Origin of the sequence: Mucilaginibacter rubeus (genome assembly GCF_003286415.2) — a bacterium.
Classification (GTDB): domain Bacteria; phylum Bacteroidota; class Bacteroidia; order Sphingobacteriales; family Sphingobacteriaceae; genus Mucilaginibacter; species Mucilaginibacter rubeus_A.
In genome coordinates this window covers 57672-115342 of the sequence record NZ_CP043450.1, presented here as the reverse complement: position 1 = coordinate 115342, position 57671 = coordinate 57672, and the positions used below count along the sequence as shown (strand labels likewise).

48 protein-coding genes and 1 tRNA gene (2 of these 49 cut by a window edge) are annotated in these 57671 nt (G+C 42.9%); 21 read left to right on the top strand and 28 right to left on the bottom strand.

The window, feature by feature from the left end:
• Positions 1 to 451 carry the 5' portion of a discoidin domain-containing protein gene (locus DEO27_RS00485; RefSeq protein ID WP_112573454.1) on the bottom strand. Its footprint begins 101 nt before the window's first position, so 451 of the gene's 552 nt are visible here — the first part of the coding sequence; its start codon is at positions 449 to 451; its stop codon lies beyond the left edge, outside the window.
• 687 nt (positions 452 to 1138) lie between these two features.
• Between DEO27_RS00485 and DEO27_RS00480 the strand changes: the two genes are divergently transcribed.
• Positions 1139 to 2026: a dienelactone hydrolase family protein gene (locus tag DEO27_RS00480; protein WP_112573452.1), complete on the top strand. Its 888-nt coding sequence runs from the start codon at positions 1139 to 1141 to the stop codon at positions 2024 to 2026.
• Positions 2027 to 2080: 54 nt separating this feature from the next.
• Here DEO27_RS00480 and DEO27_RS00475 read toward each other — a convergent pair whose 3' ends face one another.
• From DEO27_RS00475 to DEO27_RS00460, 4 genes are all read right to left on the bottom strand, one after another.
• The gene (locus DEO27_RS00475) at positions 2081 to 2350 is read right to left on the bottom strand and encodes a DUF4342 domain-containing protein (protein ID WP_112573530.1); all 270 of its coding nucleotides are present in this window, start codon (positions 2348 to 2350) and stop codon (positions 2081 to 2083) included.
• 82 nt (positions 2351 to 2432) lie between these two features.
• The gene (locus DEO27_RS00470; protein ID WP_112573450.1) at positions 2433 to 3551 is read right to left on the bottom strand and encodes a Gfo/Idh/MocA family protein; all 1119 of its coding nucleotides are present in this window, start codon (positions 3549 to 3551) and stop codon (positions 2433 to 2435) included.
• Between the two features lie 129 nt (positions 3552 to 3680).
• Positions 3681 to 4856: a dipeptidase gene (locus DEO27_RS00465; RefSeq protein ID WP_223818114.1), complete on the bottom strand. Its 1176-nt coding sequence runs from the start codon at positions 4854 to 4856 to the stop codon at positions 3681 to 3683.
• Positions 4857 to 5150: 294 nt separating this feature from the next.
• Positions 5151 to 5546 carry a DoxX family protein gene (locus tag DEO27_RS00460; protein ID WP_112573446.1) on the bottom strand — a complete coding sequence of 132 codons (396 nt, stop codon included), beginning with the start codon at positions 5544 to 5546 and terminating at the stop codon, positions 5151 to 5153.
• 234 nt (positions 5547 to 5780) lie between these two features.
• On the opposite strand from DEO27_RS00460, the gene DEO27_RS00455 reads away from it, so the two are divergent.
• The 3 genes from DEO27_RS00455 (at position 5781) to DEO27_RS00445 (ending at position 8477) form a co-directional block, all read left to right on the top strand.
• Complete coding sequence (locus DEO27_RS00455) at positions 5781 to 6677, top strand: helix-turn-helix domain-containing protein (RefSeq protein WP_112573445.1); 897 nt, start codon at positions 5781 to 5783, stop codon at positions 6675 to 6677.
• An 88-nt stretch (positions 6678 to 6765) separates the two neighbouring features.
• Positions 6766 to 7671, top strand: coding sequence for an oxidoreductase (locus DEO27_RS00450; protein WP_112573443.1), 906 nt, complete (start codon positions 6766 to 6768; stop codon positions 7669 to 7671).
• Positions 7672 to 7811: 140 nt separating this feature from the next.
• The gene (locus DEO27_RS00445; protein WP_112573441.1) at positions 7812 to 8477 is read left to right on the top strand and encodes a DNA alkylation repair protein; all 666 of its coding nucleotides are present in this window, start codon (positions 7812 to 7814) and stop codon (positions 8475 to 8477) included.
• A 79-nt stretch (positions 8478 to 8556) separates the two neighbouring features.
• On the opposite strand, the gene DEO27_RS00440 is transcribed toward DEO27_RS00445, so the two are convergent.
• The 5 genes from DEO27_RS00440 to DEO27_RS00420 all read right to left on the bottom strand — a co-directional run bounded on the left by DEO27_RS00440 (position 8557) and on the right by DEO27_RS00420 (position 16719).
• Entirely contained in the window at positions 8557 to 9459 is a 903-nt protein-coding gene (locus tag DEO27_RS00440) for a metallophosphoesterase family protein (RefSeq protein ID WP_112573439.1), read from the bottom strand.
• 23 nt (positions 9460 to 9482) lie between these two features.
• Positions 9483 to 11237 (bottom strand): RagB/SusD family nutrient uptake outer membrane protein, encoded by a 1755-nt coding sequence (locus DEO27_RS00435; RefSeq protein ID WP_223818113.1) that lies wholly within the window; start codon positions 11235 to 11237, stop codon positions 9483 to 9485.
• 24 nt (positions 11238 to 11261) lie between these two features.
• Positions 11262 to 14669 (bottom strand): TonB-dependent receptor, encoded by a 3408-nt coding sequence (locus tag DEO27_RS00430; RefSeq protein ID WP_190295292.1) that lies wholly within the window; start codon positions 14667 to 14669, stop codon positions 11262 to 11264.
• A gap of 249 nt (positions 14670 to 14918) precedes the next feature.
• Positions 14919 to 16070 carry a FecR family protein gene (locus tag DEO27_RS00425; protein WP_112573435.1) on the bottom strand — a complete coding sequence of 384 codons (1152 nt, stop codon included), beginning with the start codon at positions 16068 to 16070 and terminating at the stop codon, positions 14919 to 14921.
• A gap of 76 nt (positions 16071 to 16146) precedes the next feature.
• Complete coding sequence (locus DEO27_RS00420; protein ID WP_112573433.1) at positions 16147 to 16719, bottom strand: RNA polymerase sigma-70 factor; 573 nt, start codon at positions 16717 to 16719, stop codon at positions 16147 to 16149.
• Between the two features lie 396 nt (positions 16720 to 17115).
• Here DEO27_RS00420 and DEO27_RS00415 point away from each other — a divergent pair, with 396 nt between their 5' ends.
• The 4 genes from DEO27_RS00415 (at position 17116) to DEO27_RS00400 (ending at position 21301) form a co-directional block, all read left to right on the top strand.
• A complete protein-coding gene (locus DEO27_RS00415) occupies positions 17116 to 18276 on the top strand; it encodes a patatin-like phospholipase family protein (protein ID WP_112573432.1) in 1161 nt (386 codons plus the stop codon).
• 10 nt (positions 18277 to 18286) lie between these two features.
• Positions 18287 to 18835: a hypothetical protein gene (locus tag DEO27_RS00410; protein ID WP_112573430.1), complete on the top strand. Its 549-nt coding sequence runs from the start codon at positions 18287 to 18289 to the stop codon at positions 18833 to 18835.
• Between the two features lie 26 nt (positions 18836 to 18861).
• Positions 18862 to 20295 carry a TRAFs-binding domain-containing protein gene (locus DEO27_RS00405; protein ID WP_223818112.1) on the top strand — a complete coding sequence of 478 codons (1434 nt, stop codon included), beginning with the start codon at positions 18862 to 18864 and terminating at the stop codon, positions 20293 to 20295.
• A gap of 94 nt (positions 20296 to 20389) precedes the next feature.
• The gene (locus DEO27_RS00400; RefSeq protein WP_112573426.1) at positions 20390 to 21301 is read left to right on the top strand and encodes a TIR domain-containing protein; all 912 of its coding nucleotides are present in this window, start codon (positions 20390 to 20392) and stop codon (positions 21299 to 21301) included.
• A 124-nt stretch (positions 21302 to 21425) separates the two neighbouring features.
• On the opposite strand, the gene DEO27_RS00395 is transcribed toward DEO27_RS00400, so the two are convergent.
• Positions 21426 to 21626 (bottom strand): hypothetical protein, encoded by a 201-nt coding sequence (locus DEO27_RS00395; protein WP_223818111.1) that lies wholly within the window; start codon positions 21624 to 21626, stop codon positions 21426 to 21428.
• A gap of 382 nt (positions 21627 to 22008) precedes the next feature.
• On the opposite strand from DEO27_RS00395, the gene DEO27_RS00390 reads away from it, so the two are divergent.
• Positions 22009 to 23193 carry an alginate lyase family protein gene (locus tag DEO27_RS00390; RefSeq protein WP_190295291.1) on the top strand — a complete coding sequence of 395 codons (1185 nt, stop codon included), beginning with the start codon at positions 22009 to 22011 and terminating at the stop codon, positions 23191 to 23193.
• A gap of 213 nt (positions 23194 to 23406) precedes the next feature.
• On the top strand, positions 23407 to 24330 hold the full coding sequence (locus tag DEO27_RS00385) for a S1C family serine protease (protein WP_112573422.1): 924 nt from the start codon (positions 23407 to 23409) through the stop codon (positions 24328 to 24330).
• A 9-nt stretch (positions 24331 to 24339) separates the two neighbouring features.
• Here DEO27_RS00385 and DEO27_RS00380 read toward each other — a convergent pair whose 3' ends face one another.
• From DEO27_RS00380 to DEO27_RS00360, 5 genes are all read right to left on the bottom strand, one after another.
• Positions 24340 to 24738, bottom strand: coding sequence for a nucleoside deaminase (locus tag DEO27_RS00380; protein ID WP_112573420.1), 399 nt, complete (start codon positions 24736 to 24738; stop codon positions 24340 to 24342).
• A gap of 81 nt (positions 24739 to 24819) precedes the next feature.
• Positions 24820 to 25692 carry an alpha/beta fold hydrolase gene (locus DEO27_RS00375; protein WP_112573418.1) on the bottom strand — a complete coding sequence of 291 codons (873 nt, stop codon included), beginning with the start codon at positions 25690 to 25692 and terminating at the stop codon, positions 24820 to 24822.
• A gap of 118 nt (positions 25693 to 25810) precedes the next feature.
• On the bottom strand, positions 25811 to 26371 hold the full coding sequence (locus DEO27_RS00370; RefSeq protein ID WP_112573416.1) for a TetR/AcrR family transcriptional regulator: 561 nt from the start codon (positions 26369 to 26371) through the stop codon (positions 25811 to 25813).
• A 203-nt stretch (positions 26372 to 26574) separates the two neighbouring features.
• Positions 26575 to 27777 carry a PQQ-dependent sugar dehydrogenase gene (locus DEO27_RS00365; RefSeq protein ID WP_112573414.1) on the bottom strand — a complete coding sequence of 401 codons (1203 nt, stop codon included), beginning with the start codon at positions 27775 to 27777 and terminating at the stop codon, positions 26575 to 26577.
• A gap of 98 nt (positions 27778 to 27875) precedes the next feature.
• Entirely contained in the window at positions 27876 to 28553 is a 678-nt protein-coding gene (locus DEO27_RS00360; RefSeq protein WP_223818110.1) for a MarC family protein, read from the bottom strand.
• 244 nt (positions 28554 to 28797) lie between these two features.
• Here DEO27_RS00360 and DEO27_RS00355 point away from each other — a divergent pair, with 244 nt between their 5' ends.
• Positions 28798 to 29202 carry an ester cyclase gene (locus DEO27_RS00355; RefSeq protein WP_112573412.1) on the top strand — a complete coding sequence of 135 codons (405 nt, stop codon included), beginning with the start codon at positions 28798 to 28800 and terminating at the stop codon, positions 29200 to 29202.
• Between the two features lie 52 nt (positions 29203 to 29254).
• Here the strand turns inward: DEO27_RS00355 and DEO27_RS00350 are convergent, their stop codons facing one another.
• On the bottom strand, positions 29255 to 29710 hold the full coding sequence (locus DEO27_RS00350) for an SRPBCC family protein (RefSeq protein ID WP_112573410.1): 456 nt from the start codon (positions 29708 to 29710) through the stop codon (positions 29255 to 29257).
• 313 nt (positions 29711 to 30023) lie between these two features.
• Between DEO27_RS00350 and DEO27_RS00345 the strand changes: the two genes are divergently transcribed.
• From DEO27_RS00345 to DEO27_RS00320, 6 genes are all read left to right on the top strand, one after another.
• Entirely contained in the window at positions 30024 to 30641 is a 618-nt protein-coding gene (locus tag DEO27_RS00345; RefSeq protein ID WP_112573408.1) for an FMN-dependent NADH-azoreductase, read from the top strand.
• 21 nt (positions 30642 to 30662) lie between these two features.
• Positions 30663 to 31010, top strand: coding sequence for a YciI family protein (locus DEO27_RS00340; protein WP_112573406.1), 348 nt, complete (start codon positions 30663 to 30665; stop codon positions 31008 to 31010).
• 3 nt (positions 31011 to 31013) lie between these two features.
• On the top strand, positions 31014 to 32267 hold the full coding sequence (locus tag DEO27_RS00335; protein ID WP_223818109.1) for an RNA polymerase sigma factor: 1254 nt from the start codon (positions 31014 to 31016) through the stop codon (positions 32265 to 32267).
• 96 nt (positions 32268 to 32363) lie between these two features.
• Positions 32364 to 33569, top strand: a complete 1206-nt coding sequence (locus DEO27_RS00330) for an acyltransferase family protein (protein ID WP_112573404.1) — start codon at positions 32364 to 32366, stop codon at positions 33567 to 33569.
• A 305-nt stretch (positions 33570 to 33874) separates the two neighbouring features.
• Positions 33875 to 36472, top strand: a complete 2598-nt coding sequence (locus tag DEO27_RS00325; RefSeq protein WP_112573402.1) for a bifunctional YncE family protein/alkaline phosphatase family protein — start codon at positions 33875 to 33877, stop codon at positions 36470 to 36472.
• 91 nt (positions 36473 to 36563) lie between these two features.
• The gene (locus tag DEO27_RS00320) at positions 36564 to 38651 is read left to right on the top strand and encodes a hypothetical protein (protein WP_112573400.1); all 2088 of its coding nucleotides are present in this window, start codon (positions 36564 to 36566) and stop codon (positions 38649 to 38651) included.
• 28 nt (positions 38652 to 38679) lie between these two features.
• On the opposite strand, the gene DEO27_RS00315 is transcribed toward DEO27_RS00320, so the two are convergent.
• Complete coding sequence (locus DEO27_RS00315; protein ID WP_112573398.1) at positions 38680 to 39504, bottom strand: helix-turn-helix domain-containing protein; 825 nt, start codon at positions 39502 to 39504, stop codon at positions 38680 to 38682.
• 242 nt (positions 39505 to 39746) lie between these two features.
• Here DEO27_RS00315 and hxlB point away from each other — a divergent pair, with 242 nt between their 5' ends.
• The gene (gene hxlB / locus DEO27_RS00310) at positions 39747 to 40337 is read left to right on the top strand and encodes a 6-phospho-3-hexuloisomerase (protein ID WP_112573396.1); all 591 of its coding nucleotides are present in this window, start codon (positions 39747 to 39749) and stop codon (positions 40335 to 40337) included.
• A gap of 37 nt (positions 40338 to 40374) precedes the next feature.
• Positions 40375 to 41007 (top strand): 3-hexulose-6-phosphate synthase, encoded by a 633-nt coding sequence (gene hxlA, locus DEO27_RS00305; protein WP_112573394.1) that lies wholly within the window; start codon positions 40375 to 40377, stop codon positions 41005 to 41007.
• A gap of 56 nt (positions 41008 to 41063) precedes the next feature.
• On the opposite strand, the gene DEO27_RS00300 is transcribed toward hxlA, so the two are convergent.
• Positions 41064 to 41137 (bottom strand) — tRNA-Asn (locus DEO27_RS00300).
• Positions 41138 to 41457: 320 nt separating this feature from the next.
• Between DEO27_RS00300 and DEO27_RS00295 the strand changes: the two genes are divergently transcribed.
• Complete coding sequence (locus tag DEO27_RS00295) at positions 41458 to 45786, top strand: cache domain-containing protein (protein WP_112573392.1); 4329 nt, start codon at positions 41458 to 41460, stop codon at positions 45784 to 45786.
• A 6-nt stretch (positions 45787 to 45792) separates the two neighbouring features.
• Here the strand turns inward: DEO27_RS00295 and DEO27_RS00290 are convergent, their stop codons facing one another.
• Entirely contained in the window at positions 45793 to 46458 is a 666-nt protein-coding gene (locus DEO27_RS00290) for a hypothetical protein (protein ID WP_146750066.1), read from the bottom strand.
• 281 nt (positions 46459 to 46739) lie between these two features.
• On the opposite strand from DEO27_RS00290, the gene DEO27_RS00285 reads away from it, so the two are divergent.
• The gene (locus DEO27_RS00285; RefSeq protein WP_112573522.1) at positions 46740 to 47306 is read left to right on the top strand and encodes a dihydrofolate reductase family protein; all 567 of its coding nucleotides are present in this window, start codon (positions 46740 to 46742) and stop codon (positions 47304 to 47306) included.
• Between the two features lie 67 nt (positions 47307 to 47373).
• Here DEO27_RS00285 and DEO27_RS00280 read toward each other — a convergent pair whose 3' ends face one another.
• The 8 genes from DEO27_RS00280 to DEO27_RS00250 form a co-directional block, all read right to left on the bottom strand.
• Positions 47374 to 48897: a glycoside hydrolase family 32 protein gene (locus DEO27_RS00280; protein ID WP_112573389.1), complete on the bottom strand. Its 1524-nt coding sequence runs from the start codon at positions 48895 to 48897 to the stop codon at positions 47374 to 47376.
• A 143-nt stretch (positions 48898 to 49040) separates the two neighbouring features.
• A complete protein-coding gene (locus DEO27_RS00275) occupies positions 49041 to 49349 on the bottom strand; it encodes a hypothetical protein (RefSeq protein ID WP_112573387.1) in 309 nt (102 codons plus the stop codon).
• 166 nt (positions 49350 to 49515) lie between these two features.
• Positions 49516 to 50832: a carbohydrate porin gene (locus DEO27_RS00270; RefSeq protein ID WP_112573520.1), complete on the bottom strand. Its 1317-nt coding sequence runs from the start codon at positions 50830 to 50832 to the stop codon at positions 49516 to 49518.
• Positions 50833 to 51013: 181 nt separating this feature from the next.
• Entirely contained in the window at positions 51014 to 53704 is a 2691-nt protein-coding gene (gene mgtA, locus DEO27_RS00265; RefSeq protein WP_112573385.1) for a magnesium-translocating P-type ATPase, read from the bottom strand.
• Positions 53705 to 53763: 59 nt separating this feature from the next.
• Complete coding sequence (locus DEO27_RS31275) at positions 53764 to 53934, bottom strand: hypothetical protein (protein ID WP_190295290.1); 171 nt, start codon at positions 53932 to 53934, stop codon at positions 53764 to 53766.
• 211 nt (positions 53935 to 54145) lie between these two features.
• The gene (locus tag DEO27_RS00260; RefSeq protein WP_112573384.1) at positions 54146 to 55513 is read right to left on the bottom strand and encodes an ATP-binding protein; all 1368 of its coding nucleotides are present in this window, start codon (positions 55511 to 55513) and stop codon (positions 54146 to 54148) included.
• Positions 55510 to 56199, bottom strand: a complete 690-nt coding sequence (locus DEO27_RS00255; protein ID WP_112573382.1) for a response regulator transcription factor — start codon at positions 56197 to 56199, stop codon at positions 55510 to 55512. The genes DEO27_RS00260 and DEO27_RS00255 overlap by 4 nt, the downstream gene beginning before the upstream one ends.
• Before the next feature lie 186 nt (positions 56200 to 56385).
• Positions 56386 to 57671 carry the 3' portion of a TonB-dependent receptor gene (locus tag DEO27_RS00250; protein ID WP_112573380.1) on the bottom strand. 1156 nt of this gene lie beyond the right edge of the window, so the window shows 1286 of its 2442 coding nt (coding positions 1157–2442); its start codon lies beyond the right edge, outside the window; it ends in the stop codon at positions 56386 to 56388.

Below are 57671 nucleotides of genomic sequence, written 5' to 3'. Positions count from 1 at the left end.
TGTCAAACGCATAGTTTTTGGTTAGACCGCGGGAAGCGAAGGTTTGATTGGTTTGCGTATCCAGATCTGTCCAGGCCGCGCCATCATTTGAGCCGGAAAGTGTCCAGCTTTTGGGGTCACGTTCCGGAGCATCATTAGCAGATGTAAGGGTATAGCTGGTGATGTGCTGCGCCTGTTTGAATTTAAGCTGAATAAAAAAAGTAGGCTTGTAAGTAAAGATCAGGAATTTGGTATCGAGCAAACCGTCGGTTACCCTTATTGACCCTTCCGTTGCCGAAGGCCCTCCTGTATTTTCAATATTTACGGAAAGCGCGCCCTGGGCAGTTACATCTTCCGGGTCGGGAGGTAATAAGGCGTAAGTACGCTGCTTTTCCTTTTTGCAACCCGAACAAAAAACAAGGGCTAAGCAAAGCATTGCCAATGCCCGCCTGGTTAGTTTTAAAACATTCATAGATTGATTGATTGTAGGTTAGAAATTTGAAACATATATATTATTAATTAATAAGCTGTTAAAAAATACTTATCATAAAATAAAGGCAATAAAAATCCCTGTTCGCTTTTGACGAAGTATTTTTGGGTTATTCTTTATGGTTAAAGAATAATTATTCCGGCTGAAAGAAAAAAAGGTCTGTTACAACCTAAGCTATTGTTAAAATATGCCATAGCGATGCCATATCAGTATTTTTATCCTGATGATAAAGGGCATAATATCACAATAGAAACTTGCGTGAAAATTAAAACAGATACCTGTAGCTCAAAATTGCTCTCATTGGGTGACGATGGTTAAGTTTAGTGATGAAAAACAATTGCTTTTTAATATACGATTGATAAAACGATTTATCAATTATAAAAAATGAGTGATATGCAACACATTATTCATCAACAGTAAAACTAATAAAATAATAACATTAATAAAACGTTTTATCAATTTTTATTAATATATCATAATCTTTTATTGACCCTGTCGTCAAACACTTAACACTATACCATTTTTAAGCTATTGCCTCACAACTGATATGCAGCAATTTAGAGCGGTTATCAAACATCAAACAACCTTGCATGAAACATTACCGGTAACGAGACTGTTACAACTAAAGCAGAACCTAACAGGTAAATTTGAGTACAGCCTTCATCAATTATGACCCAAATCAATAAAGAAGACATCAAACAGGAAGTGTTTGACCTGTATGATGATTACGCGCATAACCGCCTTGACAGGCGTGCCTTTATGCAAAAACTGTCTATTTATGCGGTAGGTGGCTTAACCGTGCCCTCGCTCATGAGTTTCCTGATGCCCAATTATCAAACCACCGCGCAGGTTAAACCGGATGATCCCCGCTTAAAGTCAGGCTATATCAATTACCCTTCGCCTAAAGGCGGCGGCACCATTAAAGGATTACTATCCGAGCCTGCCGATGCAAAGCAAAAACTTGGGGGTATTATAGTAGTTCACGAAAACCGGGGCCTAAACCCATATATTGAGGACACAGCGCGAATAGCTGCCCTTGCCGGGTTTATCACCCTTGCGCCCGATGCGCTTTCACCCCTTGGTGGTTACCCCGGTAATGATGACGAAGGCCGTACCATGCAGGCCAAACGGGATAAAGGCCAAATGGAAGAAGATTTTATAGCCGCGTACGAGTACCTTAAAAACCATAAGGACTGCAATGGCAAGGTAGGCGTTGTAGGCTTTTGCTATGGCGGAGGTATTGCCAATATGATGGCCGTGCGCATACCGGATCTGGCAGCAGCTGTTCCATTTTACGGAAGTCAGCCCGCCGCTGAAGATGTTCCTAAAATTAAAGCGCCGCTGTTATTGCACTATGCGGCGTTAGATACCCGCATCACCGAAGGCTGGCCTGCTTATGAAAAGGCGTTAAAAGAAAACGGCAAAAAATATCAGGCTTTTATTTATGAAAATGCCAATCACGGTTTTCATAATAACACTACTCCCCGCTATGACAAAGCAGCCGCAGAGTTAGCCTGGAAACGTACCATCGATTTTTTTAAAGAAAATTTAAGCTAATAAAAATGGCCGGATATCCGGCCATTTTTATTGTTCGATAGTATAAGAGATACCCTATTCTTTTGGGCCTTCTTCTTCTTTGTCTTCCTCTTCCCGTTCAACGGTTATAGTACATTCTGTAACCAATGCGGCCAGGGTACCCACGGCGGCAAATACAGGTGCCAGTATCATCCCAAAAAGGCCTACACTAAGCGGAAAGGTCATTAACTCTTTACCTTCTTTATTCGAAATGGTAATCCTGCTGGCTTTTCCTTCGGCAATTATTTCTTTTATCTTGCCCAATAACGCTTCGCCGTTAATTGAGAATGTTTCTTTTGTGCTCATGTTTTTGATAAGTTTATAATTTAGATGAGCATGCTGCCACCTTGTTACAGGTTTTGCCAAATATGACAATACAGGCAAGCCTTTAGATGCTTACTTCAACCTTTTTTCCAGTTTTAACTGCCTGGTAAATAGCATCAATAAGTTTAAGGTCTTTTACAGCTTCTTCTCCATCCACAGGCACTACAGGCTTTTTATTGTTAAATATGATCTCGGCCATCTCATCCATTTGCACCGTTTGGTGAGTTGTTACCGGTTGATTAAGCTCACCTAAATGGGTGCGCCCTCTGATAGGCCCGTAACCTGTAGAAGGCTGCATTTCGGCAAAGCCTTTATCACCATCCAGGAAAAAACGGTCGAGATTGTTCATATTATAGGTAGACAAACACGAGGCCACCGCCCCGCTGGGAAAGCCAAACTGGAACTGGATAGTTTCATCAACCCCTTCCTTAAATTTTACCGGGTCTGTTTTGGTTTCCTGGGCCGTTACCCATATTGGCTCTTCCCCCGTCATATAGCGTGATCCGTTGATGGCATATATTCCGATATCCATCATGGATCCTCCTCCGGCCAACTGTTTGTTTAACCGCCATTGTGTTGGATCGCCGATAGTGAAACCACATTGCCCCTGAAAAAATCTGATCTTTCCAAACTCGCCGCTTTGCCTCATCCTGATCACCTCTAATGTTTTGGGTTCAAAATGCATGCGGTAACCAACCAGCAGTTTTACATTGGCTTTTTTGCAGGCATCAACCATTTCCTGCCCCTCTTTTGCGTTAACTGCCATTGGTTTTTCGCATATGGCATGTTTGCCGGCGGCAGCTACCCGCAATACAAAATCACGGTGCAGGCCATTGGGCGTAATCACATACACGGCATCGATGTCGGGGTTATTTTTGATATTATCGAAATTCTGATAGTTGTAGCAGTTTTTTTCGGGGATACCGTATTTAGCCTGCCATGTTTTAATTTTTGAGGGTGTGCCGCTTATCAGACCTACCAGCTTAGCTTTGGTGCATGACCGCATGGCTTCGGCAACCATGCCGCCGTATCCCCCAAGCCCCAAAATAGCTACACGTAACATTGGGCCGTCATAGGCCGGTTCAATAGTTTTTGTTTCAGCAGCCCAGTTTGATAACGGTGCGAGCTGAAGGGCCAGGGCCGACAAACCCAATTTCTGTAAAAAATCACGACGAGAATTCATAGGTATGTTTTTTGGTTTACGACAAATTACATAATTCCAAAAAACAAACCTACAAGTAATCTGATTTTTACTAAGATGTGCTATAATCCTATCATACTGAATTATAATATATAAGCCTATTTGCAAACATCAATGACGGCCAGATGTAGCAGCATCAAACACACGGCAGAAATTGCCACCTCCTATTTTACCTATCTCATCTGCCGTAAAACCTGTTTTTAACATGGCGTCAACCACGGCATAGTAAAAACCTGCTTTTTGATCCTGCCAGGCTTCGTTGGTGCGCTCGCCTACCCTGCCTTTGTTTTGGCCACCCCCAGGACCTTTACGACCGTCATCGCCGGGCCCTTTATCATGGCGATCATCCGGAGCGCCTCCCGGCGGCGGACCAGGATTATTTGGCCGCGGGCCAAATCCGCCCGCACTTCTGTAAGGCGGGGTTAATTTAGTATCGGTACCAATGCAAACATGGTCAACCCCAATAACATCAACCAAAGCACGAATATTTTGAGCATACTCCAGCGGGGTATCGGCTAAATGTGTCCATACGCCAATCACACCACCAGCATCTGCAATAATTTTAGCCTGCTCCTTGCTAATCAGTCTCGGGCGCATCATCTGGGCCATATTGGGATTGCCGCCAAGCTGTGTATCCAAACCAGTATGCGAAACAATAACAGGGCTTGCGGCTAGCTTAAGCGCGGCGGCGATGGTTTCGCCGTTAGCGTGCGCAAGGTCAATCAGAATGCCCAATCGGTTACACTCTTTTATAATATCCGCACCAAATTGGGTTAACCCTCCCCAGCGAGGAGCATTGGTATAAACATCGCCCAATGGCACCGATGCATCATTGTCATGAAGTAGGCCAAGATGCCTCAATCCCCGGTCATACGCTACACTAAGCCTGTCCAACTTTCCTTCCAGGAAGTGACCGCCCTCTATCGATTGAATAACCGTAGGCTGATGCTGCTCGTGGGCTTTACGAAGGTCTGCCAAATTCAATGCCCGTTTCATACTATTATTTTTTAACTGCTGATCCATGGCGGCGAGCCCATTCAAAAACCGCTCGTAGGCTTCGCCTGGGTTAGTCAGTTTTTGATAATCAAGTGCGAAGGTCATGCAGATTGCAGACAAGCCAGACTTTTTCATCTCGCCGGCCAGGTCGATATTCGGGCCGGGCACCTCGGCAGCAACAAGGGGAACATCGATATGATTATGGGTATCAATGCCAATTGTAGCGGCTACAATTGCTGCCACTCTCGGATCTATTTCGTCAATGGCCCAGGTTGTTAACGGGTTTAACATTATTGCGGCACTTGTTCCAGCAAGAGCCGTAATAAAGCTTCGACGTGACCATGCAGATTGGGGTTTTATCATGATATTAATGCTTACTATAAGTTGAATTATTCAAATATAACCTGCCAATCATATACCCGCCGGAACAATCGGCGTTCGGCTGCTTTTCACCGACCAAGCTTGCTAATCATCGGATATATAGCAGACACAGCTTACGTTATTGCAAAAAAAAGAGGCTACCCTTTTTGGATAGCCTCCTGATAAATATTGATAGTCTGATGTGACCGATAGTTGAATATCCGCTTATGCAATGGCAGGTTTTACATATGCTGCAGGATACAATTTACGGAACATAATGTAAGTTACTGATACCATTATGAATGCTACGATAGCATCTGCGGTAGCAGCGAAATTAAGAACGGCAAGTTTAGATAAAAAGGCAAAGATGATATCGAAGAAGATACCGGCAAATACCCATTCTTTTAACCTAAGGAACTTGTTTGGTGTTAAAAGTACTGCTACACCTGTAATCTTAGCAACACCAAGGATATAAATAAAGTGCGGAGGGTAGCCCAATTTCAAGGTGATGTCCCATACAAATTGATTTTTGGTAAGTTCGCCAAAACCGCTTGCTGCAAACCATAATGAAGTTAATGCTGCTCCTATCCAATAGATTGTTTTTACTTTTTTAGTTGTCATGATATTTAGTGTTTGATTTGTTTGATGACTCAAAATTGCGTCAAAAACAGGCAAAACCTAAGTGCTTTCAGTATGAAGCAGACAAACTAAACCGCCGGCCGGACAATCCTGAACCTGAGTACATTTGTACCATTTATATCATCAATAGGCACATCAATGTAAATTAACACCCGTGACCCGTACTTGTGAAATTCATGATTGTAAATTTGCACGCACAGTGTTATTGATTTGTATATGACTACATTTTTGAAGCTCGATTCATTTTATAGTAAAGTAAACGCTGATTCGGATCCGCAGGGGGCGGATACCGGCCATTTCAATATCATCAGGGTTGAAGACTTATCTGTTTCGGGTAATAAACCGCCGGTGTATAGCCGCCGCGATTACTACAAAGTAAGTTTGGTAACCGGGCACAGTAAAATTCACTATGCCGACAGGTGTTACGAGATCGACGAAAGCGCGTTAGTTTTTACCAATCCGATGGTCCCTTATCATTGGGAACCTATTAGCGAGATACAAACAGGGTTCATATGTATTTTCACCGAAGCATTTTTTAACAATTTTGGCAGGCTGCAAAACTATCCTGTTTTCATGTCGGCCGAAAACGCGGTTATCACATTAACCCCAGCTCAGCTGCAGCAGTTTCAAGATATTTTCAGCAAAATGCAGGATGAGCTAAATAGCAGCTACGCTTACAAATATGATCTGTTGCGCAATTTATTGATGGAAACCGTTCATGAAGCGCAGAAGCTTCAGCCTGCTTATGGCAAACCATCGCTTGGTGCCACTGCCCATGAGCGTATTGCTGTTTTATTTTCCGAATTATTGGAGCGGCAATACCCAATCGAATTAAATAACCAAAGAGTAGTGCTCTCGTCCGCCTCTGCTTTTGCAGATAGCTTAAATGTTCATGTAAACCATCTCAACAAAGCGTTGAAAGAAATTACCGGTAATTCTACCTCCCAACTTATCAGTAACAGGATGCTGCAGGAAGCCAAAACGCTTCTAAAAAACAGCGACTGGGCAGTAAGTGAAATAGCGTGGTCGCTTGGTTTTGATGAATCCAATCATTTTTCCGCATTTTTTAAGAGGCACACTGGTTTTAGCCCTAAGCAGTTCAGACAATCATAAAGTTGATTGATTATTGTATGTAATGGTTTGTTTCGGGTACGTCAGTATCCTCTGTATCGGCTGATCTTTGCTCTCAAAAAGAACAGATATGTGGACAAAAGAGAATATCCCTGATCAAAGCGGTAAAATAGCCATAGTTACAGGTGCAAATACGGGTATAGGTTTTGAAACAGCGCTTGCCTTATGTGAGGCCGGAGCACGGGTAGTTATCGCGGGACGGGACATCGAAAAAGTTAAACAGGCAGTAAGCGAGATCAACAATCGAGGCTTTAAAGGCGTTGCGGAAGAGGGGGTAATTGATCTGGCAAGCCTTGAATCGGTAAAAGCATTTGCTGAAGCTATCAAAGCAAATTATAATAAAATTGATATCCTTATTAACAACGCCGGCGTTATGATCCCCCCTGCGGGCCAAACCGCCGAAGGTTATGAATTACAGTTTGGCATCAACTTTCTCGGCCATTTCGCGCTAACCGGTCGTTTATATCCTTTGTTAAAAAAACATCCCGGCGCGAGGGTTGTAACAGTGAGCAGTGGAGCGCACAGGTTTGCCACTAATGTAGATTTTGAGAACCTAAAACTCGAACAATCCTATGATCCATACCGGGAATATGCCATCAGTAAATTAGCCGATCTGCAGTTTACGATTGAGTTTCAACGGCGATTAAATTCATCAGGTATTGATCTACTCTCGGCAGGGGCACATCCAGGCGTAACCGAAACAGAGCTTTCGAGGCACATGCCAGAAGCCGATTACCAGGCAGCCCTTGAACGGTTTAAAACGTTAATGCCGGCATGGCAGGGCGCTTTGCCTACCCTGTTTGCCGCAACTGCTACCGAGGTTAAAGGAGGAGGCTATTACGGGCCCGATGGCGAGCATGAACTACACGGCTATCCAGCACCGGCCAATATCAGTGAGGCCGCTAACGATGAAAACCAGGGAACCCAATTATGGGCGTTTGCCGAAAAGGCCACCGGATTGAAATATCCGTTTTAATAAAGAGCATTATTTTATAGAGAGCTATGTTATCATCGCTCCCTTTTTTGTTTAATCGGTTTCAATACGGAGGTTTTTTTCACAATAAAGCATAAGCTATTGGTCAATAACCTAACTTCGGTTAGTTTAAACCCTGCGATATGACTACTGCCGAAATCCTCATTAAACTTCAATCTCTCGGAAATGAAAAAATGCGCCTTCACAGTAAAAAGAACGGAGCTCATGATAATCAATTTGGGGTGAAGCTTGGAGATATCAGAAAAGTAGCGGACACGATCAAAAGCGATCATCAACTGGCTAAAGCATTATGGGAAACCGGCAATGTTGAAGCCCGTTTATTGTCAACACTGATTATTGTACCCAAACTGCTGTCAACCGAGGAGTTGGACAGTATGGTGCGGTCGGAGCGGTTTACACAGGTTATCGACTGGCTGTACGCCTACGTTATTAAAGAATATCCCGACAGGGAAAAATTACGCGAAAGCTGGCTGCTTTCTGATGACTCAATGGCCTCACGGCTTGGCTGGAGCCTTACCAGCGGACGAATAGCGAGAAACCCCGAAGGCCTTGACATCCCGGCTATCCTTGACAGGATTGAAAAAGAAATGCCCAAAGCTGCGCCTGAAGTACAATGGACTATGAATTCTGCCCTGGCACAAATTGGGATCAATCATCTTACTCATCGCGAGCGTGCTATCAAGATCGGAGAACGCCTGGGAATCTATCGCAACTACCCTGTTTCAAAAGGCTGTACATCGCCCTTCGCCCCGATCTGGATCAATGAGATGGTTAAACGGCAGGGCTAAGCATCCGCATCATAAAAAAAAGTGTGTACATCCTTCCGGATATACACACTTAAAAATAAACATGCTTTATAACTTATCCTTAAAACGGATGTGGCTTATAAACATTTTTAACACTACCGTCCTGGTATAGCTCAAGGATCGCATAACCCGGCGGAGTTTCTTCATAATAACCTTCTCCGGCAGATTTTTCATCGCCTTTGCCCCACCAAAAGCCGCTCATGGCACCATTACAAAAATATTGAGTACCGTTATAAGAAGCCGTATCCAGCAGGTGGTTGTGCCCGCTTAAACATACTTTTACCTTATCGCGATGCTGATAGAACAAGGCTTTTAACTTTTTATAATCAGAGTGCATGCCACCTTCCCAGTATGGGGTTACGCCCAATATCGGGTAATGCGACATCAACAGCACCGGTGAGTTAGCAGGTAATTGCTCCAGTTCTTTTTTCAGCCAGTTAAACTGCTCATCATCCAGCGTAATGGACGGATTGTTGCCATCCAAAATAATAAAATGCCAGCCCGATTTGCTGAAGCTGTAATACCTGTTAGGGATTCCAAGCCGTTTCACTACGTAATCCTTTCCGTACATGGCATCCGAGTGATCCGGTGCGGCCCACCAGTTATCATGGTTGCCAATGCAGCTATGCACTTCGTATCCTTTCAGGCTTTTCATGCAATCATCCCATATGCTCCATAACTCGGTAACGCGCTCGCGTTTTACGTTATCATAGGATGCATCAAAAATGGAATCGCCGCCATTCAGGAAAAAGTCTACCTTTTCTGCTTTAATGGTTTCAAGGCATTTCTTAAATTTTTGAGGGGCATCCAGATCGGGCCTGATATGCACATCAGTAATGTGGGCAACCTTTAATACCGGTTTTGCATTTATATTTTCGGCCGCGTTTGCAACGCTGCTACCTCGTGTAACCAATCCCGCTGCTGCGAGGATCCCCGCGCCTTTTAAAATCTCTCTTCTGTTCATATTAAATTATGCTGAGGATGGTTTTACCAGCCCGGGTTTTGGGTTAAATTTTTGTTGAGCAATAACTCCGTAGTTGGAAGCGGGAAATAATAGTTTTTAGGATCGGTAAAAGTTTTAACCAGCGTAGGGTTAACTATCACATTACCGCTGTTACCATTACTTAAATAAATATCCTTGCCTATCACAAAGTATGATACATTAGGTAGTGTGGTAGCCGGCTTAGCTGTTACCAGGCTTACATCAGGTTGCCCGTCGCCATCAATGTCATAGGTACCCAGACCTGGGAAGTACATACCCGTAAAGGTTTGTGCCAGTAATGCTCCGCTTTTCCAGCGCATCAAATCATCATAACGGAAGTTTTCACAGGCCAGTTCCACACGGCGTTCCCTGCGAATCTCCAGCAACATGCTTTGCAATGATCCGGATACGTTAGGATAAGTAGCCGCCAGCAGAGGATCGACAGTTGCAGCCATGGTTAAATGTGGCATGCCCACCCTGTCGCGCAGCAGGTTTACAGACATATCCAGATCGCTTTGGCTAAAGCTACCTGTTCCGGCAGCTGCAAGTTCTGCTTTTGATTCGGCATAGATCAGCAGCATTTCCGCATAACGGAACACAATGCCCGCGTTGTAGTTGGTATTGTAGGTGGGTGTAGCCGGATCATAATATTTGATCTGCTGATAACCTGTTGGTGCAGGGCCTAAGATACGTGCACCTTTTAAATCGCCATAGGTTACCGTAGGCGGTAAAACGGTTTGCGCCATCCGCGGATCACGATTGGTGAACTCGTCTTTGATCATCTGTGTGGCATAGCCCGCTGTAGATGTATAAGCCGTTCCACTTTTAGTAAGATATGTATTTAACAGACTTTTGGTAAGGCTTAAACCGTAAGCCCTCATATTACCGTCAAGCGCGGTGGTAACATGCAGGGTATTGCTGTAATAGTAACCCAGCATTACCTCGGTATTCTGCGGATCGGTAGGCGCATAAAACAAAAACAGGTTCAGGTAATCTTTGTCGGGGCTACCGGTGCTGTACAATTTAAATGTGCCGCTTTTCATAACGGCAAGTGCCGCGTCATTAGCAGTTTGTAAAAATGACTGCCCGCCGTCTATACCGTGATATTTTCTGAAAGTACCTTCATGTAAGCCTACACGGGCTTGCAATGCAAGGGCTGCCCATTTGGTGATAGTGCCTGAGGGGCCTGTCGGGTTGATATGGGCGGCTGCAAAACTCAGATCCGCCATTACCGAATCCATTACCAGTTTACGCGGATCCCTGCCTTTGTATAATTCGCCGTTATCATTTGGTAAAATGGTAGTGCCGTACCATGGCACATCGCCAAAGCGTTTTACCATATCAAAATAAAACCAGGCCCTGAAAAAGCGGGCTACCCCAACATAATGGCTTTTTACTGCTTCAGAAGCATTAGCTTTCTGATAATTCTGCAAAAAGTAATTTACCTGGCGAAGGTACGTCCAGGTCCAGCCTGCCTGGCTTGCACTGGTAGGCAAAGGGAGCTGACCGGCCACGACTTTGTTAAAAGGGTTATTTTCATAATTATCGCTTTGCTGATCGCCTAAGGCAATGGTACCGATACCCGGCACATAAGAATACAGGCCGTTGCAATAGGTATTGAGGTCATTGGCATTGGCAAAAAAGTTTTGCTGCGTTAAGCTGGATACCGGGTACCTGTTTAAGAAATTATCTTTTTGGCAAGATGTTAATGATAAGCAGCTTATCATTAAAAACAGTATGATGATATGAATATTTTTCATTTTAATGAGGAAAAACATAATGCATTAAAATTTAGCGTTAATACCGAACGAATAGCCACGTTGGAATGGATATACTTTGCCGGCACCCCAGCTGCCGCTTAATCCTTCAGGGTCGAAACCTTGTGGCAGCTTGTCTGATTCCCAAAGGTCTTCACCGCTGAAATACAGCCTTAAACGGTCTACACCTATCTTTTTAAATACAGGCAAGTTAAATGAATAGCCTACCGTAAGGTTTTTAAGGCGGATATAAGCCGCGCTGTAAGTATACCTGGTTTGTGGTACGGCAAGGTCAATCCATTGGCCCGCATCACCTGCACGCCAGCCTTTCAGGCTTGGGTAAAAGGCATTAGGGTTTTGAGGTGTCCAGGTATTACCCACAATGTTTTTGTAAACATTATCCCATGGCGAAAAAAAGCTGCTCCAGTAATAACCGCTTGTACCAGGCCAAAACGACTGCTTGCCTACGCCCTGGAAATAAATACTGAAGTCGAAATTATTCCATGAAAAATTGCCGCCGAAACCAAAGTTGTAACGGGGAGTAGTGTTACCGATCACATGCGCGTCGCCCGAATTGCCGATGGTGCCGTCGCCGTAATCAATTTTACCGTCATGGTTCAGGTCGGCATATTGTAGCTCACCTGCTTTGTTCCAGGCATAATAACCCTGTAGTTTTGATTGATCTGGTGCCGCTTTAGCTGCAGCGTCTGTCTGGAAAATACCCAGGGTGGTTAAACCCATAATATCGCCCACATGCTGCCCCACGTAGTAATCGCCGCCAAACCAAAATTTATTAGGGTTATTATAACGGGTAATTTCCGTTTGCGCATCCCAGATGTTGGCGCGCACACCAAACACGAAAGGCTTACCCGCTAATAAAAACTGGTCGGTATAGGTCAGGTTTAACTCCCAGCCTTGTGTACGCAGGTCCGCCGCGTTTTCTTTAGGTTGTGTGGCCCCCAATACGGCAGGAAGCTGGAAACCTTTGGTGATCATGTTTTTTGTATCACGCTGATACCAGTCGAACGTTGCATTCAATTTGCCGAAGAGCGTAATATCTATTCCGGCATCCTTACTATAAACTTTCTCCCAGGTTAGTGCCGGTGAAACAAGGGTTGCAGGGTAAACCGCGGTTGGCTGCGAGCCGCCTAATATATTGCCGATCTTGCTGGAGCTTAGCGTTGAGATAAAATCATAGTTACCTAAACTCTGGTCATTACCCAATGAACCATAAGAAGCTCGCAGTTTCAGGTTATCAACAACTCCTCTTAAACCTTTAAAAAACGGCTCTTCAGATACTCTCCAACCTGCAGATGCCGACGGGAAAAAACCATAATGATCATTAACCGGGAAACGCGAAGAACCATCATAACGGCCATCTATCTCTAAAAGGTACTTATTATCATATGAATAGTTTAAGCGGGAGAAAACACCGCGCACTGCCCATTCATAGCCATTGCCATGCACTGAAGGCGTTGCACCGGTAGTTACATCAAGATAACCAACCTGGTTGCTGATCAAATCATTGTTCTGGGCCGAGAAGTAGTTGTATTTATTCAGCTCCTGATTATAACCAACCATTCCCTTAAAGTAATGCTTGCCAAAATTCTTTTCATACTCGGTGTACAGGTTAACAGCCTGGTATGAATTATCGTCCGAATAAGCGGAAGCATCGCTATGGCCGGCATAAGATATCGGCTGGTTGGGGCCGGTTTCATAAGGCAAAGCCACATGATACGCCTGGTTGTAATTATTAGTCGATCGGAAAGTATAGTCTCCCTTAACCCGCCAGGTGTTATTAAACCATGATGTGGTAAAGCCAATGGTATTTTGAGGCTGATTGGTAACGGTATTGCCCCTGCCGCCACCTTGCAAAAAGCCAAGATACGTACCATCAGAAGTGTAAGAACCATCAGGGTTTCTTGGAACAGACAATGAATTGGAGCGACCGATCTGGTGATACAAATCGCCCGAAGTCCAGTCCGATGTCCATAATGACGGGTAATTATAAACCGTGCGGTTATAAGCTGTATTGGTATAGATATGCATCCATTCGGTAACCTTAAAATCAAGCTTTGCCCGCATATTGATACGGTCATAATGATCAGGGTTGTAACGGAACACACCATTTTGCCTGTTATAATCTGCCGAAACGTAGTAGGTGATCCTGTCACTGCCGCCGCTTACACTCAGGTTATGCGTTTGGCTTATGTTATTGGGTTTATATAGTTCATTAAACCAGTTGGTAGCGCCAAAATAATCGTAAACATTAGGATTAGTAGGGTCAACTATAACTGCAGGCAAACTTGGATTTTTTGAACGCTGCTGCGCGTAATCAACCGCGGCGGTATTATACAAATTGACTCCATAGTAGGCTGAGTACGCCTGGTTTTTAAAATCGATCACAGTTGCCGGATCGGTAACAATATCGGGCAGATTGGTAATTTTATGAACGGCTACGTTATTACTGTAGCTTACTTTTGCTTTACCATTACTTTGTTTTGAACCACTTTTGGTAGTGATCAGGATAACGCCAAACGCCGCCCTTGAACCGTAAACCGCGGCAGCAGCGGCATCCTTCAATACCGTAGCGCTTGCAACATCATCAGGGTTGATATTGTTGATATCGGTGGTAACACCATCCACCAATACCAAAGGACTGCCTCCGTTAATAGATGTAAAGCCACGAATATTGAAAGTAGTAGCCCTTCCCGGCTGCCCATCGGATGAAGTAACATTCAACCCGGCTAACTGGCCCTGTAAGCCGCGACCAACGTTTGGTATTGGCCTGTCTTCCAAAACACTTCCGCTTACTGTACTTACAGCCCCGGTAAGGTTTACTTTTTTCTGGCTGCCGTAACCTACAACAACTACGTCGTTCAGTTTGGATTGATCCATTTCCAGTGCAACATTGATCTCCTGCTGCCCGTTAACAACCACTTCCTTTTTCTTGAAGCCCACAAAAGTAAAAACTATCACCTCGTTGCTTTCCGCAATAACCTTGTAAAAGCCATTAGCATCTGTTGCGGTATGCTTTGAGGTACCTTTAATGCTAACGTTAACACCCGGCAATGGCTGTCCTTTATCATCCGTTACTTTACCGGTAATAGTTTGTGCCCAGGGCAAAGTAGCGGCAGATGCCGGTTTCTCATCTATCACGATAGTATTATCGGTGATGGTATAAACCAGGCCCAGATCTTTTAAAACAATATCCAACGCCTGCTGAATTGTTCCATTTTGAAGGTTTACGCTTACCGTACCTGCATGTTTAAGCAACTTACTCTCATACCAGAATGCAAAACCGCTTTGTCTTTTGATTTTGGCGATAACTTTTTGAACCGAGGTATTCTTTTCCGATAGATTTATATTTTGCGCATAGGTACTGGCCGATGCATTAAGACAAAATAGAAATATTAAAAATATCGTGATTTTCATGATCATGAAAATTTTGACTAATTGTCTTCGATTATCACGCAGAAGACATGGGTGCGTATAAAAATTCATACTTTTGTTTGTTTGGGTTTAATACATAAATGTCTGTCACAAGATTTTTTTTCGCTTCGGCGAGAGGTGAACCCAGCATCCGCCGGCAGTGTTCCAGCACTTCCGGCTTTTTTATGAGTTCCCTAAAGGGTGCTTATTTCTCCATATCAATTCATTAGGGGTTAAAGATTAGTTTAGCTATTATTTTACGATGAGCCGCTTACCTTCCAGCGTAAAGCGGATATGGGTAAGGGTTAATATTCTTAACAGTTCGGACAGGTTTGATTTCCTGGAGATAGAGCCGGTAAACAACCGACTTGAGGGCTGCCCCTGATATTCCACATCCACATCGTACCATCTGGATACCATGCGCATAATGGTTTTGATATCGGCATCTGAAAAAGAGGTTATCCCATTTTTCCAGTTTACAGCTTCATCTTCATTAGCATCTGTAACAATAATATCCTCACCGGATATAGCCTGCTGATGTGGCCTTAAAAATTTAGTGTTGGTTCCATCGGTAATTTCCACCGATCCTTCAAGCAACGTGGTTACAATATGGGCTTCTTCGGGATAGGCCATCACGTTAAAATGGGTACCCAAAACAGTAATGGTTTGCTTGCCGGTGGTAACTGTAAAAGGCTTATGTTTATCCTTGGTAACTTCAAAATAAACTTCGCCGGTAGTTTCCACATTTCGCTCATTACCCGAAAAAGCGACAGGGAAACGGATAGATGAAGCAGCGTTAAGCCATACCTGGGTCCCATCGGGCAGGATAATCTTGTACTCGCCGCCGCGTGGCGTTGTAATGGTATTATATTCAGGCGTTTTATTACCAGTTTCGGTTTGCTGATTGCTGTTATCGCCTATCAGGTAAGAAATAAGCCCGCTACCCGCTTTATGTATTGTTGTAGCTCCCTGTTGTGCAAGGTTGCCGTTTTGCGCGTTGTTAAGGGTAATCTGACTGCCGTTTGCCAGGGTAAGTATAGCCTTATTAGTGCCGGGAGCAACATCGCTTTTAATGGCACTTAGCTGTGCAGCGGTTGGCCTTGTGGGCTTTAAATAAAAGTAAGTCCCGATGCTTAAGAAAGCCAGGATCACCGCAGCCGCCGCGATGTATCGTGTAAAATAGGAAATATGCCTAACCGGGGTTGTAGAAATCGCCTCATTCATCTTCAACCTGATATTCTGCAACATCAATTGTTGCAAGGCCTGTTCTTGTTCGGAACTGAGAGATGATGAGGTATCCTCCGATAACCTTTTATAATATTCTTCTAACAGGGATTGCTCCTGGGCTGTAGCTTTCCCGGCTATGTATTTATCTATGAGTTCAAAAAAAATGGGCTTTTCCATGCTGCTTTGATCTTAAGTACCAAAAACAGGTGGACACCCTACGCTAAAAATGATTTTTTTTTTAAGATTTAATCAGCTAAACGCAGTGCATGATAACTGCCACGCAAGTACCTACAGTTAAACCATTACGGATATGGTTTAAAGATTTAGACAACCGCTTTTCCACTGTTTTTTCGGAGATGCCTAATTGAAAGGCAATCTGCTTGTAGGTTAAATTTTCTTCCCGGCTTAAATGGTAAGCCTCCCGGCAATCCAATGGCAGGGTATTGATCAGCATGTTCAATAAGGCTTGCTGCTCTTTATACAACAGGGGATTATCATGAATGATCTCTACGGTAACCTGGGCAAGTCGTTCGTAAAAGGCATCATTTACTTTTTGCTCCCTGATTGATTTAAACACCGCGAAACGTACAGCCTGCTGCAGGTATGCCTTTAAATTTTGGATTTCCACATCGGCACGTCGCTGCCAGATGCTGATAAAAACGTTTTGAACAATATCTTTTGCCAGTTCATCATTGGCCAATACACTATTGGCACTATTGTACAAAAGCTTCCAGTATCTCAGGTAAATTTCGGTAAAAGCGTCTTCCCTGCCTTCTTTTAATAAGGAAATCAGTTCGGGATCGGTAAGGGATTGTAACGCTGCCATTTCTGTGCAAAGTAAATATAGCGATATTACCTTACTGTTAAATGCAGCAAGCAATTAAAAACATTTATGCTAATGGGGAGTAAACAAGGCTCCCGGCGAGCGCTTCTACTCTTATTACCCATTCCGTATGCAAAGGATAATTGAAGCCTCTTTTTTCAATACTATTCTTAAGAAAATCTTCTCTTTTTACCCGAGCAAAGAAATATTAAAATACCGTGAAAACACCTATTGGGTTTTCCGATCCGCTTCGGTAACTTAGATGAAAATAAAACATAAGTATTTATAAATTAGATGATTATAAATAAACATCATCAACACCTGACACCCTTAAATATATTACATATTAGATTAATATATCATTGATTTTATTAAAAAAATTAACCTAAACAACTTGTTATGGCAAACTGGGGACATCTTCAAAACAGGTACGAAACAATTAAAAAACGCAAAATGCTTGCCTTAGATGGCGGCGGCATCCGCGGTGTACTTACGCTGGGTATTTTGGCCGAAATAGAACAGCAATTAAAAACAGAATTAAAAAAGGATGATAGCTTCCGTTTGTCGGATTATTTTGACTACATAGGCGGGACAAGTACTGGTGCAATAATTGCAGCAGGTCTATCTCTTGGTATGTCTGTAAATCAATTAATGAAGTTTTATGAAGATAAAGGCGAGGCTATGTTTGATAAAGCCTTTCTTTTAAATAAAGTAAAATATTTTTACAACGATGGCCCTCTGCTCGCTCAACTCAAGCAAACTTTTGGTTCGCATGATATAGGTCTGGAAAATGAAGCGTTTAAAACGTTATTACTTGTAGTAACCATGAACAGATCTACCGATTCGCCATGGCCTATCAGTAACAACCCTTTTGCAAAATACAATGACAGGTCCAGACCTGACTGTAATTTAAAAATACCTCTTTATCAATTGGTGCGCGCAAGTACTGCTGCCCCGGCCTACTTCAGGCCGGAGACCCTGCAATGGGACCCTAAAAATCCTGATAAAACATTTGTATTTGTAGATGGCGGCGTAACCCCTTACAATAACCCTGCATTTTTGTTATACAGAATGGCCACTCAGCGCGCTTATAGATTAAACTGGGAGACCGGCGAAGATAAGCTGATGATCGTATCAATAGGTACTGGGGCGGCTCCGACTGAGGGTATCTATAGTAACCTGTTGGATACATTAAAAGAATTGCCGGGCAACCTGATGTATGCTATGCAGGTTGATCAGGATATCAATTGCCGCACTGTTGGCCGGTGTGTTTTTGGCGCGCCTATAGACAGGGAGTTGCATGACATGGTACCAATGGACAGTGCAGGCAACATTATTGATGACACTACCGATACTAACCGTCATTTCAGATATATGCGCTACAATGCCGATTTGAGCACGAAGGGATTGATTGATCTGGGATTTGACAAAATTGATTCAAATGATATCCGGCAAATGGATTCTGTAAAAAACATTGGTAAATTAAAAGAAATAGGAGAAAAGGTGGGACAAGAGCAGGTATCCGTAAAGAACCATTTTGGCCCTTTTTTAAAAGAATAAACTGATTTAAATGACGCATTACATACTGTTTACCGGGCATATGATTGACAAAGCCGGCCGACCTAAAGAAAGATTCCCGGCATATAAAGAACACGATGCCCGGATAAAAATAAAAGACAAACTATCGGAAGCCATCAACAATGCGGATGCAAGTTTCATGGGTATTGCTGGTGGCGCTTGTGGGGGCGATATACTTTTTCATGAATTATGTATAGAACTTGGTATCCCTTCAACAGTATACCTTGCCCTCCCTCCAGCTGAATTTAAAAAGGCATCAGTATCATTTGCCGGGCAAACCTGGGATGAGCGGTTTGATCATTTGCTACAGGTAGTGCCATTTTCAATATTGGCAGCAAATGAAGATAAAAGTTTAACTATATGGGAGCAGGCCAACTTATGGATGCTTGATGATGCCTTGAAAAGCGGTGGTGAAAATATGAACCTTATTGCTTTGTGGGATGGACAAGGAGGTGACGATAAAGGAGGCACCCAACACATGGTTGAAAAGGCCCGGGAAATGAGTGCGGATGTGGAAGTGGTCAGGATTGATGAGATATAAAATTATTGATTTTAAACTTTAAAAAAATGTCGACAATTAGCACTGAAAATCAACAGGGCACCTGTTTTGTAGTGATGGGTTTTGGTAAAAAGACGGATTTTGAAACCAACCGGGTTTTAGACCTTGATAAATCTTATCGGTATATGATTAAGCCAGCCGTTGAGGCAGCCGGGTTAAAATGCATCCGGGCCGATGAGATAGTTCATTCAGGTTTAATTGACGTCCCGATGTATGAGCAGTTACTTAAAGCCGATGTAGTAATTGCAGATCTCTCTACCTCAAATAAAAATGCTTTTTATGAATTAGGTGTACGACACGCCCTACGTCCTTTCACTACAATAATTATTGCCGAAGATGGGATTAAAGCTTTTCCGTTTGACATTAATCATATTACGATCAGAAAATACCATCATTTGGGGGAAGATATCGGCTTTGAAGAGGTCATGCGTTTTCGTGAACAATTAACAGATGCTATCGTTAAAATAATGCAAGTCACTCCACGTGCTATGGATAGCCCTGTTTATACATATCTTACTGGGCTTACCCCACCCGAAATAGCTGCTGCTGTTCAATCGATAGTACAGGAAAGCGTTGATAAAAGCAGTGAGGAACAAAATAGAGGTTCCAACAAAATCAATACGGAATTGGCGGATACTGCATTAAAATCAGAAACACATAGTGCCTTGATGGCGAAGGCTGATGAAGCTCAAAAAAAAGGAGACTGGGATACTGCAAAAACAGTGTTGTCATTGATTTATCAGATGATGAAAGATGAAATACCCAAAAAGACAGATTTAAATCCATTTATAATACAGGAAGACCCATATATCCTGCAGCGCTTAGCCCTGGCTACCTATAAAAGCAAAATACCCGACGAAAAAACGGCTTTATTAGATGCGCAAAAGTTGCTGAATACATTGAATCCTGAAACATCAAATGATAGTGAAACACTTGGCCTTTGGGGAGCTATACATAAAAGGCTATGGGAAATAACTAAAGACAAAATTTTTCTTGATAAAGCAGTCCATTCTTACGAAAGAGGCTTCTACATAATGAATGATCATTATAACGGAATCAACTATGCCTTTCTTTTAAATGTTCGTGCTTCACAATCAACAGTCCCTGCTCAAGCCATTGCCGACTATATCACCGCCCGTAACGCCAGGCGTGAAGTCTTGATCATATGTGAACAATGGCTTAAAAATAATCCTCTGCCTGATGCTGGGAAAGTTCCCGAAAGTATACTTACAGGGTGTTTAAAAAACTGGTATTGGGTAAAAGCAACTATGGGAGAGGCATATCTTGGTTTAGAGGATGAAGAAAAAGCAAAAATTGTTTTAGAAGACGCTTATAAAAGCGCGCCAGAAGGCTGGATGAAAACTTCAACTGAAGAACAATTGGAAAAGTTGAGGCCATTACTGGACGATTCGCCGTTGAAATTTATACGAAGTGATGTTTGAAAATAGACTGCCAGATTACCCCAAAAATGAATTACCGAAAATATTGAATGATATAAATACTTTAAAGCTAATATTTTCCAATTAAAAAATTGCCATGGAATACAAACCCAAAATATTTATTAGTTGTATCTACAAGCTTGAGCGTGATTCACCACAAAAGCAAATTAAAACGGCGATAATAAATAAAATTAAGGATGCAGGCTTTGAACCTCAGATTTTCCTGGAAGCCGGCCTCGCTGAAGAACTGCCGTGGAACTTCACCAACGTTTATGATATAATTAAAAAATGTGATGGTGCAGTTATACTTGGGTTGTCCAGAAATATAAAACTGGCGGCGGGAGGTACAAGTATAGGGACTCCAACAGAATATAATCATTATGAAGGGGCATTAGCTGCCTCATTAAAGTTACCTTTATTGATATTATCTGAAGATGGGATTGAGGAAAGAGGCATTTTTTATAATGGAGGAGGATTTATTTATACCTCGATACCTCCGAATGCAGATAATAATTGGTTTAATAATGACGAGTACTTTATCGGCAGATTTAATGCATGGAAAAGATCTGTAAACAGCAGATACCAGGTTTTTTTGGGTTATTCTGGTGCAGCTAAGGATACGGCTAATTCAATTATAACTTTCCTTACTGGCAGATTAAACTTAAAAGTTAAAGAATATCAAACCAACTTTTTACAGGGCGGAACTATATTAGAAGAAATTGAGCACGCTTCCAATACATGTCAGTGTGGTATTTTCTTATTTACAGCCGACGACCGCTTGGACAACAACCAACATCAGGCATCCCCCAGAGACAATGTGATATTTGAAGCAGGCTATTTTATAAAATCGAAGGGTAAGGAACGGGTCTTAATAATTCGGGAAGAGGGTGTAAAGATGCCGGCCGATATAGGTGGTAACATTTATCTGAGTCTTAAAAACAGAAATGATATATCTACCGTAACAAGTGATATCCTTTATTTTTTAGAGAAGAGGCTATTTTATACTTAATTAAACATTAATGTTTCATATAGCCTTAAATCACTATAGTGCAATCAAACACGCTGATTGCCAAAATTCTTTTTAAGCAACAAAGGCCGCTGGTTGAAGCGGCCTTTTTATGTTTAGTGAAGACTTATGCACTAAGCCGTTCCTCATAAACAGGATAGTCGATGTAGCCGCGGGCGTCACCTCCATAAAAAGTATCGCGGTCATAGGCGTTTAATTCAAGCCCATTTTTAAAACGGTAAACCAAATCAGGATTGGCAATAAAATGACGGCCATAGGCAACCAGGTCGGCTGTACCTTTTTTTAATAATTGTGTTACCTTTTTCAAGGTCGAAGCCTCCGGCCGCGATAATGAAAAAGGTAATTACAATAGTTTTTAGCTGGCTATGACCGTTGTATGTCAACCCTAACTACACGTTTATTACGTGCACAAACCGTATCATGCAAAAAAAATTTAACTTTTTTTTCTGCTAAAACATCGCCACCAGCAGATAGTACCTTTGCGGACAAAGCGTATCGACCGGCTCATATCTTGCTTTTAATCAATAGTTTACAATAGATTTGCTTTTATCAAACCAATTATCCGGTATCGCCTGATACAACAGTAAGACCGTATGCTAAGCAGAAAAAAGCCGGGCCCGACAGCCCGTAAACGGCTTGTCTTTATGGCTTCATGCCGGGTAAACAATTGTAAACTAAAAAGCCAATTTATGAACAACAAACCAAAAACTACCTTTGCAACCCTATTGGGCCTGGCACTTTTCGTGGCCTTATTTTTTACTTATTGCACCAAAAAACAGGTTTCGCCGGCAGCGCAAGATGATGCAGCTGCTAAACCTGCGTTAAAAACTCAGGCCACAGGTTTTGTCCATCCGGGTATTCTTAACACCAAGCAAACCCTTGATTATGTTGCACAACAAGCCAATTCAAATGATGCCAACCGGTTGGCTGCTTATCAGTTTGTGCTTAACTATTGCAATAACCACAGCCCAAGTGGTGCCTACAAAGCCACCGTACAGGTAGCGGGCGGCGTTACCACTCCTGATGAAATTGCTTTTAAAGGCGATGCCCTGCTAAGCTATGCCCTGGCACTACGCTGGGCTAAAACCGGCACCGCAGCTTACGCCACAACTGTAAAACAAATTCTTGATGGCTGGGCCAATAGCTTCCAAAACTTCAGCGTAACCGGCTCACAGCCCAACCAGGCCTCACTTGAGGCTTCATGGGCCGCACCTACTTTTGCTGCAGCCGCCGAAATTATCAAATATTACATCCCGGCCAGCGGCGTTGGCGGCGGCTGGACCACCGCCGAAAACACGCAGTTTGTAAACTTTCTGAACAACATGAAAGATAATTACATCAACAACGTGCCTAACTTCAACAACAACTGGAATGTATCTGCAGGTTATGCTAAAATGGCTATCGGCATATTTGAAGACAGCCAGACTGTATACCAAAACGGCGTTACCGCGGTAAAAACCGTATTGCCAAACGTAATTGCTTCTGACGGTTCAATGAATGGCGAGATCTGCGGCTCACATAACGATTATGTGCACTACCAGTACTCACTTACCGGTTTAAGCTATGCAGCCAATATTGCCGGGATCCAGGGCGATCTTTCTATTTATTCGGCCAGCAGCAGTCGTTTGTTAACCGGATTTAACTACCAGTATAAGCTGATGCACGGCACCGTATCGCCACCATGCTCACCTAATGGTAATGTTAACAATCCTATCTGGCCGGGTATCGAGGTGGCTAACCGTCATTACGGTACTACCGAAACCAGTTATATCGCCAGCAACTACGTATGCGACAGCAATGGTTTACCCAATGGCGATATCGGCTTCCTCTGCTGGACAAACTATACCCATAACAACGTACCAACCACTTTTTAACAAAGCACTATCCTAATTAATTTATAAAGCCGCCCCGGTAAATGGTATCAGCCATAACCGGGCGGTTTTGTTTTTCGGCAATAATCCTCCATTAACTGCCATAATAACCAGTTGCTGAGTAAGAAACAGACAAAAGGACGTAAAAAAAGATTTGATCGATAGTCTTTTGAAAGCAGGAATGCAATTTGAGGCGGGCTTTTTGAAAGGATTATTATGGATAGCTACTCAGCTACAATTATCAACGCTGTCGACAAGGTGAAGACAGCGGTTGTAAAAATAGAAATTTTTAGTAATGTAAACGGCAAGGAGCAGGCTGCCGGAACGGGATCGGGTTTTTTATTTTCTTCGGATGGATATCTTTTTACCAACAGCCATGTGATACACAACGCCAAAAAGATCTCCGTTAAAATGCATGACGGTACTACCCACCCGGCCGAACTTATTGGTGAAGACCAGGACACCGATTTAGCCATTCTTAAAGTTAACGGAGCCGAGTTTACACCGGTAAAATTTGGCGATGCCGATCAACTAAAAATAGGCCAACTGGTGATTGCTATCGGCAATCCATTAGGATTTCAGCATACGGTAACGGCAGGAGTGGTTAGCGCCCTGGGGAGAACGCTGGAAGGTCAGGGCGGTAGGTTGATGGACAGCATGATCCAGACGGATGCCGCGTTAAACCCAGGAAATTCCGGCGGACCATTAGTAAATGGAGATGGTGAAGTAGTAGGTGTAAATACAGCGGTGATCAGAGGCGCTCAGGGGATTTGTTTTGCCATCAGTATTAATACGGCAAAAGATATCGCCAATCAGCTCATCAGGTTCGGCAAGGTTAAAAGGGCCTACCTGGGTGTGGTTATGCAGCAGATTGATCTTGTACCCAAACTCCGTGCAATTCATGAGGTATCAAATAAACAGGCATTGTTTGTTTCAGAAGTTGCTGCCGGAAGCCCTGCTGATAAAGCAGGGATCCTGAGCGGGGATATTATCTATTCATTCAACAGCCAACCGGTTGAAACGTCGGACAATCTGTTTAAGATGCTTACTGAAGATAAGATCGGACAATTCCAATACATCGGTATCCTCCGAAATAGCTACAAAACGGAGTTCAGGATAACGCCGGTACAAAAGAATTGATGAGCTTGGTCAGGGATATTGCGTAACCGCCGGGGCCTTTGTCCAAGATGCTACATCGGCAGTTAAAATCGGAAACAGGGGACCAGTTCCGCCTAATTCGCCGCAGGCTTTGGTGAAAACTACCTGCTTAATTTTGTGATGCCTGATTACGTATGAACAAAGGATGCAGGGCTCAACGTTTGAATAGAGAACGGCCCCTTCGCAACTGCCGTGATCTTTAACAGCGTTTAAAACAGCTAATGTTTCGGCATGGCGGGTAATATCTTTTAGCTTACGGCTCTGCTCAAAAGCTTCGCCGATGATTACGCCGTCTTTCACAATAACGCAGCCTACAGGGCTTTCGCCTTCGGCAGCGGCTTGTTCTGCTAATTGAAGGCAGCGTTGCATGTATCGTTCATGATCACTCATAAGGCATAAAATGTGTGGTCAAAAATAAAGCCTGCTATAGCAAATTTTTATGGCAGGCTTTATTTTTTTCAGGATTAGTTTTTACTTGCCTGTCTTTTTATCCAGGAACTGCCTGACAGTAGCGGCTATTTCGTTACCGTGGCTTTCCAGGGCGAAGTGGCCTGCATCATATAAATGGTATTCCAGATTTTTAACATCTTTTTTGAAAGCCTCCGCGCCTGCTACCGGGAATATATAATCGTTTTTGCCGTATACGATTAACATTTCGGGGTTTTGTGTGCGCAGGTATTCCTGCCATTTAGGGTATAAATCAACATTAGTGCGGTAATCATAGAACAGATCCAATTGGATTTGACCATTTTCCGGCCTTTCCAGGTGGCGCAGGTCTATCTCCCAGTTATCAGGACTAATCAGGTTGGTATCAGGCACACCGTGGGTGTATTGCCATTTCAGGCCGTTAACGTCATGAAAAGTCCTTAGTGTGGCTTCCGCTACTTTGTCGTTATGATCTTTCCAATAAGCTTTGATCGGGTCCCAGAATGTTTCCAGCCCTTCATCATAAGCACAACCATTTTGAACAATTAGGGTTTCCACACGTTCGGGATTAGCCGAGGCGATACGCCAGCCAACCGGTGCACCGTAATCCATAAGGTATAAGCTGTATTTACTGATCTGGAGCTGGCTCAGCAGTTCGGTAACAATTGCGGCAAAGTTTTCAAAAGTATAAGCAAACTCTGCAATTGGAGGCTGCTCGCTTCTGCCATAACCGGGATAATCGGGCGCGATCAGGTGGTATTTATCTGACAGATCATTGATCAGGTTCCGGTACATGTGCGAAGAGCTTGGATAGCCGTGCAGTAATACCAATACAGGTGCGTCTTTTGGCCCGGCTTCGCGATAAAAAATGTTCACGCCATTGATCTTAATGAAGTGATGTTGTGTTTGATTTTTCATGATGTTTAATTTTAAAGTACTTGTTTGGTTTTTGATTTATTTTACCGAACGTTCGGTAATTTATATAGATAAAAAAAATGTTCTATTCCTTGCGCGTATCAGCGCTATGTTTATTTAATTATGCTGTTAATAATTCGGGGATTCTTTCAAGGCTGTTTTTAAAGTAGCTTTTATCGCCGGTTGCCCCGGTAAGCACAAGTGAGCCTTGAATAGTTTGGTTAATGAGCCTGGCATTTTGCTTAGCCTTATCCGGCAACACGCCTAACTCAATGGCCACGTCTGTAAAACCGTCAGCAAGTAAGTTAAAGCAATTGGTCACGCTTTCTTTAAAGGCATTTGCATCTGTACCGATGGATAATGTACGAAGCAGGCAATTATTAGCGCCGCCGTTATATAGTTCATCAACGGAGGCAATCATCTTTTTTAGTCTTGCCGATGCCGGTACATTTTTATTCGCTGATTCTGCTACAATATGTTGCAGGATCCACTGCTCTACGATTTCCAGGGCATGTTTAGCCATTTCTTTTTTACCATTAGGAAAACGGTGGTACAAGCTGGCCTTTTTTAAACCGGTAGCCTTTGCCAGGGCCTCCATTGATGCACCATCGTACCCTAATTCGCTGAAGGTTTCAAACAGCTTCAGGTCTACATTTTCGGGGTTAACTTTTTGAGTGCGCATGCTTTTAAATTTGGATGTATGAGTGCCTTGTTTCTAATTACAAGTCAAATATACCGAACGTTTGGTAAAATAAAAGCAAATATTAAACTATCCCTGATTTATGCCACAGATTCGGTAAAAAGTGCCATAAACCGTCGCTGTTTCAATAAAAAACGCCGGGCAATTACTGCCCGGCGTTTTATCAATTGATATTCTGAAGCAAGTTACTTACCTATCCTATACAAATTGCCGTTATCTGTTACGCCGTATAAAGCACCATCCTTACCGGTAACCAGCGAACGCCAGCGTTCGTTTTTATCTTTCAACAAACGCTCTTCGGCAACTACTTTGTTATTTTTAATGACCAGCCTGGCAATATGCGAACCACCAAGTGCACCTACAAACAGGTTGTTTTTCCATTCGGGGATCAGGTTGCCGGTATAGAAAGTGATACCGCATGGCGATATACTTGGGTCCCAATAGTAAATGGGTTGGGTTACACCCTCTTTTTGTTGTATACCATCCCCTACCTTTTGACCGCTATATTCAATACCATAAGTAACCACAGGCCAGCCATAGTTTTTACCGGCACGGATGATATTAATCTCATCGCCTCCGCGCGGACCAAATTCGGCTTCCCATAGTTCGCCTGTTACCGGGTTGGTGGTCATGCCTTCGGGATTTCTTAAACCGTAGGCATAAATCTCGGGCAGCACACCGCTTTTGCCGGCGAACGGTCCGCCTGGAACGGCTTTACCATCTCGGGTGATGTGAACAACCTTACCTACTGCCGCACCCAGATCCTGGGCTTTCATGCGGATATCTTCGGCACCATGCTCACCAGTACTCACAAACAGGTCCCCTTGCTTATCAAATACCACGCGTGAGCCAAACTGCAAATGCCCATTGTAGGCCGGTTTGGCATGATAGATCACCTGTACATTTTCAAGTTTACTGTCATCGGCAGATAATTTTCCTTTGGCCACCGCCAACTGGAAGCCGCCTTCCACCTGCTCGGAATAAGTCCAGAATAATGTCCTGTCCTTTGCAAACGATGAATCGAAATTCACATCCAGTAAACCACCCTGGCCACCAACAGCTATTGCCGGCAGCCCTTCTATGTTTTTATCAAAACTACCATCGGCTTTCAGTATCCGCATAGTGCCGCCCTTTTCGGTGATCAGGAAACGGCCGTCAGGCAAACAACGTAAAGCCCATGGCGATTTAAGTTGATGATTGATTATAGTAACATTTAGCTTGGTTTTGGTTTGGATACCGCCAATGCGGGTTTGCCCGGTAAAAGCAGGTTTGTATTCGCTGTTGGCCTTTTGTGTTTCAACAGGCGGCAGCGACTGCGCGTTTACCCGGCCTATTAAAGTGCCAAGCCCCATGGCGGCCAGCAAAATCGATTTATTGGTTATAGACATATTGGTTGGTGATAGTTTTCAAGTTTAAACAGATTTCCGAAGGTAAAGTTCTGTTGGATTATATGCGCCAGGTAAGCGCTTTTTTACAATCTATCAAATTATAATTTGAATAGGCTTTTTATGCCGGTAAAAGCAATCTGAAGCCCCACGCAGAATATCAAAAATGAAGTAATCCTGTTAAATATTTTTTCGCCGTTTGAGCCCAGAAAAGCGACAAGCGTTTTGGTGTTCAGGTAAAATATGTAGATGAGCACGCACATAAAAATGATGGAAAGCATGATAGCGCCGGTATTAATAAAATAGTCTTTCATATCGGGAGAGGCGCTGTGCGCGCTAAGCGTAAACAATACAGAAATTGTGCCGGCCCCTGTTGTGATGGGGAATGTAATGGGATAGAATAGCTTGTCTTCTATATTATGATACCCGGACGGCTTTGCACCATCAACCGGACTTTCCTGTGGATCGCTATCCTGCTTATCGGATGATAAAAACTCCCAGCCCATTTTACAGATCATAATCCCGCCTGCCAGCTGAATAACAGGAATGGAAATTCCAAACAATTCCAGGATCCAATGCCCCGCAAACAATGAAACCGTACAGATTGAAAAAGCATATACTGTAATTTTATTCACGGCCTTTCGCTTTTCGGCAGCATCAAGATTAGCAAAGTAAGGTAGAATGATTAACGCCGAACCTATCGGGTTTACAACCGGAAACAATGCGATAATACCTATAAAAAGCAGATGTATAAAGGAATGGAAAAACTCAGGCATCATGAAAAATCAATATGATAACGATATAAATATAATAAGAATGGCCTATTATCCGCCTTATGCTTCATTATTGACAATACCGTGTTAAAGATGCGAATTCTGTGCAGGCGGTGACCTAACTGAAAAAGCATTTTTCGTTTAAGTTCGGTATTCAAAGCATCTGTTTTTTTTCGTTAAACTTTGATAATTAAATACTTACATTAGTACAACCATAAATTCAATCTCATTAATACTTAAACCAACAACCATGAACAACACAAACAAAGATTTTATCATCCGCTGGTTTACCGAAGTATGGAATAACAGCAACCCGGCAGTTATGGACGAAATGCTGCATCCCGATGTTAAAGTACACGGAGTAGGCGAGACATTTACAGGGTCACATCTTTTCAAAGATTTTTATGACGATTTCAGGAAAGTATATTCAAACCTTAAGTTTGATATTGAAAAAATGATATCCGAGGGCGATGAAATTGCCGCCTTGGTTAATGTATTCGGGATACATACAGCAACGGGTAAAGAGGTACATTTTAGCGGAGTCACAATCGCGAAAATTGAGGACGGCGTTCTCACTTCAGGCTGGAACTATTTTGATTTTTTAGGTTTATCTAAACAGGTAGGCAATTTGGAGCCGGAGCAATTACGCAAATAGCATTGCGTTTTTGCAGCCCCGGCTACCAAAAGCATCAGACATTGTTGCCTGCCTATACCGCTTTAGTCGCAGTGGCTGTAGCTATCCAATTTGGTAATTGCTGCTGAACATATTGTGTCCAGGCTGGTGCGCAAGCGCTGTAGCATTCAAATTCCGGAACCAGGCCCTTATGCGTAAACACAATTTTTGTGGCATCGCCCTCGGCCGAAATATCAAAAGATAGGTTTGTGCCGGTCCACTCGGTTTGGTTTGGTACAAAGGTTAATTTACTATCTGTTACCAACCAGGTTATTTTTTTGGATGGAACCAGTTCAACAAGCTTATGCTTAGTATAATGCGCGCCATCGCCGGCAAAAAAAGAAAACTCATCACCAAGTTTATCCGATTCTCCGTCAAAGCTTTCTGCATGCAGGCCAGACCACCAGCCGCGAACGTTTTTTATGGCATCAAAAACTTCTTCAGGTGTTTGATTTACCATTAAGGTTGTGCTAAAATCTGTTGTTGTCATTTTTTTGATCTTTTAGTTGAATAATTGATTATTTATTGGCTTTCGATCTCATATTCAGAGCCCGTCGACTCCCCTGTTATTATTCCGGACATAAAACAGTCTACATATCGAATAACCTTTCAATAATAGGTAACTCATAAGTTACATAAAGATATAGGTAACTTATGAGTTACGCAATTTTTTTCTTAATTTTTTTCTTCCTTAAAATCAGCTCTAAATAGCAAATCACTATTTATTAAATTTTCTCACTCGTATCGCCATCACTTTGTCCCCATTAAAGGTTGTTAGTCGTCATCTGGCTAAAAACTTGTCGATGAAAAATATACTGCACATTATTTCCAGCCCCAAGGGCGAACATGGTCACAGCGTTAAGCTTGCACGCGCCATTATCAAACAACTTTGTAATCAGCATAAAGAATGTAAGATTGCCGAACGTGATTTATTGGCCGCCGAACTCCCCTATCTGGATGGCCTGCATATTTCAGCATTATTTAAAAATGAAGCAGAGAGAAGCGATGATGAGAATCAAAAATTAAGTTATTCGGACGCGGTGCTCCGCGAAATAAAAGCAGCTGATATCATCGTTTTAGGAGCACCGATGTATAATTTTGGTATACACGCCGCTTTAAAGGCTTATATTGATCAGATTGTGCGCTTTGGCCATACTATAGCCTATCAGCGGGATGGCAGCAGGATTGGATTATTAAAAGATAAAGTTGTTTACCTTGCCATAACAGCAGGAGGTAACTATACCAATAGCGGATTTGACCCGGTAAATGATTACATCGTTAATTATCTTCAGACCATTTTGAACTACATGGGCATAGAGACCATTATTCCGCTCATTATTGAGGGAACCGCTGCTCCCGATTTTATGGTTGATTATGACCAGATTTGTAATGATATTCAAAGTGCAACTGCAGTGAGTTAAACCTTATTATAAAATGAAACCATGAAAGAGTTTGCATTAATATTCCGGATGAGTAAACACGCTGACGCACAGCCCACACCCGAACAAATTCAGGAAAGAACAAATTGGCTGGCCAGCATAGCCGCGCAAAATAAACTGGTAGATAAAGGAAATTCGTTATCGGCGGCTAATGCGAGAATAGTAAATAATGGCGCAGCCATAACCGACGGACCTTACACCGAGATCAAGGAATTCATCAGCGGCTACGTTATCATTAAAACAGAAACCCTTGATGAGGCCGTGGAACTGGCTAAAGCCAACCCGATATATAAGATCGGCGGCAGCATTGAGGTACGCGAAGTTGTTAAGTTATATAACCATGATCGTTAACAAATGAATACCGGCGCCGGCGCTAAACATGAGCTTTTGCCTAACCTGTTCAGGTTAGAGTATTCCAAAATGACAGCGGTTTTATACCGCCGTTTTGGCCTAAAGCACATTGAAATAGCGGAGGACATTGTGAGCGATACTTTTGCTACAGCCTCAGCAAACTGGGTTGCAAACGGCATACCCGAAAACCCGGTAGCGTGGCTTTATACAGTCGCAAAAAACAAGGCAAGGGATTGCCTCAAACACCTGAATGTTGTTGAAAATCATCAGAAAGAGAGCAATCCGGATGATCATGAAGATGGGATAAACGATCTTGAGTTTACACGTCAACATATTTCAGACAGTCAGCTGGCTATGATATTTGCTGTATGCAACCCCGGTATTTCACCTGAAGCGCAGATCTGTCTGGCGCTTCAGGTACTTTGCGGTTTTAGCGTGGAAGTAATAGCCAATGCCTTTTTAGCTAAAACAGAAACTATAAAAAAACGACTGCAACGAGCCCGTGCCGAACTTCGGCGGGATAATTTTCAGATCAGCGTACTCACCAAAAGCGAAATAATGAGGCGAATGGATACAGTATTAAAAACACTGTATCTGTTATTTAACGAAGGATATTTTTCTAAAACAAGCGATAAGCAGGTACAAAAAGAGCTTTGTCTTGAAGCCATCCGGTTAATACTTTTATTAACAGAAAACGCATTGACCAATACTCCCCAGGCAAATGCCTTGCTGGCCTTGTTCTGTTTTCAAAGTTCGCGCCTTGACGCCCGTGTAAATAATAAAGGCGAGGCCATCACTTACGAGCAACAGGACAGAAAACTTTGGGATAAAGCACTAACTGAAAAAGGTAACTATTACCTGGTTGAAGCCTGCAACGGCAACGAGACATCAAAATATCACCTGGAAGCAGCTATAGCCTACTGGCATACCACTCCTGCCGATACCAACAAATGGCAACATATTTTGCAATTGTACAATCAGCTTGTTATTATAGAGCGCTCGCCCGTAGCACTGCTTAACAGGATTTTTGCTTTGGCCAAAGTAAACGGGCACGCACCGGCAATTGCCGAAACCGAAAAGTTAAACATGATTGAAAATAGCCACTATCATGAATTACTGGGATATCTGTATACAGCTACCGATCCTGCCCAAGCCGTAGTCCACTACGATAAAGCCATCCTTTTAACAAAATCGTCAGCCGAAAAGAAAACCCTTCAAAAAGAAATACAGCAGTTGAGATTGAAGCGTCCGGAGTAGCGGCTTTAACAAGATACTGGGCCAATTCCCACCAAACGGTATTTGCAGAACTGTTAAAAGAATGATACCTTAAAAGGAATATTTCAAGCGCCAATTATGAAAAAAAGTACAGGGGCTGCTCCTGCCCTGCCAGCAGGCCGAATTGCTTCAGTGGATGTTTACCGGGGTTTAGTGATGTTGCTGATGATGGGAGAAGTTCTTTCCTTTCAGGATGTATCGGGTTTGCTACCGGGCAACCGTTTTTGGGCAATCCTCGCCTTCAACCAGTCGCACGTTGCCTGGACCTGGTTAAGCCTTCACGACATGATCCAGCCCTCCTTTACTTTTTTAGTGGGTGTGGTACTTCCTTTCTCTCTGGCCTCCAGAATAAATAAAGGTGCTACCAAAACAGCACTTCTTACCCACGCCATCAAGCGGTCGCTGATCCTGATTCTTCTCGGTATCTTCTTAAGATCATTAGGTAAAAATCAAACTTATTTCACTTTTGAAGATACTTTAACCCAGATAGGACTCGGCTATACCTTTCTTGTTATGCTCGGTTTCTGTTCCCGCAGGATACAAATAGGAGCGCTCATCATTATACTATTGGGATACTGGCTTGCTTTTGCGTTGTATCCTTTGCCCGGCCCGGGTTTCAACTATGCATTCGCAGGAGTAAGCCCAACCTGGGAATATAACCTGCACGGATTCGCGGCGCACTGGAACAAAAACACTAACCTGGCCTGGGCCTTCGATAGTTGGTTTCTCAATCTATTTCCGCGCAGCTCACCCTTCCTTTACAATGATGGCGGCTATTCCACACTGAGCTTCATTCCAACTTTAGGTACTATGATCCTTGGCCTTTTGGCCGGCGGAGTGTTAATGAGTAATTCCCCAAGCAGTACAAAACTGAAATCTCTGCTCATCACCGGAATCAGCCTCATTGCATTCGGGGTCTTGCTGCACCTGACAAATCTCAATCCAATCGTAAAAAGGATCTGGACTCCTGCCTGGGCAATTTTCAGCGGAGGGATCTGTTTTTGCTTCCTGTCATTGCTTTACTTCATCGTTGATTTAAAAGAATACAAAAAACCATTATTCTTCCTTAAGGTAATCGGCATGAATTCTATAGCGGCATACGTAATGTCAGACGGAGGCATACGTCAATTCATAACCGACAATCTTTACATACATCTCGGCCCACATTACGACCAGGTTTTCGGAATAGCCTATGCTACACTCATCAGCGGCGCTTTAACACTGCTTTTACTATGGCTGATACTGTACTGGATGTACAAACGGGGAATATATATTAAGATTTAACCGTCAAAGTGCTTGAGCATAATTATAACGTTCTGTACGCCTTCTCTTTTATATCAACCGAAAACATCCAGATAGGCAGTGTTTCATTCAATGTTTGTTAGATTCCTATTGCTTATAATAACCCCAACAAGCAAGGATGAACAGTGAGCAAGATACATAGATTGAGGTAGGAAGACCACAAACCGATCATAATTCATACTTTATTAACGATTACAATATTTAGCATTAATAAACTTTTTTTATAATTGTTAAACCATATTCAAGATTTATTATTTACCTGATTTTATAATATCAGCCTGTCAGCTATGAGAATATCAACCATTGTCTTTGGTGTTACTTCTTTCCTAACCTTTTCGTTTTTTGGCATTCAAAATTCATTGGCCCAATCAGCAAAAACGCCTCAAAGACGAAAAGACGTGAAAGCCCCGGTTGATACTTCCTGGAATAAATTATCGGCAGGTGACAGGATGTTTGTGAACAGTCAGTTGTTTAATCCCGCCGGGCAAACCCTGGATTTACCCAAAGGCACCCGGGTATTGAACATTGAATTGGCCCGTAAAAAGAAGTTTCTTGTTTCAAAAAGCAACAAAGGGTTAGCTGTTATCAGTGCCGATAGCTTTAAAGTTGTTAACCAGTTTGAATATGAAAAAGGCGAATCGGGGTCGATGTATGGACTTGCCATTGGCGGCAATGACTCTACAGTATATTTTACCGGCGCGCAAAGAAACCTGTATATAGGAAAACTTAACCAGTCAGGCGTATTTAAGCTTTCTAAGGAAATTGATCTTTCAATTGATAAAAAGCCAACAACACCATTAGGTATTGGACTGGTTAGCAACAATGTCGCTTATGTAGCGCTTGCTATTCCTAACCAGGTTGCAGTTGTAGATATTGACAAAGGCAAAGTATTAAACAAAATACCTGTTGGTGTTTGCCCTTACGCCATTGCTATCAGTAAAGACAAAAAGCTTGCGTTCGTCAGCAATTTCGGCGGCCCGAACGCTAAAAAAGGGGACAGAACGGAAGCGTCCGCGGGCACAAAGGTTGCCGTGGACGATTACTCTATAGCGCTGCGCGGTTCTGTTTCTGTAATTGATATCCAATCAAGAAAAGTAATTCATGAAATCACTACCCGCATACACCCCGAGTCGATGGTTTTGTCGCCTGACGGGGATTTGCTTTATGTAAGTGATGATAGCGGCGATGGCATAAGCGTAGTAGATGCGAAAACCTTTAAAGTTGTGCAAACAATCAGTACCAAACCAGATCCCGCGCTTCCATACGGAAGCCTGACGACTGGATTATCGTTCAGTCCGGACGGTAAGGTCTTATACGCAGCCAACGCGGGTAACAATTCAATCGCGCTTATTAACCCCAAACAACCACAAAAAGGTCCTTACGGTTTTGTTGCGGCCGGCGGCTTTCCGGGAGCGGTTTGCGCTACAGAAGACCATTTATTTATCGGAAATGTAACGCCGCTTAAACAGGGTTCTTTACAAAAGGCTGTACTACCCACCAATAAAGAACAATTAGCCAGATACACCGCAGATGCGGAAAAAGGGTTCCATTTTATAGAAATGTTAAGGGCACAGGCCGAGGCGAATTTGACCGCTAAACCTCAGCCGGTTCCATCAAACGTTGGAGAGCCTTCTTCCATAAAACATGTTGTTTACATCATCAGGGAAAATAAAAAATTCGATCAGGAATTGGGTGATTTTGGGAAAGGGAATTGCGACCCTAAACTTGTTGAATATTCCAAACAGGTAACACCAAACGCGCACAGCCTTGCCGAACAGTTTGTTTTATTGGATAATTATTATTGCAATGGCATCAACTCAAGCGATGGGCATCAATGGGCAACTCAGGGCATTTCGACACCTTATCATGAAAAAGATTTTTCGGCTGGGCATTGTGCCTATGATTTTGGCACCGACCCGCTGTGTTACGCCGGTTGTGGTTTTATCTGGGATCACTTGCTACGTAAAGGTATTTCATTCCGGAATTTCGGCGAGCTGGATTTTGCTGAAGTAACAAACGGTAAAACCTGGACAGATTTATATAACGGCTGGAAAAACAAAAGTGATTCTATCTTTTACAAATGCGGATACCAGGTTAAAAGCCTTGAAAAATATAGCGATTTAAGGTTCCCAGGCTGGAATTTAACCATTCCGGAAGGGATAAGAACGGATGTTTTCATAAAAGCACTGCAGGAATATGAGGCAAAAGGCAGTTTTCCTGAATTTACCATTATTTATTTATCCAACGACCATACCAGCGGTTATGCCGAAAACCTGCCTACTCCACGCGCTTACGTGGCCGATAATGACCTGGCAACGGGCCGGGTAATTGAAGCCCTTTCAAAAAGTTCTTTCTGGAAAGATATGGCCATATTTATTAATGAAGATGACCCACAAAGTGGCACCGATCATGTGGATGGGCACAGGTCGGTTTGTTTTGTAGCCGGTCCCTATGTTAAGCGCAATACTACCGTCAGTAAATTTTATAACCAGGCATCTGTGCTTCATACCATTTGTCAGATCTTTGGTGTGCAGCCCATGAATCAACTGGTGGCAATGGCACCTTTAATGACCGACTGTTTCAAGGCCAACCCGGATTATCAGGGCTATGCTTCATTAACACCTGTTATTCCCGTAAATGAAATGAACCCGCCAAAGAAAAAGATGACCAGTAAAACCATGATAAAACTGGCCCCTTTAACGCAAAAGCTGGATTTTTCGAAACCAGACCTTAATGATAAGGATGCCTTGCTGTTCAGTGAATATTTATGGTCAACCATTCACGGTGATATACCTTTTCCAAAGGCCTATTTCGGGGCACACGGAAAAGGCTTAAAAGCATTGGGATTGAAAGCTGATCCTCAATTTAAGGACGACGACGATTAAGTATCGAGGCAAATATTTCAAAGATTGCGCTGTTATAAAGGCTGCTTTGTTAAAATATCTTATCTTGACATTTTAGTTTTAGATAGATATTATGCCTCCTAAAATTTTGTTATTGCTGTTTATATTTTTCTTTCCGGCGGTAGTTTACAGTCAGATCTCTCCCGTACAGTTAAGGTTTGAAAACGGCCAGATAAAAAGTAGTTTTAAAAGCCCCAATGGCGAAAAGGGTTTTATACTGGATGCCGTTATACCCTCTACCAATCAAAGCCCTGCCCAATTACTGTCTTCAAATAGTACAGGAATGGTTGTCAGAAAGCACATTGAAAACTTTAAAAACAGCTGTGATTTAATCAGCACGGTAAAAAGGACAACCTACGGCTTACAATGGGATATTGAGATCACCGCGAAAGACACTGATAGCTGGACAGCCCCTATCGAAACTTCATTACAATGGATGCGGCAAGATTCGGCGTTGTTTTGGACCACATGGGCAGACAATCACACCGATCCCGAAACAGATACCTGGCATGATCCATTTGCATCCGCGCATTTTCAGGACCTCGCATTAACATATGGCGGCGAAACACACCTTTCGCGTAATGCTTTTGTGATACCTATTGCCAGCACTTTTTTTAATCAGGATAACCGTGGGTTAAGTTTCCTTCAATCACTGGATGATACCATTCTTGATTTGGAAATGCGTACTACCGCCGATGGAAAAATAGCCTACCGACATATTAATCATCGGATAAATTCAAAACACAGCATTCACATCCGTCATCAAATTATTTTGCACGAGGCCGATTGGCGCGATGGTATAGCCTGGATGGCAAAAACCTATAAAGCTTATTTTTTTCCCGAGGAGCCGATGGTGAATAACATTGCCGGCTGTGCCGCATATTCATCATACGAAGGTGAATTAGACACCGCTAAATATCATAAAATGGCCTTTAGTTTAAATTGGAAGGCCTCGCTTGATTTTCCTTACATGGGTATGTTTATCCCCCCGGTTAAAAGCAAAGACGAAAAATGGGTAAAATACAAACAGAGAGGCGTGCAGGTGGATGATGGCTATACCACTATAAACCGGCTGAACAAATACTCGGAGCACTTAAATCAACTCGGTTTCCACACCATTAGCTACTTTAATGTAAATGAATTTGGCAATGGCATGGTTTACCCTTATAAAACCACTGCTGTTACCGATGATTCGCTCTGGAAAAACCCTAATAACTTTGTTTATACCAGGTTAAAAAAAGCTTTTTTGAAGCCGACAGGCTTGCTGCCCGATTGGGACGACCGACCGGTATTTTCAAACTGGGAGGATTGTATAGTACTCGATCCGGCTGATTCAGCATATAAGTCTTTTTTACTAAACCAGGCCTCGCTGCATATAAAAAACATTCCTGCCTCGTCGGGCATATGTATTGACAGGCTCGACTGGATGCGGTTTTACAACGCCAATGGCGACGACCATATCAGCATGATAGACCGCCAAAAAACACAATCGTTGCTAATATCCTGGAAAAATTTGATGGATCCCTTAAGCCGGGTCATGCATAACGCGCATAAAGTTATTTTTTGTAATCCGCTTGACCGGCGCATAGATCTATTGGCACATATCGACGGCGTTTACGATGAGTTTGGTTACATGGCATCCAGCTTAAACCTCTGCGCGCAAATGGCATTTTTTAAACCAATCATAGCCTGGACCGCGTCAAAAGAAAACCTGATGCCCGACGCCGATGCCTATTTTCAGCGTCATTTATTCCTCGGCGCTTTCCTTACAGCCCCATATCCAGGCAATGATCATTGCATAGAACCCGATGCATGGGCCGAAAAATATTACTTAGACTATGGCCCCCTGCTATCAGCAATAAAAGGACGCGAGTGGCTTCTTGTTCCGCATATAGTGCAGGTAATTAACGGAAGGGCAAAGGCTAACGCCTTTAAAGTAAATGGAAAAGTGATTATACCGGTAGTGTTTGGCGGGAGCACAAGCAAAGTATCAGTTATGATCAGGCTGCCGTTTGCTGAGTTAAACAAGAAAAAGCTTCAAATAAAAGTGTTATACCCCGGCGAAACTAAATGGAAACAGCTCAAAAACACACCATACGCCAAAACTTTGAAATTAGATGTGCCTATGAAAAGAGGCTGCGGACTTATAAGTATTGATTAGCATACCAAGCCTGGTGATATTGGAAAATCTACACCAGTGTATTAAACTTTGATTTTAAATGATTTTGAGCCTGTTTCTGAAATTCATCAGGCGTTTGCCCCGTTTGCTTTTTGAAGAAACGGCTGAAATAAGGACGGTCTGAAAAACCCAGTTCAAATGAGATCTCTTTGATGGTTTGTTCACTGTGGATGATCAGTCTTTTAGCTTCCAGTATTATCCTGTCGTGAATGATCTGGGTACCCGTTTTATTTAGCTTATCTTTTAAGATTTGGTTCAATCTTTTTGAGCTCACGCCAAGCTTCCCGGCATAGAAATCGATATTACGAACTTCAATATAGTTACTTTCCAAAAGCATCAGAAATTCATAAACCCTTTTCTGGTGAATATCATGGCCGGTAAACTCTTGTTCCTTAACCTTGATTAGTTTTAATAAAAACACCCTTAGTAATGCTTTCAGAATAACTAACTCGCTGTTTGGTTTCTGGTATTCTTCCATTAGCAAATTGTACACACCACTTAACCCATCAGCAGCCTCCCTATCCAATCTCAAACAGGAAAACTCTCCCTGAACGTTGAATATCTTGAAGATATCCAACAAAAACTCCTTATCCTCATCGTCTATCAGTTCCCGTTTAAATGATAATAGTTCGCCGTTTTTACCTGCCTTATTTAGCTGATGTACGCGATATGGCGGTATCAGATAAATCCAATCGCCTTTTACATCAAAATCTGTAGTGTTTAAAGCGTGTAAAGGGTCTTCATTTTTGAGCCAAACAATTTCAAAAAAATCTTTCCGGCCAGGATCATTCAAATAGCTTGGCGGGCAATTGTTCAGATTTCTGATATAGATCATCGCGCTCTCAAGGCGCGTTTCCTGGGCTATTGGCGTTATACTGTAAAGGTAAGCACTTCAAAAATAGTGTATTGGACGATCAGGTAATTATGGTGGACTATTCGGAAATACACCCGACAGGTGCGTCTATTTATGACTTTTAATTGAGGATATTTCCTGATAGTCCACCCTATTAAGCTCATTGTGTAACGATAACCTGTAATGGCCGGAATAGATTTGCTGCCGATTTAAAAAGGATGCCAATGGATTTAATTGATCAAAAAAGCGAAGCAATAGCTAAGGATATTCAAAATAATCTGACACAGATACTTCAGGAACATACTGCTTTGTCCCAAAAGATGGATTTCAGTCCATTCATCAAACTCATTAACGATATCATTAAAGCGGATGCAATTTTTCTTATCGCTTCAGGTCGTTCGGGCTTCGCGATGCGGGCTATAGCCATGCGTTTAATGCATCTGGGCTTTCAGGTATATTTTGTTGGTGAAACCATAACCCCGGCTATAAAAGCTGGCGATGTCCTCTGGGCAGCATCAGGTTCGGGTACTACCGGGATTATCGTGAAAGCGGCTGAAAAAGCAAAACAGGCTGGTGCAAAAGTAATCGCTTTTACTACGAATGAAGCATCAACGCTGGCCAGACTCGCAAATACGCATATCCTCGTCCCGGCGGCGGAAAAGCAGGATCATGGTGGCAGCAAATCCAGGCAGTACGCAGGGAGCCTTTTTGAGCAAGCCGTTCTTCTGATTGGTGATGCGATATTCATAGAACTCTGGAAAATTAACGGTACTCCTGCCGAAGAACTGTGGAAACGCCACGCGAACATGGAATAATTATTAACCCATAAATAAATTTAAAACTCAAATAAAAATGGCAAAATTACAAGTAGCAATAGACTTATTGACAACAGAAGACGCATTGGCACTGGCCGCTAAAGTTGCCCCTTATGTAGATATTATAGAATTGGGTACTCCCCTAATCAAAAACATGGGCTCGGGCGTGATAACGGCAATGAAAAACGCACATCCCGACAAACTGGTATTTGCAGATCTTAAAACAGCCGATGCCGGTGAGCTTGAAGCCGATATCGCATTTAAAGCGGGTGCTGATTTAGTGACCGTTATGGGTGCAGCCGGAAACGCGACGATTATTGGTGCAGTTAAAGCCGCGAAAGCTCACGGCAAAGGTGTTGTGGTGGACACTATCGGTTATCCTGACCGCGTGAAACGTGCACGTGAAGTGACTGATCTTGGAGTTGATTTCGTTGAGCTTCATGCCGGACTGGATGAGCAATGGACCGCCGGTTACTCTATCCAGGTATTAATTGATGAAGCGGCAAGGGCCGGCGTTCCGGTTTCTGTTGCAGGCGGTGTGAACCTGAGCAATGTTACCGAGGTTATTAAAGCCGGTGCCCAGGTGGCTGTAGCAGGCGCTGCAATTTATGGTGCCGAAGATCCCGCTGCTGCTGCCAAAGCACTCCGTGAAGCGGTTGACGCGGTCTAAACCATTATAAATAAAACAAAAAAGCCTCACAGTACCGTGAGGCTTTTTTGTTTTAGCTCCTGAGGCTGGGCTCGAACCAGCGACCCTCTGATTAACAGTCAGATGCTCTAACCGGCTGAGCTACTCAGGAGTGTTGTCCGGTTTGGAGTTTGCAAAAGTATAATTTTCATTGATATTTCACAATTTTATTCAATTTGTTATCGGGTAATATCTTAACATTATACAACCTCATCTATAACTCGCTAATTAACAAGCCGAAACGTAAAAACCGTTATAAAAAAACGTAAAAACACGCTTGTATTAGCCATCAACGCCAATTACTTTTATAAAATACTCATTATCAAAATAGTATTATAAAGCCGATATCCTGTTGACTGTTTACACCTCCTATTTTCACTGACACACGCTGGTTTAGCTCTGGTTTTACAATTTTTCTTAAAAGCCTAAATTATGTTCAAATTTCCTGCTATAGGTAAAAACCAGGTGGTTGCTATTGTCACTTTCCTTACATTGATCATGTTAGGGGTAAGTTACTTTTACATATACATACCGGCTAACGAAAAGGTTGTGCAGGAGCGGCGATTTCGCTGTCTGCAAAACATTAACATTAATATTCACTCAAAAATTATAAACAGCACCTGGATGCTGAATAACTTCCTGAAAACTTTCCCTAATGATGATCAGCTGCAGGATTATCTGAGCAATTATCCCAAAACCAACTTTACCCTGCTCCCGGTGTCAAGCCGCCTTAGCGGGCCGCAGATAAGGCAACAACTGCAAGGAAGTAAAGTTAAATGGGTTGACAGTTCTGTTAGCATCCGCACAAATGTAGCGGTACAGCAGCTAACCATCTTCCTTAACAAAACAATAACTATAAGCGGGCCAACCGATACCTTAAAAATGCGCATGGGTATCAGGTACAACTTTGATCATTTTATTAAACCCCTGCTGGTGCCCGACGTTTTTGACAACTATATTGTTTTTGAAAGCGACGCGTCAGACAAAGGCAAAACCGACGATAATATCATTTATGAAACCTTCCCTTCGGGTTTAAGTTATCAATCAAAAGATTCACTATTAACCTTTAAAAATAAGGTAAGCAGCCCGGGGCTTCGTAAGCTGAGCATAGGGGGTAAAGATTACAGGGCATTTTCACAACCGGTTAATCTTGATGGCAAAAACCAATTGATTGTAGTGGGCCTGGTACCGGGAAAAAGCTACGACCAGGAACGGAAACGGCTACCGCTTGTTGTGGTGTTGTTACTGTTAACATTCGCCACAGGCGCTATCGTATCATTGCCCTGGATAAAACTGTATCACACTGGCAATAAGGATAAACTCAACGCTTCTGATGGTATCGCCTCTGTACTGGTATCGATACTGATGATGGCGCTCATGTTTTTTGTTTTTATGTATTTTATACTTTTCGCCAATACACATGGTAAAATATCAGCATCATCAACATCACTGGCCAATGGCATTTCAAACGCCTTATCAACCGAGTTGGAAAACGCGTATCAGACACTCAAAAACTTTGATTCGCAATCTCATCTGTTTGCCAATGATGATATTGCCAATTTGGGTAAATCAAACTTAAAGTTCAGAACCCTATCATCGCGGGATACAAATTATAAACCGTACAGAGAACAACTAAATGCCTTTGCTAAGCCAACCGCGCTGGAAGAAGCCTTTTGGATCGATTCGACCGGAAAAGAACTTCTTAACTGGAGCACCGATAGCGCGTTTACCCCCCGAAGCAACCTGGGCTGGCGCGATTATTTTAAAAGAATCAGGAGTAATAATACCTACAGCTTTAATGGCCATGAACTATATCTGGATCAAATTTTTTCTGTCACCAACGAAACCTTCAGATCTGTACTGGCTATAAAATCAACGTCAAAACTAAGTCAGCCGGCGGCGGTGGCAGCTATGACGTTTACGATGAAAAGCTTAGACCATGTTACAACGCCCGATGGCTACCAGTTTGCTATTATCAACAACAATGGAAAGGTATTGTACCATAGCATCACCAACAGAAATTTAAACGAGAACCTGAAAAGCGAATTTGCCGATAGTACCAGCCTGGTAAGTTGCCTGGAAGCAAAATCAGACACCGGCTTTACGGCAACCTATTATGGGCGCGAACTCAATATTAAAATTAAGCCGGTAAAAGGCCTGCCTTATTTTGTTGTAATTTTTGAAAGCCAGGAATATAATGATAACCGTGATATGCAGGCCTATGCATTTACCATAGCCATGCTGATATTTCTGTTACTGTTTCTCATCACACAATTCGCCATAGTATTTTTTGTATCCGCCAAACGTTCGTTTTTTAAGAAGCAACTCTTTGAAACCTCATGGATAGGGCCAAAAAGATGTTTTCACAGGCAATACAATCTTATTATAGTTATCAATATAGTAGTTATTATATGCATGCTCGCAAGTATCGATCAGAATTCATTCCTTAAATCACTGTACCTCATCCTTTTTTCCATCACTTTCATAGGCATTTACCCCAACGTTTTATTTGCTATTGATTACGGCAGAAACCAAAGCTATAATCTGAATTTTAAGCTATATGCTATTGCATGGCTGCTTGCATTTATTCTGCTGGTTGACGGGGCCGCGCTTACTACACTTACGGCACACCACTTATATATGCTTTTTTTATATGAAGCAGGATTAATCTTCTTCGCGCTTACAGTTACCTCAGCCATTTATATCAGGCCGCTTAGCAACTGGTTAATGAGCAAAACCCAACAACATTTTCCCCAATTGTTTATAACCATCAAATCGCTAAAAAAAACAGAAACCTCTTTCTGGACCTACACCCACAGCTTTGCCTTTATGGCTACTACGCGCCTTGTTATAACCAGCGGCATCCCTGTTGCCTTCTTTTTCATATACGCATCTAACTATGAGCAAAATTTAGAGACCAGGTATAAACACTTCCATTTTGCTAAAGATCTGGTTCAAAAAATGCCGAAGAATACCATTGAGCAAGGCAAACTCCCCGTTGGTGCATACATTGATAGTTCGTTTATCAATAATTATGGTATCGTTTCGGATCAAAAACATATCGACAGCGTTGAACACTACGGACGGTATCTTAAAGAAGACTTCCTGACCGTGCAATTATTAAATGCTTTTAAGCTGCAGGTAAAAGATATCGAAATAAGAAGCAATAACATGGTTTATGCCAATGTGGGCTCCGATGCTTTTTTCAACAAGCTTACCAACACAAATGACATATCAACAAATACAATTTACAAACTGACTGACAAAGCCTTTCTTGGCCTTGGTTCGGCGGCCCTTGGCTATCACCCATCATTTGAGGCCATATTTGATTTACATTATTTAATACCGGTAATTTTACTCAGCCTGTTGGTTGTCGGTTTCTTTTACATGATCCATAATGTGATAAGAAAACTATTTGCTTTGGGGCTCCCCTCGCAGGATGGCTGGCGGGAAATGGATGAACAATTGCTGCTTGATGATAAACTGAACTCCCTGTTGCTAATAGTTGGGCCTCCGGGTTCAGGCAAGCTAAAAAACATTCAGAACAAAATAAAAAGCAGGCTATTTAAAGACAAACACGGTAAACCTTTATTGTACAGCGAAGGCACCAGGCCCGACGATAATGTATTCGTGGCTGATATGATCAGGATACCCACAGAAAACGACGATGAAGACTGGAAAAAATGCAAAGCAGATGCCTTAAAAAAAAGCAACAAACTTGTTATTATAAACCACTTTGAATACAACATTAAAGATTCCCAGACCAATAGCATAAAGCTCAATTTTTTGGAATCGCTGATGTTGCAGGGCAAAAGTAAGATCATGATCATATCAACGGTGCACCCGCTTACTTTCCTTGATTCATTTACCGAGGAGCAAAGAAAAAACAATGCTGATAAAGCGCAAACCGCGGGCACTGCAAGTGCCGATTCATCTAAACGCGACGGCAATGTATCAGAAAGTGAACTGGAACGCTGGCATGTATTGTTAGGGCATTTCCGGATCATTATACAGCCATTGCAGGGCACAGGTGTACGGTTGCGGAAGAAAAAGAAAAACGCCGTTACAAGGGTACGCAGCAAAGCATCTGAGAGAGAATGGCGTCTGCATTTTGCGCGCCGGGTAAAACTAAAAGCAACGCCCACTGCACCACATTTGCCTAAAAATATCAAGAATTTAAGGCACAGCATAACAGAAGAAACGCGCTATACTCACTACCTCCATGATATGAAAGAAAAAGCGATGGACACCCTGCCATTGCTCAATGACGAAGGTGTGGGCCTTGCAACCGATACCCTGATTTTTAAAATGCAAATCAGCTCGCATTATTTTTATACTTATATCTGGCAGTCGCTCACCAAGGAAGAGAAATTTTTGCTTTATGACCTGGCCGAAGATGGCCTGGTTAATCCTTACGATGATTATAACCTGAGCATGCTGATATACAAAGGACTGATCACCAGGAGCCAGGGCACCCTGATGCTGTTTAACAAAGGTTTTCGCAATTATATCCTGACTGCCATTGGTAACAGCGAGGTTGAACGCATTAAAGCCCAGGTAAAAGATACCGGCAACTGGAGCAGCCTGAAAGTGCCATTGAACCTATCGATAATAGGCATATTGATCTTCCTGATCGTATCGCAACAGGAAGCTTATAGTCAAATATTAACTTACATTACTGCACTTGGCGCCGGCATACCTGCTGTGTTAAAAGTGCTTTCTATGCTTGGTAGCAATAGTAATACTCAGAAAACCGCTTAAGGTAACCTAATTATGCGCCAGCTTGGGACGGAGGGTATTAAATATCTTTAATACCAAGATTTGCTGTTTTACAGAAAGCGAATCTGTGCCAATTACGATACCGTAATAATTACCTATCGAATTATTATAACTCCTTTTATCACGCATATAAACAGCGGTTTCGCCCATTGTTCCATTAATCGGCACAGCCAATCGCCTGTACAAATGATTAAAGGTATCTATCTTAACAATATGCCGTTTTATATCCTGGGGCAATTTTACAGGCCAGTTAAACAACCTGTTTTCATGTTTACATGTGGCAATATAATCTGAACCACTAAAAAAGCCGACTTTATCGCTATCCTGAACAGTTGACGGTCTGATAGCAATAACATCTATTTTAGGATAAGTGTTGTTATCGTAAGTAATCCCCGGTTTTTCAAACTGTGTTTGCGCGTCAAAAATAAACCAGCGTTTATTTAAATACTCCTGGGGTGTTTGAAATAAGGTATCGGTATAGTAGCCAAAATCTGTATAAAGCTTAATTGTATCATTCGTAATTTCACCTCCCTGCGAGTCGATACCATTTTGAAGTTTGAAGTTAAAATCCTGCGGAACATCCAGTAGGTACCGGCCTAATTCAATCGTTTTCCAATCTCCATTTGGTCTTGCACAGGAGGTAAATAAACTCAATAGCAAGAGTAACCAAAACCTATTTTTTATTAATGGCTTGTCCGCTCTGATATTTTGATGCATGGGAAATGTAAGGTCAGGGATTAAGTGCTTCCGAAAGCAAGTTATTGAAAAATCATGGTGAATTAAAAATATGAAGTTTTCGAAACATCATTTTAAATACCTCGCATTTTTTGCCGCAAATCACCTCTTGTTGGTCGTGATTACACCCGCCTTGTTATATGCCCTTTAATGATCTTTGTTATGAACAAAACAACGATCATTTATTAAAAACTATTTATATGAGAAAGTTAAAATTACAGATACAGATAAGCATTGATGGTTTTGCAGCCGGGCCAAACGGCGAAAACGACTGGGTATTTCTCTCCGGCGGAGATGAAGCCGGCCTTCAAAAAATAGTAGATCTGGCCGACAGCAGCGATACCCTTTTACTGGGAAGTAAGCTGGCCAAATCAGGATTCATGGAACACTGGCAAAATGTAGCCGATAATCAACCCGATGGCCCTCAGCGAACTTTAGGACAGTTGATTGTAAATATGCGTAAAGTTGTTTTCAGCAGTACAGAAACGGCCGTAAACGGTGCCAATGTAGAAGTTGAAAACGGAGACCTGGCCACCGTTGTAAAGGCACTCAAAAACCAGGCCGGCAAAGACATCCTGGTTTACGGGGGCATCGATTTTGTGAGCTCATTAATCAGCCTAAACCTTATCGACGAATATTTTATTTTCACATGCCCGGTTGCCATCGGAAGCGGACTATCCATATTTAAGGAGAGAAAGATTCTAAAATTGGAAAGCTCAGTAGCTTACAACAACGGGAAGGTGCTTAATAAATACCTACCGGTATAGGCTGACAAAAAGAAAAGCCGGTGTATCTTTTCAAGAAACACCGGCTTTTTACAGGAAACGATCTGTATTACTTTACATCGTTATTCAAATTCCACAATTTTAAGTTTTTAATAGCCGCCTCGCCATCGGCAAAGGCCGATAAACCTGTCGCTTCTTTATCCGGGTAGATCATTGTTGAAATTACTTTCTCACCATCGTTGCCAAATACTTCCAGCGAAGACCTGTCAACCAAGACCTTGATCTTAACAATTCCGCCGGTTATACTCATCGGAGCTGTTTGCACCAGGTTTTCGGGCGATTTATTATTCTTTTCGGAGCCGGTGCAATCAACAAAAAGTTGTTGCTTTTCGGCATCATAGCCTACTACTACCTTTTTATCGGTACCTGCTTTTTCAACCACATTAAATCCAACTCTTTTGGCGTTTTTAATATCAAACTCCGCATCTATCCAATAGGCGTTACCATCGCCGGGAAGCTTCAGACCGGAGCTACCGATAGTCACATTCTTTTTTTCAACCGGCTTACCTTTAGCATATTTAGGCAAAGCTTTGGTTACAAACACCGATGGCAGTTGATTAAGTACCAATCCTTCGCTTGTAGTTTTCAAAGAAAGGTCATGCGGGATAGACATCTGGCCTTTCCATGGGTAAGTTTCCTGTCTTCCGTTTTGCAGCCAGCCTAACAGGATCTTTTTGTTTTGAGGGGCATCACGCCAGGCTATGGCGGCATAAAAAGCATCGCCATAATCCGTTTTTAAAATTTTGCTGTTATCGTTAATGTTCTTGAAAGTTGTACCGTCAAAATCGCCTACAAAATATTGGATCAGCGGACCATGCTCGCCTCCCAGCGATACAAAAAGTACCCACTTGATATTGGCCGGATTACCATCAACTACCAACGGAAGTATAGACGGGCATTCCCAGCCGTTTTTAGTAAACCCCGCCGGACCAAAATCGCTTAGCTTAGTCCAATCTTTCAGGTTTTTTGAGCCGTAAAACCTTACCATATGCTCATCAACCATTGAAACGGTCATTACCCATTGCTTTGACTCCTCATGCCAGAAAACGTTGGGATCACGAAAATCATGCATATTCAGGTCGATAACCGGGTTTTTAGCATATTGCTTATAACTTAAGCCTCCATCGTTACTATAGGCAATAAATTGCGATTCTTTTTTCTGTTTAGGCTGATCGGCAGTAAAAATGGCTACCAATGGAGGTTTTCCGTTTACGCCAAAACCACTGGTATTGTTTTTATCCAATACCGCCGAACCCGAATAGATCCACGTAGTGGTATCTTTTGTAATGACTTCGGGAATGGCAACAGGGAGATGTTTCCAGCTGATCAGGTCCTTACTGGTGGCATGGCCCCAGCTCATGTGTCCCCATTTGTTTTCAAAAGGGTTGTGCTGGTAATATAAATTGAATTCGCCATTTAAAAATATCAGGCCGTTAGGATCATTTGTCCAGTTGTTTTGTGGTGTAAAGTGATATGCCGGCCGCCATTGCGGCGTTGGCACACCCTTTTCCTGGGCAAAAGCGCTGCCTGTTATTGTGATCAATCCCAGGCATAATAATTTAACTTTATTCATATGCTATAGTTTAGTGTCTTGGTTTTTATTTAATTGTTGGTAATGGTGTTGGCTGGCTTTGTTTTTTGGCCACTGCGCTTTTTGCCTTGCTGAACCCGTACCAGTAGATGTTTATTTTCTTCGTTTTGCATAATGACTACAATTTACTCGCCATCAAATTTTGTCTGCAATATAGTTGAGCGAAGCGCTTGTTTGTAATATTCTATGTTAGATATTTTTAGTTTTATTACGATATAGCGAACCGCTGACTGTCCTTTGGGTAAATCAATCATCGCTTGTTTACCCGGAGTAATCTCATGTTTGACGTTAATTCGCCTGCCGGTGACTGCGTTATCGGGATGCAATAGTTTGTCATTAGTATCGTCCACCCGTTTGCGGGCTTTATTAAGCTGTTGCAAGCTGAAAGTTTTAACGCTTGTACCCACTGCAGATTCAGGCAGATACGATTCCATCCGGGAGAGCGGGTTTTGACTTTATGTTATTGAATTTTTCAAAAGTTTTAAGCATAAAAAAGGAAACGTTTAAAATTAACGTTTCCTTTTCGCTCCAGGAGCCGGGTCCGAAGTATAGCTAACTTTAAGCCATTAATCTAACCGGCCGGACTATCCCCTATATCTTTTAGAATTCCACATGCGCCCGGATTCCTAAAACATGTACCGGACCTCTGTCTGCATTATAAGCGGGGTGCAGTACAAACTGGTAGTCTGGCGAAAGCCAAAGCTTTTTCTGCCAGGCATTGATCTTATAGTAAAGTTCAGCGATCATTTCTGACGAATAGTTGAGTTTTCCATCACCAATGATGAAGCCATAACCACCGGCCGCCAGATAGTCCCGGTGTGGTGACGAAAGCCCGTTGGCCACAAAGGCCAATGCCAGTTCATCATCCGGGCGTTTCCATAAGTTCCCTTTCAGCACACCGCCAAAACTCAAAGAGCGGTCAATCTCGGTAAAATACCAGATTTGTGTATGCCCGTCGTTCCAGCTAACCTTTGCAAATACGCCAAAATCCTTACTTAAATATTGTTCGGCGTTAATGCCAAATCCATATTTGTGGCGGCCATAACGCTGGGTGGTATCCACTACCGGCGTAACCGGATTTTCCCGGATGGCCTCACGATAATTGCCCATTTTACCATTGTTCATAAATGTTAAGATTCGAAATACTCCTGGGCGATTTACAACCTGATAACGTTTTTCAAACTCCAGAGTCTGAGTATTGGCTTTACCGATTTTTCCATCCCAGGTAGATGAATTGGCTTCTGTTACACTCAACGTAAAAGCAAACCGTAGTGTCCAGGTGAGTTGCCCAAGTTCGGTATACAGCCCCAATACATATCCGCGGGTGTTAGCCGGGTAGTCCCACGCCCCATTATCCATGAGCGACCAGTTCATGAACTGGCTGCGTGGATCATGACTAAATGTATTGCCGTCAAAAAAGTCGGCCATTCCAAATTTGCCTGCTGTTACCGAGAAGTAACGTTTACTTTGCACACTTGCCGGCTGGTTCACATCGTCGGCAACGGTATCTTTTTCTTTTCCCCATTCAAACCGCTGTGTAAGGTACAAACGGGCAATATAAATGGCCGGTGCAACGCTGTTCACCCTAAAAGTTTCGCCGTTGGGAAAACCTGCAATACCAGTGGTTTTACTCAGACCAGAACCACCAGACAACTCCGGATTAAATACCGCAGTTGCGCCGCGCCACAAGCGTGCAGCGCCAAATAAGGTAGATGTAATAGACGTTTGTGTTTCGCCGCCTGGAGAAAGGCTATTGAGCCCGGTATACAATGCGCTGAACCCGGGCTTATACTGCGTAATAACCGTTTGCTGAAAGTGCAGGCTGAAAGGATTTGACAAAGTTGAATCAGCTTTTTGCGCCATCGCTCCGGCGGAGATCATTAATAAAGTAAGGATTGTAAAAAATACTTTTTGCATAAATTTAGGCATAGCTATGGCAGGCGCCCCCTGAAGAGCGCTTACCGGTAAAAAATAAAATGAGTTAATTATTTATGCGGCAAAAGCCATTTGCCGACTAACAAGTTTACCAAAATCAAAAGCAAGACCGCAATAAGCCACCATAAAAAACGGGCTTTCTTTCTTTTGCTTCGTTTCTTTTTTAAAGCCATTGGTCAAACCGTTTGATGAACCAATTCTTAACATACTGTGTAAGCACGCAATAGCTGGCCAAAATGCCTATCAGCCATGGGAAGTAGCTTAGTGGCAGGGCTTGTAGCTTAAGCGCCGGCGCCAATGGCGAAAATGGCAAAGCAATCCCAATCAGCATAATCAGCGAAGTTAGCGCCAGAACCGGAGCCGTTGCCCAGCTCTGAATAAACGGTATTTTACGCGTACGGATCATATGCACAATCAGTGTCTGAGACAACAGCCCCTCAATAAACCAGCCGCTTTGGAAAAGGCTTTGATTCGCCGGCGTATTGGCTTTGAACAGGAAAAACATCACCGCGAACATAGCGTAATCAAATATTGAACTGATAGGCCCTATGTAAAGCATAAACTTGCTGATGCCCCTTGCATCCCACCGCTGTGGCTGATCTATAAACTCCCTGTCCATGCTATCCCAGGGGATAGAGATCTGGGAAATATCATACAACAGGTTTTGCACCAGGAGTTGTATCGGCAGCATAGGCAGAAATGGCAACAGCGCGCTTGCACCCAGCATACTGAACATATTGCCGTAATTGCTGCTGGCAGTCATCTTGATGTATTTAATGATATTGCCAAAAGTGCGACGGCCGTAAATAACGCCTTTACGCAACACCATCAGGTCTTTTTCCAGCAGGATGATATCCGCGCTTTCCTTAGCTATATCAACGGCAGTATCAACAGAAATGCCTACATCCGCATCCCGCAGCGCGGCCGCGTCATTGATGCCATCGCCCATAAAACCTACGGTATTGCCTTGCTCCTGTAACAGCTTTACAATACGCGATTTTTGTATCGGGCTCAGTTTGGCAAGTATGCTTGTATCATTCAACCTGATCTTTAACGCTTCATCATTCAAGTGTTCTATTTCGCTACCCAGCAAAACGTTTTGAACAGGGATACCTACATCTTTACAGATCTTCCTGGCAACAATCTCGTTATCGCCGGTGAGTACTTTAACCTCAACTCCCAGCTCATGCAGGCTTTCAATAGCAGGTTTTGTAGATGGCTTAGCAGGATCAAGAAAACCGATAAACCCGGTCAGGATCAAATTGCTTTCATCTGCAACGGAATAAGTAAGCGGCCGTTTGTCGGTCTCTTTGATCGCGATCAATAAAACACGCAAACCTTCTTCATTTAATTTCCGTGTAGTGTCCAACACGGTTTTACGCATCTTTTCATCCATCAAAATGATGGCGTCGCTGTGAATCTGCAGCTGATGATTTTCTCCCGGGTCAAAAGCATGACTGCACAAATCCAGCATTTCTTCTACGGCACCCTTGCAAATGAGCAAATGGCGGCCATCGTTTTCCTCCAGGATCACAGACATGCGGCGGCGCTGAAAATCGAACGGGATCTCATCTACTTTCTGATATCGCTCTCCTTCAATAAGGCATGCATGCTCATCTGCATGTTCCAGCACGGCAATATCCAACAGGTTTTTCAGGCCGGTTTGGTGATAGCTATTCAGATAAGCCCATTTCATTACCTCGTTATCCTCGGTACCAAAAACGTTAAGGTGGCGTTCCAGCACAATTTTGTCCATAGTGAGCGTACCGGTTTTGTCTGTACATAAAATGTTCATCGCGCCGATGTTTTGGATGGCATTCAACCGCTTTACAATCACCTTACGTTTACTCATATTACGGGCGCCTTTGGCCAGGTTGGCAGTTACAATCATGGGCAGCATCTCTGGTGTTAAACCAACCGCCACTGAGATCCCAAACATCAATGCTTCAACCCAATCACCCTTGGTAACGCCATTCACAACAAATACCAGGGGCACCATTACTAACATAAAACGGATCAACAGCCAGCTTACCTTGTTCACGCCCTTGTCGAAACTTGTTTCGGCACGTTTGCCCGAAATGGCTTTGCCGATGCTGCCGAAATAGGTTTGGCTGCCCGTATTTACCACCACGGCTGTAGCGGCACCGCTGATTACGTTGGTGCCCATAAAACAGATGTTATCCAGATCAAGCAGGTTACCGGTATCAGCATCTGATGCGGCCGCTTCCTTTTTCTCTACCGGTAAAGATTCACCGGTTAACATGGCCTGGCTAATGAATAAATCTTTCGACTGCATTACGCGACAATCTGCCGGAATCATATCACCCGCGCTCAGGTAAACGATATCGCCTGATACCAGCTGTCTGATATCTACTTCGGCTTTTCCTTGAGGCCGGCGCAAAACTGTCGCCGTTGTTTTAACCATGCTTTTGAGTGCTTCCGCGGCCCGGTTACTGGTAAACTCCTGCCAAAAACGCAGCAGCGAACTGAGGCATACCATCACCACAACCACAATAACGGTTTTATAGCTGCGATCTGCAGGGGGTGACATAAGTACATCTGTTATAAAAGAGACACTTGCCAGTACAATTAATACAGCAATAAACGGATTAAGAAAAGCCTGAAAAAGCTGCACATACCAGGCGGGTGCTTTTTCATGTGCAATTTCGTTAGCCCCAAACTGGCGGTGTTTATCGGCAACGCTATGGGTATCAAGACCATGCTCATTGCTTTCCAGCAAATTAAGGAAGTTATGTTGTTCATCGCCGGCTGCCTGGCGCAGTTTTTTGGCCGCGTTTTCATCAAGGCCGGTAGCAACGGTATTGATTTTTGCCTTTATTTCTTTGATAGTCATTTTGGTTTTTCATTTAAAAGTTTGGAATAGGACGATAAAATGGGGAGCACCATGCGCACTTAGTAATCCTCTGCATCGGTAGGGATGTGCAAGTGAAATGGCAGCGCAAAGCTGGAAGTATCACCCTGCAAAAGGCGCAATTTGTTCTTTACCGGGCGGCCAGCAACAGGCCAGGTAAACTTTGGAATGTTTGGATGGATATTTTTACCCACGTTTTTTTCTTTACGCATAGCGATAGCATTGTCCTGCCTGGCAGGACTGCATAAAGAATGATCAGATCCTGCTTAGCGGGGAAGTTTTAAAAATTGAGGTTGACTACTCGGACCTGTATCCATGGTTGTTTGTATTGTTTTAACGCGGGCAAAAGTAAGGTGCCCCAACGGGAAAGCCCGTTAGAAACCTTTTATAAAAAAATTAGAATTTTATTAGAAAAATCAGTGGTTACTGATGGGGCAGGTGAACTGTAAATGTGGTGCCTTTTCCGGGAACTGAATACACCGTTACAGTGCCGTGATGCAATTCAACGATTTTTTTTGATAGCGAAAGACCTATACCATTGCCCCTGGAATATTGACTATTTTGCCCCCGGTAAAAGGCATTAAAGATATTTTGCTGATCGGCTTCGGAAATGCCCACACCATTATCCTGGATGCGGATGATACCTGTAGTTTCGTTATAACTGATGGAAACCGTGCATTCATGATCTGGTGAAAACTTGCAACCGTTCTCCACCAGGTTCATCATAGCTACCTTTAGCAAGTAGGCATTTCCCTTCACTGTTATCTGCTTTTCATCCTCAATATCTTTCTCAAATACCATATTCACTTTGAACGAGGGATGATTGTGTAACACATCGCTATGCGCGTCAAGCAATAATTCATCAAGCCTTACCTGTTTAAATGATATTTCGGTATGATCATAGTTGGCCTTGGCCAAATCGAGCAGGCTATTAGATAGTCGCACCAGTTTCTTTGCGTCACTGATGGCATGAACAATTGATTCTTTATAAAACAGGTTATCACGTTCTTTTTCCATGGTTACCTGCAACTCGGTTAACATGGCGGTTAAGGGTGTACGCAGTTCGTGCGATATATTGGAAACAAATTCCTTTTGCGCATCAAAAGATCGTTCAAGCCTATCGAGCATGGCATTAAAAGTTACGGCCAGCTCTGCTATCTCATCCTTACCATTACCCTCGTTCAACCTCAAATCAAGATTAGTAGCAGTAATTTCTTCAACCTTATCTACCATATCAGCCACCGGTTGCAAGGCCTTGCGGGCAAAAAACTGGCTTGCAAAATAAATCAGGATAACGCCGACCAGAAAAGTAAGGCATAAGGTATACTCCAGGTTACGCAATCTGGCATATCCCTGTTTATCATTAGCAGCCGCAGTAATTACATACTGATGGCCGCGATGCATGTACAAGATCCCCACAACCTGTAAACTGCCCTGATAAAAACGGATCTCCTTCCGGGCAACAATATTGTCAATCATCCCGCGCGTTTCTTTCACTTTGTCAATCTCTACCGCATCATGGTACAGCAGGTGAAAAGAGGTGTCATAAATTGCCACTTCTTCTTCAAACAATGTATTTTCTGCATTGCGGTAAATCAATTGCAAAACCGAGGGATTGACTTTGGCATCAAGCAGCAGATTGGCCTTGGTTATGGCCGTATGGCGTAAAAGGCCATAATAGTCGTCTTCCCGGTCGTTAGCCAACGACCAATAGATGATCAATGAGAACAATAACAACAACCCCGCAATACCGGCGGTAAACAAAACGGTAAGTTGTTTACGGATAGTCATTTCTCTTCTCTGAATATAAAGCCCATGCCAGGCTTGGTATGAATGAGCTTAACGGGGTAATCGCGGTCTATTTTTTTGCGCAGGTAGTTGATGTAAACATCGATGAAGTTGGTACCTGTATCAAAGGTTGTTTCCCATACCTTTTCGCCAATCTCCGACCGGGAAAGCACACGATCACGATTGCGCATCATGTACTCCAGCAACTTAAACTCCTTGGGGGTCAAATTAATCTCTGTACCGCTCCGATAAACAGTTTTGGTATACGTATTCATCTGCAGATCGGCAATAACCAGAGATTCACCAAGCTTAGGTTTACCAACAAACTGCTGCCTCTTGGCCAGTGCCCGCACACGTACTTCAAGTTCGCGGAATTCAAAGGGCTTCACCAGGTAATCATCTGCTCCGGCATCAAATCCTTCTACCTTATCATCAGTAGTGCCCAGGGCCGTGAGCATCAATATAGCTGCTTCCGGCTTTTGCGATTTTACGTATTTACATAGGTCGAGCCCATTGATTTTAGGGAGAATAATATCAGTTATGATAACATCATACTTTTCCTGTAACGCCAGTTTTTGCCCCAGCAGCCCGTCATAAGCTACGGTGATCTGACAGCCGGTTTCTTCCAATCCGCGCTTAATCACAGTAGCTAACCGGTCATCATCTTCTATGAGCAAAATGTTATACATAATGAAAATCCTTTTAATAATGTTCCGCTCAACCCTGAACTACTCAAACAGTTCCAAAAGTAATATAAACATTAAAGAAAAATCAAATCGCAAAAAAAGCTGCAGAACCTCGAACAGTTTAAAGCATCGATGATACTAATGTTATTGAGTAAAAACAGGTTCAATTCCCTTGTTAGCTATAAGAAACTAATTCTTCACCCTGTTCTGCTCACTTTCCGCCCCGTTGGCGTCATGCTGCCGCTGGCCGGATATAGCTTTCCCAAAACGGTAACTAAGTGATAGTACCCCGGTGCGGGTGTCATTCAGGTTACGCCAGTTGGCCTGGGTTTGATTTAAGTTATTGATTACGCCGGTGTTTTTAAAGGTGTAAAAAATATCATTTACCACCAGCTTAAGTGTAGTTTTAGCCGAAAGCTTTTTAGAAACAGCAGTATTCACCTTACCCCTGCTGCCACTTACAAACTGGGCGCTGGTAACCTTGCTCTGATAACCGCCATCAAGCTGAGCAGTCCAATCATTAGGCAGCTTAAAGGTAAGAATGGGCCTGACAAAGAAATAAGTGCCCTTGCTATCCAGCAAACCGGTATAAAAATTACTTACCGAATGAATTTGAGATACCCTTCCGCTAATGTGGAAGTTAAACCATTTGGCAGGATCAAATGTGCCATCAAAAGAAAGTGTTTTAACCGTATAGGTGCCAATATTGCCGGGGCGACTGTAGTAAATGCCATCAACAATTTCAATGGTTTCTTCTACATCGTCCCTTGATCGGCTATAGCTTAACGTGGTAGTGAACTTGCTTTTATAGGTATGCGATAACTCAAAATTATCGGTAAATGTGGGCCTTAAAAAAGGGTTGCCTGTATAGTAGGTAAACTTATCAAGCGGTGAAAGAAATGGATTGAGATCCTGGTAGTAAGGACGATCTATACGGCGGCCATAGTTCAGGCTCAACTGATTCCGGTTAGCAGTATCCAGCTTGTATTGCAGATAAATAGTGGGGAACAGGTTCGTATAATTACGTTTAAAGGCCGAATCCGGCTTTTGCGCATTGCCTAATTGATGCCCGTTTGATATGGTATTTTCTAAACGGAGGCCTGCCTGTACCGACAGTTGCTTATAATCCTTGGTTGCATTGATATAAGCCGCGTTGATATTTTCTTTGTAGATAAAATGATTGGTTTTACCGTAATCCGGCATCATGGCGCCCTCTGTAGAATAAAAGTAATCGGCAATGTTATTGGTATGGGTATAGCTTGATTTTAAGCCGCTTGAAAGCTTTAGGCCATTTTTCAATGGATGATCGTAATCAGTCTTGGCCGAATAGATGTGGATATGCGCAGGCAGCATCCCTGTCAGTATCTCGTTGCCAACAAGCGTGCCATCGGGCAGGAAGCTGCTGTTGTTGAATAATTGGTTATTGTTGGTGTAGTAATCGAGATAATCAAGATCTGCAGAAAACTCGTGCCCGT

Bases quoted from the DNA above. Each gene is read 5' to 3' on its own strand.
- DEO27_RS00480 (WP_112573452.1), top strand. From the start codon at position 1,139: ATGACCCAAATCAATAAAGAAGACATCAAACAGGAAGTGTTTGACCTG.
- DEO27_RS00475 (WP_112573530.1), bottom strand. From the start codon at position 2,350: ATGAGCACAAAAGAAACATTCTCAATTAACGGCGAAGCGTTATTGGGC.
- DEO27_RS00470 (WP_112573450.1), bottom strand. From the start codon at position 3,551: ATGAATTCTCGTCGTGATTTTTTACAGAAATTGGGTTTGTCGGCCCTG.
- DEO27_RS00465 (WP_223818114.1), bottom strand. From the start codon at position 4,856: ATGTTAAACCCGTTAACAACCTGGGCCATTGACGAAATAGATCCGAGA.
- DEO27_RS00460 (WP_112573446.1), bottom strand. From the start codon at position 5,546: ATGACAACTAAAAAAGTAAAAACAATCTATTGGATAGGAGCAGCATTA.
- DEO27_RS00455 (WP_112573445.1), top strand. From the start codon at position 5,781: ATGACTACATTTTTGAAGCTCGATTCATTTTATAGTAAAGTAAACGCT.
- DEO27_RS00450 (WP_112573443.1), top strand. From the start codon at position 6,766: ATGTGGACAAAAGAGAATATCCCTGATCAAAGCGGTAAAATAGCCATA.
- DEO27_RS00445 (WP_112573441.1), top strand. From the start codon at position 7,812: ATGACTACTGCCGAAATCCTCATTAAACTTCAATCTCTCGGAAATGAA.
- DEO27_RS00440 (WP_112573439.1), bottom strand. From the start codon at position 9,459: ATGAACAGAAGAGAGATTTTAAAAGGCGCGGGGATCCTCGCAGCAGCG.
- DEO27_RS00435 (WP_223818113.1), bottom strand. From the start codon at position 11,237: ATGAAAAATATTCATATCATCATACTGTTTTTAATGATAAGCTGCTTA.
- DEO27_RS00430 (WP_190295292.1), bottom strand. From the start codon at position 14,669: ATGAAAATCACGATATTTTTAATATTTCTATTTTGTCTTAATGCATCG.
- DEO27_RS00425 (WP_112573435.1), bottom strand. From the start codon at position 16,070: ATGGAAAAGCCCATTTTTTTTGAACTCATAGATAAATACATAGCCGGG.
- DEO27_RS00420 (WP_112573433.1), bottom strand. From the start codon at position 16,719: ATGGCAGCGTTACAATCCCTTACCGATCCCGAACTGATTTCCTTATTA.
- DEO27_RS00415 (WP_112573432.1), top strand. From the start codon at position 17,116: ATGGCAAACTGGGGACATCTTCAAAACAGGTACGAAACAATTAAAAAA.
- DEO27_RS00410 (WP_112573430.1), top strand. From the start codon at position 18,287: ATGACGCATTACATACTGTTTACCGGGCATATGATTGACAAAGCCGGC.
- DEO27_RS00405 (WP_223818112.1), top strand. From the start codon at position 18,862: ATGTCGACAATTAGCACTGAAAATCAACAGGGCACCTGTTTTGTAGTG.
- DEO27_RS00400 (WP_112573426.1), top strand. From the start codon at position 20,390: ATGGAATACAAACCCAAAATATTTATTAGTTGTATCTACAAGCTTGAG.
- DEO27_RS00390 (WP_190295291.1), top strand. From the start codon at position 22,009: ATGAACAACAAACCAAAAACTACCTTTGCAACCCTATTGGGCCTGGCA.
- DEO27_RS00385 (WP_112573422.1), top strand. From the start codon at position 23,407: ATGGATAGCTACTCAGCTACAATTATCAACGCTGTCGACAAGGTGAAG.
- DEO27_RS00380 (WP_112573420.1), bottom strand. From the start codon at position 24,738: ATGAGTGATCATGAACGATACATGCAACGCTGCCTTCAATTAGCAGAA.
- DEO27_RS00375 (WP_112573418.1), bottom strand. From the start codon at position 25,692: ATGAAAAATCAAACACAACATCACTTCATTAAGATCAATGGCGTGAAC.
- DEO27_RS00370 (WP_112573416.1), bottom strand. From the start codon at position 26,371: ATGCGCACTCAAAAAGTTAACCCCGAAAATGTAGACCTGAAGCTGTTT.
- DEO27_RS00365 (WP_112573414.1), bottom strand. From the start codon at position 27,777: ATGTCTATAACCAATAAATCGATTTTGCTGGCCGCCATGGGGCTTGGC.
- DEO27_RS00360 (WP_223818110.1), bottom strand. From the start codon at position 28,553: ATGATGCCTGAGTTTTTCCATTCCTTTATACATCTGCTTTTTATAGGT.
- DEO27_RS00355 (WP_112573412.1), top strand. From the start codon at position 28,798: ATGAACAACACAAACAAAGATTTTATCATCCGCTGGTTTACCGAAGTA.
- DEO27_RS00350 (WP_112573410.1), bottom strand. From the start codon at position 29,710: ATGACAACAACAGATTTTAGCACAACCTTAATGGTAAATCAAACACCT.
- DEO27_RS00345 (WP_112573408.1), top strand. From the start codon at position 30,024: ATGAAAAATATACTGCACATTATTTCCAGCCCCAAGGGCGAACATGGT.
- DEO27_RS00340 (WP_112573406.1), top strand. From the start codon at position 30,663: ATGAAAGAGTTTGCATTAATATTCCGGATGAGTAAACACGCTGACGCA.
- DEO27_RS00335 (WP_223818109.1), top strand. From the start codon at position 31,014: ATGAATACCGGCGCCGGCGCTAAACATGAGCTTTTGCCTAACCTGTTC.
- DEO27_RS00330 (WP_112573404.1), top strand. From the start codon at position 32,364: ATGAAAAAAAGTACAGGGGCTGCTCCTGCCCTGCCAGCAGGCCGAATT.
- DEO27_RS00325 (WP_112573402.1), top strand. From the start codon at position 33,875: ATGAGAATATCAACCATTGTCTTTGGTGTTACTTCTTTCCTAACCTTT.
- DEO27_RS00320 (WP_112573400.1), top strand. From the start codon at position 36,564: ATGCCTCCTAAAATTTTGTTATTGCTGTTTATATTTTTCTTTCCGGCG.
- DEO27_RS00315 (WP_112573398.1), bottom strand. From the start codon at position 39,504: ATGATCTATATCAGAAATCTGAACAATTGCCCGCCAAGCTATTTGAAT.
- hxlB (WP_112573396.1), top strand. From the start codon at position 39,747: ATGGATTTAATTGATCAAAAAAGCGAAGCAATAGCTAAGGATATTCAA.
- hxlA (WP_112573394.1), top strand. From the start codon at position 40,375: ATGGCAAAATTACAAGTAGCAATAGACTTATTGACAACAGAAGACGCA.
- DEO27_RS00295 (WP_112573392.1), top strand. From the start codon at position 41,458: ATGTTCAAATTTCCTGCTATAGGTAAAAACCAGGTGGTTGCTATTGTC.
- DEO27_RS00285 (WP_112573522.1), top strand. From the start codon at position 46,740: ATGAGAAAGTTAAAATTACAGATACAGATAAGCATTGATGGTTTTGCA.
- DEO27_RS00280 (WP_112573389.1), bottom strand. From the start codon at position 48,897: ATGAATAAAGTTAAATTATTATGCCTGGGATTGATCACAATAACAGGC.
- DEO27_RS00275 (WP_112573387.1), bottom strand. From the start codon at position 49,349: ATGGAATCGTATCTGCCTGAATCTGCAGTGGGTACAAGCGTTAAAACT.
- DEO27_RS00270 (WP_112573520.1), bottom strand. From the start codon at position 50,832: ATGCAAAAAGTATTTTTTACAATCCTTACTTTATTAATGATCTCCGCC.
- mgtA (WP_112573385.1), bottom strand. From the start codon at position 53,704: ATGACTATCAAAGAAATAAAGGCAAAAATCAATACCGTTGCTACCGGC.
- DEO27_RS31275 (WP_190295290.1), bottom strand. From the start codon at position 53,934: ATGCGTAAAGAAAAAAACGTGGGTAAAAATATCCATCCAAACATTCCA.
- DEO27_RS00260 (WP_112573384.1), bottom strand. From the start codon at position 55,513: ATGACTATCCGTAAACAACTTACCGTTTTGTTTACCGCCGGTATTGCG.
- DEO27_RS00255 (WP_112573382.1), bottom strand. From the start codon at position 56,199: ATGTATAACATTTTGCTCATAGAAGATGATGACCGGTTAGCTACTGTG.